The sequence below is a fragment of the Clostridiales bacterium genome (assembly GCA_025757645.1).
Lineage (GTDB): Bacteria > Bacillota > Clostridia > Oscillospirales > Oscillospiraceae > CAG-103.
Map to the genome: position 1 here is coordinate 2188015 of CP107216.1, position 56088 is coordinate 2244102.

A 56088-nucleotide genomic window follows, 5' to 3' on the forward strand; every position below is an offset into this window, starting at 1 on the left:
GGGAGAATCCACCATGATCGAAATCGAACATCTCAACAAAACTTACCCCTCACCGGGCGGCGACATCCACGCACTGCGGGACGTCAACCTCCGCATCGAGGACGGGGAGATCTTCGGCATCATCGGCCTGAGCGGCGCCGGCAAGAGCACGCTCGTGCGCTGTATCAACCTCCTCGAGCGGCCGACTTCCGGCACGGTGCGCATCGACGGGCGCGACATGACGCAGCTCAGCCGCCGCGACCTGCTCAAGGCCCGGCAGGACATCGGCATGATCTTCCAGAGCTTCAACCTGCTCGAGCAGCGCACGGTGCTGCGCAACATCTGCTTCCCGCTCGAGATCGCCGGCGTCAAGCGCGACGAGGCTCAGGCCCGCGCCGCCGAGCTGCTCGAACTCGTCGGATTGTCCGACCGCGCGAAAAACTATCCCTCGCAGCTTTCCGGCGGCCAGAAGCAGCGCGTGGCCATCGCCCGCGCCCTCGCCACGCGGCCGAAATACCTCCTGTGCGACGAGGCCACCAGCGCCCTCGACCCGAACACCACGCAGTCGATTCTCCACCTGCTCAAGGAGATCAACCAGACGCTCGGCGTGACGATCGTCGTCATCACGCACGAGATGCGCGTCATCGAGCAGATCTGCCAGCGCGTGGCCGTCATCGACCAGAGCTGCATCGCCGAGATCGGCAACGTCAGCGACGTGTTCACGCACCCGAAGTCCGACATCGCCAAGGCGCTCATTCTCCCGAAGAGCCCGGCCGAAAACCTCCCGCCGTGCACGGGCAGGCGCCTGCGCCTCGTCTTCGACGGCAGCTGCTCCAACGAACCGGTCATCTCGCGCATCACGCTCGAGTGCCACGTGCCGGTGAACATTCTCTTCGCCGACACCCGCATCGTCGAGGGCAGCATCTACGGCCACATGGTCATCGACCTGCCCGACGACCCGCAGCAGTTCCACGATGTGCTGCGCTGGCTCGACCATAACCACATCTCTTATCTACAGGAGGATGGAAGTCATGTCTGATCTGCTCATCAAACTCTGGCAAAACGGCATCCTGCAGCTCGGTATCTGGGAGACCATTTACATGACGCTCATCTCCACGTTCTTTGCCTATCTCATCGGCCTGCCGGTCGGCCTCATCCTGCGCATGACCGACCGCGACGGCATCCACCCCATCGGCTGGCTCAACCGCACGCTCGGTATCATCGTCAACGCCCTGCGCAGCATCCCGTTCATCATCCTCATGGTCGCCATGCTGCCGGTGGCAAAGGCCATCGTCGGCACCAGCCTCGGCAACCGCGCCGTGATCGTGACGCTCGTCATCGCCGCCGCCCCGTATGTGGCGCGCATGGTCGAGTCCGCCGCCAAGGAAGTGGACGCCGGCGTCATCGAGGCCGCGCTGTCCATGGGCGCGTCCACGCTGCGCATCATCTGGAAGGTCATCATCCCGGAGGCCAAGCCCGCGCTCATCACCGGCGCCGTCATCTCCACCGTGACCATCCTCGGCTACTCCGCCATGGCCGGCACGATCGGCGGCGGCGGCCTCGGCCAGATTGCCATCACCTACGGCTACCAGAAGTACGACGATCAGATCGTCTGGCTGTGCGTAGCGCTGACGATCATCATCGTGCAGATCCTGCAGGAGTTCGGCATGTACATCGCCCGCCGCACCGACCGGCGCTCCCGCACCTGACAGGAGACAGCCCATGCGTTTACACTATCCCGCGCTGCTGCGCGTGAACATCCGGCGCGGACGAATGTGCCGCCCCGAACTGCACATCCTAACATCCGAAACCACACAAATTTCAAAATGAAAATATAAAGGAGAAACGAAAATGAAAAAGATCACGTCCCTCATCCTCGCCCTCGTGCTGACGTTCTCGCTCGTCGCGCTGAGCGCCTGCGGCGACAAGACCACTGATGACAAGAAGGCTGCCGCTTCCGATGACAAAGTCATCACCGTCGGCGCCAGCGCCACCCCGCACGCCGAGATCCTCGAGCAGATCAAGCAGGCCCTCGCCGACGAAGGCTACGAGCTCAAGATCGTCACCTATGACGACTACGTCCTGCCGAACCAGGCTCTGGCCGACGGCACGCTCGACGCCAACTACTTCCAGCACAAGCCCTACCTCGACAGCTTCAACGCCAAGAATGGTACCAACCTCGTCTCCGTCGGCACCATCCACTATGAGCCGTTCGGCATCTACGGCAACGGCGTCACCGACCTGAAGGATCTCGCCAAGGGCGCGACCATCATCATCCCCGCCGACGACAGCAACGAGACCCGCGCCCTGTTCCTGCTCCAGCAGGAGGGCCTGATCAAGCTCCCCGATGACGCGGACGCCGCCAAGGGCGTGAGCACGCTCGACATCGTTGACGACGGCGGCTACAACATCGTCACCGTGCAGGCAGACACCGTCCCGGCGCAGCTCAAGAACGCCGCTGCCGGCTCCATCGCCGTCATCAACGGCAACTACGCCCTGGCCGCCGGCCTGAAGATCAGCGACGCGCTCGCCTCCGAGGACGCCAACGGCGCTGCCGCCCAGACCTACGCCAACATCATTGCCGTGCGCGCCGGCGACGAGAACAGCCCGAAGACCCAGGCCCTGCTCAAAGCCCTCAAGACCGACGCCGTGAAGCAGTACATCGCCGACACCTACAACGGCGCTGTCGTTGCGAGCTTCTAAGCACCCCCCCTCTTTTGAAAAACGCACGAATCCCCCGGCTGCTGCCGGGGGATTTTGCGTGTCAGCAAAGCCTCGCAGAGTTTGCCGCCCGCAGGCGAGAAAATCAGGAGGCGTTGTGCGCATAGCTGTTGTCGACAAGGCGGTCAAAATCCACCCAGTCGGCGTGATCGAGCACGCCGGCCGTCTCCATGACGGTCTCGAGCCGCTCGAGGGACGAGCGCGTCATGACCGGCGTGGCGTTCCAGGCGTCGATGTCCTTGTAGCGCTGCACGACCTGCGTGAGCACAGGCACGCTCATGTCCGGGAACTGCGGGGCGATGATCTCGGCGGTCTGCGCCGCGTCGTGCTCCGCGATCCATTTCTGCGCGCGGGCGATGGCATTCGTAAAACGCTGCACGATGTCCGCATGGTCACTGATATACGCCTGCGAGGCGAAGTAGGCCGTGTACGGGATCTCGCCGCTCTCCTGGCCGATGGACGCAAGGATGTAGCCCTTGCCCGCCTGCGCGACCTCGGTGGCCGTCGGCTCGAAGAGCGTGACAAAGTCGCCGTTGCCGCCGGTGAAAGCCCCGGCCATCATGTTGAACTGCACGGTCGTGTCCACAGCGGCATCCGTGCCGGGGACAACGCCGTTTTGCCGCATGACGTATTCGAGCGTCATCTCCGGCACGCCGCCCGCGCGGCCGCCGATAACAGTCTTGCCGCGCAGCAGCTCCCAGCTGAAGGGCACATCCGCGCGCCCGACGAGGAACGACCCGTCGCGCTTCGTGAGCTGGCCGAACACGACCGGGTAATCGTCCTTGCCCTGATTGTACACATAGATGCACGCCTCCGGCCCGGCGAGCCCGATGTCTGCCTGCCCGGTGAGCACCGCCGTCATGACCTTGTCGGCGCCGCCGCCGTTGGTCAGCTCGATATTGAGCCCCTCATCGGCGAAAAAGCCCTGCTCCAGCGCCACATACTGCGGCGCGTAGAACACTGAATGTGTCACTTCACTCAGGCGGACGGTGGCCGTCTCCTGCTTGCCGCAGGCGCACAAGACCACCAGCATCAGCGCCGCCAGAACCCCACAAAGAAACCGTTTCATTGCGTCACTCCCAACCGATTTTTGAAAAATTTCTCCAGCCACAGCACCAGCTGATACATCACGACGGCCGCCACCGCAAGCACGAGGACGGTCGCCATCACGAGGTCCATGTTGAACACCTGCGACCCGTAGACGATCAGATAGCCGAGACCGGCTTTGGAGACCAGAAATTCGCCCATGATGACGCCGACCCACGACAGGCCGACGTTCACGCGCAGCGTATTGAAGAGCGTGGCGTAGTTGGCCGGGATGACCAGCCGCCACAGGATCTGATGCCGGGTCGCGCCGAGCGTCTGCATCAGGCGGATCTTCTCCCGGTCCGTGGACAGGAAGCCGACATGCATATTCAGGATCGTGACAAAGATCGAGATCGCGATCGTCATGGCGATGATCGACTCTGTGCCCGCGCCGATCCAGACGATGAACACCGGGCCGAGCGCCGTTTTCGGCAGCGCGTTGAGCACGACCAGATACGGGTCGAGCACGCGCGAGAGCAGCTCGCTCCACCACAAGCCGATGGCGATGAGCGTGCCGAGCAGCGTCCCGAGCACGAAGCCGACCACGACCTCGAGGCACGACGTGCCGATGTGCAGCCACAGCTCCCCGGAAGCCTGCAGGCCCACGAGCGTGTGCACCACGCGCGACGGGCTGCTGACGATGAAGGCATCCACCCAGCCGAGCCGGGCCGAGAGCTCCCACCAGCCGAGAAACACGACCAGCAGCAGGATCTGCAGCGCCAGCACGAGCCGACGACGGCGGCGCTGCGCGCGCAGATAGGCCGCGCGCTGCGGGGAGGGCGATCGTTCAGACATTGACATCCAGCTCCTCCCATATTTGATTGAACAGCGTCTGAAACTCCGGCCGGCTGCGCCGCTCGAGCGGCGGCACAGTGCGCAGCGCGCCGAGGTCGTGGATGGCATTGACGGTCGCGGGCCGGTGCGACAGGACGACGATGCGGTCCGAGAGGCTGATGGCCTCGGAAATATCGTGCGTGACGAGCAGGGCCGTCTTATGCTCGCGGCGGATGATCTGCGAAATGTCGCCCGAGACGGCCAGCCGCGTCTGATAATCCAGCGCGGAAAACGGCTCGTCGAGCAGCAGCACATCCGGCGATGTGGCCAGCGTGCGGATGAGCGCACAGCGCTGGCGCATGCCGCCGGAGAGCTGATTGGGCAGCTTGCGCGCAAAACCCGCGAGCTGATACTGCTCGAGCAGATCGTGCACGCCGCCGCGGTGCTCCGGCGTGTTCTCGTGCCGGACCTCCAGCCCGAGTGTCACGTTGCCCCAGATCGTGCGCCAGTCAAAGAGCTGGTCGCGCTGGGGCATGAGCCCTGCCTTGCCCGTCGGGGCGCGCACAGGCTCGCCGTCGACGAGCACCTCCCCGCCCGACGGATGCTCGATGCCGGCGATGAGCGCCAGCAGCGTGGATTTTCCGCAGCCGGACGGCCCGACGATGCTCACGAACTCCCCGTCGGCCACGCCGAAGGTCACATCCCGCAGCGCCGCCACTTCCCCGTCCGGCGCCTGATAGGTCATGGCGGCCCGGCGCAGCTCGATTTTCATGGCGTCTCCCCCTTTGCTTGCGCCAAATCGCTTTCTCCTCAGTGTATGCCCAAGGCGCATGGTGCGTGCAAAGCACGAAAAAGCACGCATCCGCAAGATGCGTGCCCTTTCTGTCTTCTGTTTTCATCCGCTCACGCCGTCGCCTTCATCGCGCGCCGGAGCACGGACTGCAGCGACTGATTGTGCGACCGGCAGATGCGTCCGAGCCGGTAGAGGCAGTCCGGGTCGCGCGTGATGTGGTTCACGCCCCAGTCACACGTCAGCGTCGCCTGAAAGCCCATGTCGCGCAGAACGGTGTCCGTCAGGTCGCCGTACTTGCCGTAGGGGTAGGCAAACGTGTCCGGCGTGCGGCCGGTGTGCTCGGCGAGCTCATCCTGCAGGCGCTGCAAGTCCGCGCGCAGCAGCTGCGTATAGGCCGCGTCCGACTCACCCGGATTCTGCATGCAGCCGTGCCGCTCGGATGTGTAAGCGTGCAAGTCATACGAGTGGTTCTGCACCTCAACGAGGCCGGTGTCGAGCATTTCGTTGAGCTGATCCCACGTGACGTGCGCGTAGTCGATGCTCTCACTTGGCCACTCGGTGAAATCGTCCGTGTTGCGCCCGAGGAGCGAGAGGACGATGCGCGCCGAATACTGCTGCAGCAGCGGCAGGACATAGACGTAATTATTATAGTATCCGTCGTCGAAGCTGAGGATGATGGGCTTTTCCGGCAGCGGCGTGCCGTCGCGGACATAGGCGATGAGGTCGGCCATGACGATCGTCGTGTAGCCGTTGTCGGCCAGCCATTTCAGGTCTGCCTCGAACTCCCACGGCTGGATGGCATCCTTGCCGGATTTGTTGGGCTTCACTTCGTGATACATGATGATCGGCAGCAGCACGGGATTGGCCGCAGGGTCGCTCTCCCCGGCGGCATGGGCCGCGAACGGGCAGAACACGAACAGTACGGACAGCACCACTGCCATCACGCGCTGGGGAATCGGCAGCGCCTGGCGCACAGCACCCATCTCCTCTCGTTGAAATCGGGGTTAGTGTGCGCCGGCGCGGCAGAAATCATGCGCGCCCCGCGCGCTTTTCCACCGCGCGCTGCACACACTTGACAAGCTCCACGACCGGGATGACCAAAACCGCGAGCCCCATGGCCACGGCGTACTCGGCGGCGGAGATGGCCGTGAAATCAAACGCATCGGCCAGAAACGGCACATAGATGCACAGCGTCGTGAGCGCAAGACTCGCCGCGGCCGCGCCGACGAGCGTCCAGTTGGGTGTGCGGAGCGTGAAGATGCTCGCCCGGTGTGCGCGCATATTGAAGCTGTGGAAAATTTCCGCCATGCTCAGGGTCAGAAACGCCATGGTCGTGCCGTCGGGCGAGTTCGTGAGCGTCCAGACGCCGTACTCCATGTAGTGACCAATGAAGAACGCCGCCAGCGTCAGCACCGCGCACATCACGCCCTGATATACGCAGTCGAAGCCGACACCGTGGGCGAAAATACTCTCTCGCGCGCTTCGCGGCGGGCGGGACATGACGTTCGGCTCCGCGCGCTCCATGCCGAGCGCGAGCGCCGGGAAGCAGTCGGTCAGGAGATTGATCCACAGCAGGTGCACCGGCTCAAGGATCGTGAAGCCGAGCATCGTCGCGGTGAAAATGCTCAGCACCTCGCTCATGTTCGAGCCGAGCAGGAACTTGATCGCACGCTGGATGTTGTCGTAAATGCGGCGGCCCTCTTCGACCGCGCCGACGATGGTGGCAAAATTATCGTCGGCGAGCACCATGTCGGCCACGTTTTTCGTCACGTCCGTGCCGGTAATGCCCATGCCGATGCCGATGTCCGCCGCGCGGATGCTCGGCGCGTCGTTGACGCCGTCGCCGGTCATGGCGGTGACAAAGCCGGCATTCCGCCAGGCCCGGACGATGTGAGTCTTGTGCTCGGGCTGCACGCGGGCGTAGACGCTGATGTGCCGCAGGCGGCTGGAAAATGTCTCATCGTCCATGGCGCTCAGCTCCGTGCCGGTGACGGCCTCGTCGCCCGGGCCGAGCAGGCCGAGCTCCCTGGCGATCGCCTTGGCGGTGTCCACGTGGTCGCCGGTGATCATGACGGGCCGGATGCCGGCGCTGCGGCAGGCACGGATGGCGTCCACGACCTCGGGGCGCACCGGGTCGATCATGCCCGTGAGGCCGAGAAAGCACAGGTGCTGCTCGAGCGCCGCGGGCGACGTGTCGCCCGGCAGCGCGTCATACGTGCGCATGGCCGCCGCCAGCACGCGCAGGGCACTGCCGGTCATGGCGTGATTGCGCGCCGCGATCTCGGCGCGGTGCGCGTCCGTCATGGGCTCGGCGCGACCGTCGATCCAGATCCGGTCGCACAGCGGCAGCAGCACGTCGGGCGCGCCCTTGGTATACTGCACGACGGAACTGCCATCGGCGTGCAGGGTGCTCATCATCTTTCGTTCGCTGTCAAACGGCGCCTCGGCCACGCGCGGATACTGCGCGCGCAGCGCGCTCGGCGACAGGCCCTGCGCGACCGCCCAGCGCACGAGCGCGGCCTCGGTCGGCTCACCGGTCACGGTGTCCGTCTCCGGGTCATGCACCGCGTCCACGCACAGGGCCATGGCCGTGGCGAGCAGGTGTTCGTCGCTGCCCGCGCACTCCGTCACAGTCATGCGGTTTTGCGTGAGCGTGCCGGTCTTATCCGAACAGATGACCTGCGCACAGCCGAGCGTCTCCACGGCCGTGAGCCGGCGGATGACCGCGCCACGGCGGCTCATGTTCGTCACGCCGATGGACAGCACGATCGTCACGACCGCGGCCAGCCCCTCCGGAATGGCCGCGACCGCGAGACTGACGGCGATCAGGAACGTGTCGAGCACGACGCGGCCGTTGATGGTCCCGGCGCGCAGCACGCCGACCGCGAACACGACCGCGCAGATGCCCAGCACGAGCCATGTCAGGATGCGGCTCAGCTGCGTCAGGCGCAGCTGCAGGGGCGTCTTATTCTCCTTTGTCTGCGTGAGCGCGTCGGCGATATGGCCCATCTGCGTCTGCATGCCGGTCTCTGTGACGACGGCGCGGCCGCGTCCGTAGACGATGCTGCTGCCGAGATAGAGCATGTTGCTGCGGTCGCCGAGACCGATGTCACCGGCGGCCGTGAGCGCGTCGGGCGATTTTGTCACCGGCACGCTCTCGCCGGTCAGGGCGGCCTCCTCGGCGCGCAGGCTCGCGCTCTCGAGCACACGCGCATCGGCCGGAACGGCGTCGCCCGCCTCAAGCACGAGCACGTCGCCGACGACCAGTTCCTCGCTGGGGACGGTGACGAGCTTCCCGCCGCGCAGGACGCGGCTGTGCGCGGCGCTCAGTTCCTTCAGGGCGGCAATGGCCTGCTCGGCCTTGCTCTCCTGGTACACGCCGAGCACCGCGTTGATGATGACGACGATGAGAATGATGATCACATCGGCAAAGCTCTCGTGCGCATACGCGCTCGTGATGGCCGAGATCAGCGCCGCCGCAAGCAGCACGAGGATCATTGGGTCGGCCAGCTGCTGGAAAAAGCGCTTCACGAGCGATGGTTTCGGCGGTTCGGTGAGCACATTGCGCCCGTCGCGCGCAAGGCGCGCGGCGGCTTGCGCCGGTGTGAGACCGTCGGGCGTGCTGTCGAGTGCGTGCAGGGTGTCCGATGGTGGCTGCCGGTAGTATTCCATGGCTTTGTCCTCCTTCAGATTCCGATATAGTTTCCCCGGAAATGAAAAAAAGACTTATCTGCCTCTCGGCAGATAAGTCTCATCATTTCAGACCGGGCCAGATCCTACGGATCGGTTGTTGGCTGGGCCGCGCGAAGGTTCGCGCCAATTACTCCCTTATCGGTCTCCATTGTATGCGATGGCGCGCGGGAAAACAAGTGAAATCTGTATCCGGCGCCGGATTTTAGCGCGCGCTTAGCGCCTGGCGCTCCGCCGCCAGATCTTCTGCGACTCGGCAGCCGCAATGAGCTGCTCGCGGAAATCCGGATGCGCGATGGACACGAGCGCCTCGGCGCGCTCCCACGTGCTGCGCCCGGCGAGGTTGACCACGCCGTACTCCGTGGCCAGATAATACGCCTGCGAGCGCGGAGACGTGACGATATCGCCGCCGAAGTGCGGCAGGATGCGCGAGTGGCGCACGCCCTGCTTGTCCGTGAATGTGGACGTCATGCAGATGAACGCCTTGCCGCCGCGGGCCATGGCCGCGCCCGTGAGAAAGTCGAGCTGGCCGCCCGTGCCGCTGATCTGGCGCAGGCCGGAGCTTTCGGACGCGACCTGCCCGTAGAGATCGGCCGCGATGCAGCTGTTGATGGACACCATGTTGTCCAGCTGCGCGATGGTCTCCGGCGCGTTGACATACGACAGCGGCGCCGCGATGACGCCGGGGTTATCGTCGACCCAGTCATACAGCCGCTTCGACCCGAGCACGATGCCGAGCATCCCCTGCCCGCGGTGGAGCGTGCAGCGGCGGTTCGTGAGCACGCCGGCCTCGTACAGGTCGAGGTAGGCGTCCGAGCACAGCTCCGTGTGCATGCCGAGGTCATGCAGGCCGGACCGGGCCAGCAGCTTGCCGAGCACGGTGGGCATGCCGCCGATGCCGAGCTGGACGGTCGCCCCGTCGCAGATGTGCGGCAGGAGGAGGTTTGCAATGGCGGTGTCCTCTGCCGTCGCCGGGTGCGCGGGCAGGTCGGTGAACGGCGCGTGCGCCCCCTCGACGACCATGTCCACGTCGGAAATGTGGATGACCTCGTCGAACCCGCCGCGCAGGCGCGGCAGGTGCTCGTTGACCTCGAGAATGACGATGTCCGCCCGGTCGAGGATGGCGCGGGACACGCCGGTCACGGCCGAGAGGTTAAAGTACCCATGGCGGTCCATCGGCGCGACGGACGCCATGGCGACGTTGACCGTCAGAAATTCGCGGTAGTACCACGCGAGGTTGCGGAAGATCATCGGCGTGAAGTAGCACAGGCCGCGGTCGCAGAGCCTGCGCTCATACGCCGAGCAGTGCCAGGTGTGGTAGAGAAAATGCGCCTGCTCCGGGTCGCACTCGACGATCTGCACCGGGCCGGCGCAGAGGTTGCCGCGCACCTTCACATCGTGCAGCTCGTCGCGCCGGGCGGCGAGCGCCGCATCGAGCAGCGGCGGGAAGCCGAGGCCCGACGTATAGTCCACCCAATCGCCGTTTTTCACCGCACGCACCGCCTCGGCGGGCGTGCGCAGCTTGCTGCGGTATTCTGCCTGAAAATCCATGGCGCTTCCTCCTCAATAGATCTGATCCTTCTGCACCGGCGTCCGGAACAGGCGGCAGATCTCCGCATAGTCGTCCGTCTGGCCGAGAATCCACATGAGCTTTGTGACCACGGCCTCGCTCGTCATGCTGTAGGCCTCGATGAGGCCCAGCTTGCGCTTGGCGCGGTGGCCGACCTGATACACTTCCATGTCGCTGCCCTCGTGCGGCACCTGCGTCGTCATGACGATGACGCGGCCGGACTGCACCCAGTCGCGCACGGCGTGGAAAAAGCTCTCGTCGCCGTAGCACGGCAGGCCGCCGACGCCGAAGCTCTCGATCACGAGCGCGCGGTAATGGGCCTTGAGATCGTCAAAAATGCCGGCGTCGATGCCGGGGATGAGCTTGAGCACGAACACGCCGGGGTCGAGCCGGTTGTAAAACTTCGGCGCGCCTGCGGCCTGCTCCGGGATGTAATACACGACCTGCCGGCCGCGCAGGATGGCCGTCTCGGGATAGTCGATGCTCGAAAAGGCGTTGTAGCTCTTCGTGCGCACCTTGCGTGCGCGCGTGCCGAGAATGACCTTGTGGTCAAAGACGATGTGCACGCCGCAGGCGCCGTCATCGCAGGCGTAGAGAAAGGCGTCGCGCAGGTTCTCGCGCGCGTCGGTGTCCTGGTTGAAGATCGACTTCTGCGAGCCGGTGATGACGACGGGCTTGGCGTTGTTCTGAATCAGGTACGACAGCGCCGCCGCCGTGTAGGCCATCGTGTCCGTGCCGTGCGTGAGGACAAAGCCGTCGTAAGCGTCATAGTGCTCGCGCACGCAGGCCGCCATTTGCAGCCAGTCGCGGCTGTTGATGTTCGTGCTGTCGCGGTTCATGAGCTGCACGGTGTCGATCCGGCACAGCTGCTCAAGCTCCGGCACCTCGGCGAGCAGTTCCTCGGACGTGAGCTGCGGGGTGAGTCCGTCGGCCGTCTCTTTGGATGCGATCGTGCCGCCGGTGGCGATCATAAGGATATGCTTCATATCAATCTTTCACTTTCTTCCAGTAATCGAGCGACGCGAAGCCCCGCTCGAGCTGCGTCGCCGTATAATCCTCGCACACGTGCGCAAGCTGTCTGCGGCCCGCGTCACCGAGTGTGAAGGAAAAGATCTTTTTGGGGTCGGCGTTCACGATGTGCCGCATGGCGGCCAGCGTCTCCGGCAGCAGCGGCGTGACGGCCGATGAACTTGCGCCCCGGCAGTGCGCGCAGTACACCGCGCCGCCGCGCGGGGAAAACCACGGCTCGTCCGGCTCTGCTGCGCCGCACTGCGCGCAGCAGGACAGATCCGGCTCGTAGCCCGCGAGGCACATGAGCCGCAGCTCGAACACAGCCTTGATCTGTTCCGGCGGGCAGAGCGCGCGGCTGAGCGCATACAGGCTGTTGAGCCCGAGCTGCAGCACCGGCGGGTCGGGATATTCCTCGGCAGAGACGGTCTCGAGCAGCTCGGCAAAATAGCTTCCGAGCGCGAACGCGCCGAGGTCGGCGCGCAGGCCGAGAAACTCCTCGACCGTGGATGCCTCGTTGAGCGTGCGGCGGCCGCGGTTTTCAAAGATCGTCATGTCCGAATACGTCAGCAGCTGCGTCGCCGCCGTGATGCGGCTGCCCTTGCGCAGCGCGCCGCGCGCGCGGACCGTCACCTTCCCCTCGTGCTGCGTGAGCACGGTGAGGATCTTGTCCGACTCTTTGTAGCGCACCTCGCGCAGGACGAGCCCGCGGGTCGTAAGAAACATCGTATGTACCTCATCAGGCCGGGCGGCGGACAGGATCATCCGCCGCAGACTCATCGGTCGTCTGCGCCAGCGCATTTTGCGCGGCGCGGTAGTAAAGGTAGCCGAGCGGATCACCGGTGTCCGCGAACAGCTGCCAGAAAAGATCGTCTTGCACAATGAACCACCTCGCTGGGCATAGTGTCTGCACAGCGGGGTGGATTTATGGCTGGTAATAAAGGGTCACTGGTCGGTAAAGCCAAAATTGCGCAGCTGGGCTGCCGAGTCGCGCCAGTTTTCCTTGACCTTGACCCACGTCTGCAGGTACACCTTCGTGCCCATGAAGCGCTCGATGTCCTGCCGCGCGAGCTCGCCGATCTTTTTGAGCATCGCGCCGCGCTTGCCGATGATGATGCCCTTGTGGCTCTCTTTTTCGCAATAGATGGTCACGTCCATGTCGATGATGCCGTTATCGCGCTCGGAAAACTTCGTGACCTCGACGGCCGTGCCGTGCGGGATCTCCTTGTCGAGGCACAGCAGCAGCTTTTCGCGCACGAGCTCGGCGCAGATCTGCTTTTCCGGCATGTCGGAGATCATGTCGTCCGGAAACAGCTGCGGCCCCGGCACGGCAAGCTGCGCAAGCTCGTCGAAGAGCTCGGCAAGCCCGTCACCGTTCTGGGCCGACACCGGCACGATCGCGCGCCACGGCAGCGCCTCGGAATAGGCGGCGATGACGGCCAGCAGCTCCGGCTTTTCCACCGTGTCGATCTTGTTGATGACGAGCACGGCCGGGGCGTTGGACGTGCGGATGCGCTCGATGAGCGCGTGCTCCTGCTCGCCGATGGAGGCAATGGGCTCGACGACGAGCATCACGCCGTCCACGTCCGCCACGCTCTCGCGCACGACCTGTACCATATAGTCGCCCAGGCGGTTGCGCGGCTTGTGAAAGCCCGGCGTGTCCATCAGGATCAACTGCGTATCGCCGCGGTTGACGACGGCGCTGATGCGGTTGCGCGTCGTCTGAGGCTTGTTCGAGACGATGGCGATCTTCTCGCCCACGAGGGCGTTGGTAAGCGTGGACTTGCCGACGTTCGGCCGTCCGCAGATGGTGATCATAGCGGTTTTGGTAATCATTCGTTTCTCCTTATACGTCCAGCAGACGCATGATCTCTTTTTCGCGCGCGCGCATGCGGCGCTTGTCCTCGCCCTCGTCCACATGGTCGTAGCCGAGCAGGTGCAGCACGGAGTGCACGGTCAGATAGCTGACCTCGTGCGCGAAACTGTGGCCGTAGGTCTCGGCCTGCTCGGCGCAGCGCTCCATGGAGATGACCATGTCGCCGAGCATGGCGCGGTCAGTCTCATAGTCCCACTCGCAGGCATCGGGGTCGAATGCGCCGGGCGTGAGCTCGTTCATCGGAAACGACAGCACGTCCGTCGCGCGGTCCACGCCGCGCTGCTCGCGGTTGATGGTGTGGATGACGGCGTCGTCCGTGAGCGTCACGTCGAACTCGCACGGAACGGTCACGCCCTCGGCCCTGAGCGCTGCGGCGGCCGCGCGCTTAACATAGCGCTGCGTGTCCGGAAAGCCCAGGCCGCGGCGCGTGCGGGTGATGGTGATCTTTGCCTGTGTCATGCTTTTTTCCTCACAGTCGTCTTGCGCGCGGCGGGCTTTTTGGCCGCGGCCGCGGCGCGTTTTTCTTTCTGTTTGTCGTCCTGCTCGTAGGCGGCGATGATCTTCTGCACGAGCGCGTGGCGCACGACGTCCGCGCCCGTCAGGCGGCAGATGGCGATGTCGTCGATGCCGTCGAGGATGCGGATGGCCTCCTTGAGGCCGGACGGCTTGTCCGACGGCAGGTCGATCTGCGTCACGTCGCCGGTGATGACGACGTGCGAGCCGAAGCCGATGCGCGTCAGGAACATTTTCATCTGCTCGCGGGAGGTGTTCTGCGCCTCGTCGAGGATGATGAAGCTGTCATCGAGCGTGCGGCCGCGCATGTACGCCAGCGGCGCGACCTCGATGTTGCCGCGCTCGAGATATTTCGCATAGGCGTCCGCGCCGAGCATCTCAAAGAGCGCGTCATACAGCGGGCGCAGATAGGGGTCGACCTTGTTTTGCAGGTCGCCGGGCAGAAAGCCCAGCCGCTCACCCGCCTCGACCGCCGGGCGCGTGAGGATGATGCGGTTGACGCGCTCGGCGCGAAACGCCGCGACCGCCTCCGCCACGGCAAGGTATGTTTTGCCCGTGCCGGCCGGGCCGACACCGAGCGTGATCGTGTTCTGCTCGATGGCATCCAGATACGCGCGCTGGCCGAGCGTCTTTGCCTTGATGGGCTTGCCCTTGGCCGTGATGCACACCACGTCGCCCGCAAGTTCCTGGATCTTCTGCTCCCGGCCCTCGCGCACGAGGCGGAAGATGTAGCGCACGTTCTGCTCGCCGATCTCCTCGCCCTTGGCCGCCAGCGACAGCAGACCGGCGATGGCCTTTTCGGCGTAGAGCACGTTCTCGGCCTCGCCGGTGATGTGGATCTGCTCGTCGCGGTCGGTCACGCGCACGTTGTATTCGGTCTCGATCATCCGCAGGTTCTGGTCAAACGACCCGAACACGCTGATGACGTCCTCCATTCTGTCGACTTCCATGGTTTTTTCAATCATCTGCTGTAGTCCCTTCCCCGGCCGGCGGCCGAAGCTGTAAAAATTCCGCGTCCGGCGTCGCCTGCGCGCGGCCGATCTCCTGCTCGCACTCGGCCGTGAGCGTCACGGTCAGCACGTTGCCGGTAGTCTCCGCTGCCGTTTCATAGGAAATGATCGCGCCATCCGCGCCGATCGTCTCGCGCAGCTGCTGCAGCAGCGCCTGCTCGAGCGATGTGCGCGCCGCGTCCTCAGATACCGGCGCGTCCGCCGTCCGATACGGCTGCACGCGCTCACGCAACAGCGAAAACGGCAGCGTGAACACGCCCCGGATCGCAAAAGGATATTCATAAATGATTTTATCACATTCCGCGTCAGAAATTCCACTGTTTTGATAAAAATTGATCCGCTTTTTCCCCGCGCGCAGCGCCCAGCGCGTCCGCGCGCCGTGCGCGGGCTGCTTTTCGGTCTCCGTCAGGGCGATCTGCCCGGTCAGCACCTGCCGCGTGCGCGCGCGGATGTCGGCGCGGGCGCACACCGGGCGCACCCCGCCGCCGAGGTCTGTGACCGCGCCGGACACGAGCACATCGCCCGGCTCGACCGCCGCGCCGGGCACGACGCGCGCCTCGCCGGCGTAGACGTCCATGCTCAGGATGACCCCGGTCGCGGAGGCATAAATGCTCACGGGCGTGTCGTCCGGCGTGATGTCCGGCAGGGGGTCTTTTTCGCGCACGATCACCTCGGCGCGGCTGCCGTGCACGTTCACGGTCAGCCAGCGCAGCTCCGGCAGGCACAGGATCATGTCGTTGCGCACCAGGTCGTTCGACAGCGCGGGCCAGTACGTGCCCGGGCGCACGCCGCATTCGTCCAGACAGCGCAGGATCTGCCCGGTCGTGAGCGTCTCGTTGCCGGTCACGTCGATGCGCCAGATGAACAGCGACGATGTCAGCACCGCCAGCACCGCCACGAGCAGCCCCGCGCACGCGCCCCGGTAGCGCGCGGCGCGCCGCAGCAGCTGCGGCAGGCCGCGGCGATAGAGCGTTTTCACCTCGCACTGGCTCCGGCGCGCCAGCTCTGCCGCCGTTTCCGCGCAGCGCGCGCGCACCGTGATGCGCAGCGTATAGGCGTCCACCGGCTCGGACGCCGTGCAAGCGATGCCCGCCGCCGCGCATGCATTGAGCACGCGCTCCGGGTGCACGCCGCACACCTCCAGCCGCGCATAGCCGCAAAGGGCCAGGATCCACCGCGTCAAAGCCATCACCTCACGCAAATTCGGCACACGCGATCGTGCCGGAGATCAGCAGCGCCGTGCTGTCCATGGCCACGAGCTGCAGGTTCGTGCCGCGGATGCACACGCGCACCCGCCCGCCGTCGACCACGATGCACTCGTGGCTGTATTCGAGCAGACCGCAGTGGTTTTCCACCAGCGCGCGGCGCCGGCCGGTCACGGTCAGCTTCGGCACGCCGGCCACGGATTCCGCCGGCAGGTCCAGCCGCTCCGCAATCTCGAGCGGAATATCAGACAGCCGCTTCACCGGCTCACCCCCTTCGCTGCAAGCCATTTTATGCGCCCGCAGGCAAGTTTAGGCCGGGACAGGCATACAAATGCACGAGAACCGATTTCGGGAGGGATGCCGGTGGAAGGCAAACGGGGCAATTACATCGCGCTTGCAGTGACGCTCTCGGCGCTCGGCGCGCTGCTGCTGTGCTCACAGGCGGCGCTCGAGAGTGCGCGCGCGGGGCTGAACCTCTGCGCGCAGATGATCGTGCCGTCGCTGCTGCCGTTTTTTATCCTCTCGTCGCTGCTGCAGCAGCTCGGGCTGCCGGGCATCCTCGGCAGGTGGCTCTCGCCCGTGACGCAAAAGCTCTTCGGCATCGGCGGCGCGGGCGCATCGGCGCTGCTGCTGGGCGTGACGGGCGGATATCCGCTCGGCGCGGATGCCGTGGCCCGGCTGCGGCGCAGCGGCGCGCTCACGCGCGAGCAGGCCGAGCGCGCGCTCGCATTCTGCAACAATTCCGGCCCAGCGTTTCTCGTCGGCGCGGCAGGCGTGGGCGTGTTTCACAGCGCGGGCTACGGGCTGCTGCTTTACGGCGTGCACGTGCTGTCCGCCGTGATCGTCGGCATGCTCTTCGCCCCGCGCAGCGGCGGCTTTCTGCCGGAGGATCGGTCGCAGATCGCGGCCGTGTCGCTCTCGCAGGCGCTGCCGGAGGCCGTGCGCAGCGCCGTGCGCGCGGTGCTGACGGTCAGCGGCTTTGTGGTCACGTTCAGCGTCATGACCGGTGTGCTCGACGCCTCCGGCCTGCTGCCGGCGCTGGTGGGCACGAGCGCTGCGCGGCTCGGGCTGGAGCTGCACTTTACCCGCGCGCTGTGCACGGGCGTGCTCGAGCTCGGCACCGGCATCGGCGCGATGCAGGGTCTGATGCCGACGCCGGGGAATCTCGCCCTCGCCGCCTTTCTCATCGGCTGGGGCGGCGTGTCCGTGCACTGTCAGACGGCGGCGGTCATCGCCGGGACAGACATCAAAAGCGCCCGACACACGGTCGGGCGCCTGCTGCACGGAGCGATCTCCGCGCTGTGTATGTGGGTTTTGGCAAATCTTCTTTGAGCTCACACGCCGGCAAACGAAAACACGATGCCGACGACGGCAGACGCCGCGATGTATACGATCGGGTGCAGCTTTTTCGTCGGCTTGACGACATTCGTCAGCACCCAGATGACGGCGGCGAGCAGCAGCCCCTTCCAGAAAAACAGATCCGTGAACCGGCCGCTGGCCTGAAAGGCGCTCTCCTGGATCAGCGAGATGCGCACGACGGAAAAGCCCGCCGCCGCAATCAGCGCAGCGGACGCCGGGCGCAGCCCGTAAAACGCATGGTCGACGAACCGGTTTTCCCGGAACTTTTTCAGGCAGGACGCGATGATGAGGATGCAGATGACCGCGGGCGTCACGAGACCCAGCGTCGCGATGAGCGAGCCGGGGACGCCGGCCGTGACGTAGCCCACATAGGTCGCCGTGTTGACGCCGATCGGACCGGGCGTGGACTCCGACACCGCGACCATGTCCGCGATCTGCTGATAGGTGAACCAGCCCGTGCGGTCGGACATGTCATAGATAAACGGGAGCGTGGCGAGGCCGCCGCCGACGGAAAACAGGCCGGTCTTGAAAAACTCCCAGAACAGGCGCAGATAGATCATGCCTTACGCGCCTCCAGTTCCTTGATGACGATGCCGGCGAGCGCGGCCGCGAGCACATACAGCACCGGCGAGATATTCAAAAACACGCTGCCCGCGAACACGAGCAGGAAGATCAGAAACGTCTTCCAGTCCACGACGGATTTTTTCCACAGCTTCACGACGGCGTTGAGGATGAGCACGCACACGCACACGCGGATGCCGGCGAAGGCATTCTGCACGGCGGGCAGGTGCGCGAAATTCTGAATAAAGGCCGCAATGATCATGATGATGACGAGCGACGGGAACACGACGCCCAGCGTGGCAAAGATGCCGCCCCAGATGCCCGCCTGCTTCTGCCCGACGAACGTGGCGGTGTTGACCGCGATGACGCCCGGCGTGCACTGGCCGATGGCGTACCAGTCCATGACCTCTTCCTCCGTGGCCCAGCGGCGCTTTTCCACGACCTCGCGCTGCAGCGCGGGCAGCATGGCATAGCCGCCGCCGAATGTCGTCACGCCGACGACGGCGAACGCGCCGAAGAGGCCGAAGAGCTGTTTGAGTTTCTCTTTCATAACGCTCCCTCAAAGATCCGGCCCTCCGGCGAAAACTGCCGGAGGGCCGGGGCAAATGGTTTCGGTTCAGCCGCGCAGCGTCTCAGCGAACTGCGCGTAGCGCTGCACGCGCTCGTCGCACTCGGCGCGCGTCGCGCCGACACCAAGGATGTACACCTTGATCTTCGGCTCCGTGCCGGACGGGCGGACGATGAACGAGCAGCCGTCGTCCAGCTCAAAATACAGTACGTTCGAGCCGGAGATGGGCGTTTTGTCCATCTTGCCGAGGCCCATGACGTACACCGAGCCATCCTGATAGTCGCGCATGCGCACGACCTTCGTGCCCGCGATCTCCTGCAGCGGCTCGCGGCGCAGCTGCGCCATGAGCGCGCGCATCTTCTCCAGACCGTCGAGGCCCGGCATGACGAGGTTGAGCGTGCGCTCCCCGTAGAAGCCGTACTTTTCATACAGCGCGTCGAGCGCCTGCGCGAGCGTCATGCCCTGCTCGAAGTAGTACGCCGCCATCTCCGTGATCATCACGCAGGCGGTCACGGCGTCCTTGTCGCGGACATAGTCGCCCATCATGTAGCCGTAGCTCTCCTCGAAGGCGAGCACGTACTGATACGAGCCGTCGCGCTGGTATTCGGCCAGCTTCTCGGCCATGAACTTAAAGCCTGTGAACGTCTCGTCAAAGTGGATGTCGTTCACATCGCAGATGCGGCGCACCATTTTGGACGTGACGATCGTCGAGATCGCGGCCGCGTTTTCCGGCAGCGTGCCCTTGCGGCGGCGCGCCGTAATGATATAGTCGAGCAGCAGCACGCCCATCTGGTTGCCGGTGATGGTGTGGTACTCCCCGTCCGCGCCGCGGACCATGACGCCGACGCGGTCGGAGTCCGGATCCGTGCCGAGGATGAGGTCGCTGCCGACCTCCTTGGCGAGGTCAACGGCCAGATAGAAGCCCTCCGGATTTTCCGGGTTCGGGCTCTTGACGGTCGGGAACGTGCCGTCGAGCACCATCTGCTCCTTGACGGGGATGACCTGCGTCATGCCCAGACGGTGCAGCGCCTCGGGCACGAGGTGCCAGCCCGCGCCGTGAAACGGCGTGTAGACGATCTTGAACCGGTCGGCCACGCGGCGGACAACGTCCGGGTCGATCGGCTGGCGCAGGACGTTGGACAAAAACGCCTCGTCCGTCTCCGCGCCCATGAACTCCACAAGACCCTGACGCACCGCGTCGTCAAAGTCCATGCGCTGGATGTCATTGAAGATGTCCAGCCGCTCCATGTTCCTGGCGATGGCGGCGGCGTGCTGCGGCGGGAGCTGCGCCCCGTCGGACCAGTAGACCTTGTAGCCGTTATATTCTTTCGGGTTGTGGCTGGCCGTGATGTTCAGGCCGGCCGTGGTGCCGTAGTGCTTGACGGCAAACGACAGCTCCGGCGTCGGACGCAGGGCGTCGAAAATGCGCACGTGGATGCCGTTGGCCGCCATGACGCCCGCCGCCTCGTGCGCAAAGCGCTCGCTGTTGATGCGGCAGTCGAAGCAGATGGCGATGCCGCGTGCGCACGCGCTCTCGCCCTCGGACTTGATGACCTCCGCGAACGCCTGCGTGGCGTGGCGGATGACATGAATGTTCATGCGGCGGCAGCCGAGCGCCATCTCGCCGCGCAGGCCGGCCGTGCCGAACTCGAGCGGGGCGAAAAAGCGGCTCTCGATCTCTTTTTTGTCGTCGCGGATGGCGTTGAGTTCTTCCCATTCCGCATTGGAGAGCGCGGGGCTGTCGAGCCAGCGCTGGTATTCTTCCATATAATTACGCATTGTCGTCTCCTTCCGTCAGCGCCTCAGCGCAGCCTTCCTGAAGTGCCTGCGCATCGGCAAGCAGCGTCTCAGGAACCAGAATTTCCACTCCGTAACCGGACATACCTAACATGATCTTGCCAAACTGACCGTCCCCGGGATAGTTTTTCAGGCAGGGGATGCCATAGGCCTCCAGCATATTGACCAGCAGCACGTCGTCCATATCCACGCCCGTGCACTTGGTCAGCAGCGCCGGGGGCACCAGTTCGCCGTCCGCATCGCGCGGCCAGCGCTTGAGCAGATCGCCGGGAAGTGATCTGCCCCACTCTGCTTTCAGCTCTTGCGCCATGTTGTTTCTCCTGTTTCATTTATGATATTGCGTGCCCGCGTTGATCGTGCACGCGCGGTAGATCTGCTCGGCGAGCATGACGCGCGCCAGATGGTGCGGGAATGTCATCGGCGACATGCTCAGCCGCAGCGACGCCTCGCGCTTGAGGCCCTCGTCGAGGCCGAACGACCCGCCGACGAGAAAGCACACCTTCGACGTGCCGCCCGCGGCGTAACCGGCGAGCTGCCGCGCGAGCGCCTCGCTCGAGAGGAGCTTGCCCTCGACGCACATGGCGATCACGGCCGCGCCCTTCGGGATGCGCGCGCGGATGGCCTGCGCCTCTTTTTCCAGCGCGGCGTGGATCTCTTTTTGCGACGGGCGCTCCGGCAGGCGCTGCTCCGGCAGCTCCACCAGGTCAAACCGGCAATAGGCGCCCAGCCGCTTGGCATATTCCGCGAACGCGGAGATATAATAGGTCTCGCGCATCTTTCCGACGCAGACGAGGGTTATCGACAGCATACGCACGCCTTTCCCGCCGTGAGCGCGAGCGTCGTCTCCGCCGGGGCGGCGTACAGCTCCGGCTGCGTGCCGGGCTGAAAGCCCGCCGCCGCGAGCGCGAGTGACACGGTCTCGAGCGCGGCGCGGGGCGTGTTGTTCTCCCGGCTGAGATGGCCGAGGATGAGCTGCTGCGCCCCGTTTTCCGCGAGGTACACCGCCAGCGCCCCGGCGCTTTCATTCGACAGATGGCCGTGATCGGATGCGATCCGGCGCTTGAGATAGATCGGGTAAGGCCCGGTGCGCAGCAGTTCCGGGTCGTGGTTGGCCTCAATGACGGCGCAGTCCACGCCGCACAGCGCCGCGCGCACGGCATCCGTCACGGTGCCGAGGTCGGTGCAGAAACCGAAGCGCGCCGACCCGTCGAGCCGGTAGCCGCAGCTCCCGGCCGCGTCATGCGGCGTGGGAAACGGTGTCACGCGCACATCGCCGAGGCAAAACGGCTCGCCCGGCGCGATCTCGTGCAGGCAGTCCGTCCGCTCAGGCAGCAATTTTCGCAGCGCAGCGCACACCGCCGGCAGCGCATACACCGCCGTGGGGTCGCGCCGCAGCAAAACGGCCAGGCCCTTGACATGGTCGGAGTGCTCGTGCGTCACGAGTACGCCCGCGAGGTCGGCCGGCGCAACATCCTGCGCAGTGAGTCCCGCGCAGATGCGCCGCGCGGAGATGCCGGCGTCGATCAGAATATGTGTCTCGCCGTCGGACACGAGCGCGCAGTTGCCGCTCGACCCGCTGGCAAACAGCGCGATGTTCATTCGGCAGCGGCCGCCGCGCACTGCTCGGCCCCGTCGCGCTCGAGCACGATGTCCGCGCCGACGCCGCGCAGCTTGCCGACGAAGTTTTCGTAGCCGCGCTCGATAAAGCGGATGTCCGTGACCACGGTCTCCCCCGTGGCGCACAGGCCCGCAATGACCACAGCGGCGCCGGCACGCAGGTCGCATGCGCGAACTTCCGCGCCGTGCAGGCCCTCCACGCCGTTGATGATGGCGGTGCAGCCGTCCACCTGCGCGTCCGCGCCCATGCGGCCGAGCTCCTGAATGTACCTGTAGCGATTGTCATACACGCCCTCGGTCACGACGCTCGTGCCGTCGGCCAGACACAGCGCCACGCTGATCTGTGGCTGCATATCCGTCGGGAAGCCGGGGTACGGCTGGGTCTTGACGTTCGTATGGCGCAGGCGGCCGTTGCTGCGCACGAGCACGCTGTCCCCGCCCTCGACGACGGTGACGCCCATCTCGCGCAGCTTGGCGCTGATGCACTCCAGATGGCGCGGGATCACATTCGCCAGGCGCACTTCCCCGCCGGCCGCGGCGCAGGCCGCCATATACGTGCCCGCCTCGATCTGGTCGGGGATGACGCTGTACGTGCCGCCGTGCAGGCGCTCGACGCCCTGAATGCGGATGGAATCCGTGCCGGCACCGCGAATGTCGGCGCCCATGGAGTTGAGGAAGTTGGCAAGGTCGACGATGTGCGGCTCGCGCGCCGCGTTCTCGATCACGGTGCGGCCGCGCGCAAGCGTCGCCGCGATGATGATGTTCATCGTCGCGCCGACCGAGACCTTATCCAGATATACCTTTGCCCCGCGCAGGCGACCGTCCGGCGTGTCGGCATAGACAAAGCCGTTTTTCACCTCGACATTCGCGCCCATCGCGGTCATGCCCTTGATGTGCTGGTCGATCGGCCGGACGCCGAAGTTGCAGCCGCCGGGCATGGTCGTCTTGGCCGAGCCGAAGCGGCTGAGCATCGAGCCGATGAAATAGTACGACGCGCGGATCTTGCGCATCAGGTCATACGGCGGCTCGGTGAAGCGCACCTGGGTGCAGTCGATCTCGACGGCGGAGGGGCTGAGGTATTCCACCCGCGCGCCCAGCCCCTGCAGGATCTTCAGGAGCATATCCACGTCGCTGATCTGGGGCATATTCTCGATCCGGCAGACACCGTCGACCATCAGCGCTGCCGGGATGATCGCCACGGCCGCGTTTTTCGCGCCGCTGATCTCGATCTCCCCGTGCAGGGGTCTGCCGCCATGTATTACATATCTATCCAAACTATTTGACACCTCTCATGCTGCGAAAGCAGAGTGCAGCTCCGCATCTGTGACCGGGCGAATACGCTCCGTGCGTAGCTTGCCCGATTTTTGCGGAACCTAACGATGAATTATAGCATGCTTTTTCCCGAAAAGCAATCACAACCCACCACTTGCCGCCTCGCCGCGCTCGCGCGCGAGCAAAAGCTGCGTTTTCAGCAGGGCAACTGTCGTTTTTCCGTCGCAAAGTTCACCATCGAGCGCCGTCTGCACCAGTTCCTCCAGCGGATGCCGCTCCACGTTCAGAAATTCGCCGGGATCGAGGTGCGCCGCGCCGCGGTGCAGGTCGCGCGCCAGATAGATGTGCAGCACCTCCTCCGAGTAACCGGGCGATGTAAAGTTCGCGCCCAGATACTGCATCCGGCCGGCCGTCAGGCCCGTCTCCTCCGAGAGCTCGCGCGCCGCGGCCAGCTCCGGCGCTTCGCCCGGCTCGAGCTTGCCGGCCGGCACCTCGAGCAGCGTGCGCGAAAACGGATAGCGGTACTGCCGCACGCACCAGACCGTGCCGTCGGGCTCCAGCGGCAGTACCGTCACGCCGCCCGGATGCTCCACGACCTCGCGCTTGGCCGTGCTGCCGTCGGGCAGGCGCGCCTCGTCGAGCCGGACGTTGACGATCACACCGTGGTAGCTCGTGAGGGTCTTGAGCTTTTGTTCGATCAGTTCCATGAAACATCCACTCCTTTTTTCAATTGGCATGATACCATATTCCTGCGCCGATTACCATATATTTTGAGTAGCAAAACACGGGCTCGGACGCTATACTGGATCTAACCGGACGCCTGTCCGGAAACCGACACCAAGGGAGGCATTCCCATGCTGGTAGAAACCGCTGACGCCGCGGCCGTCGCCATGCGCATCACGCGCGCCGAGTGGGCCGCGCTGCGCGAGGCCGACATCCGCGCCGCCGTCGACCATGCGCTCGAGACGCGCGGGCTCGCGCCCTGGACAAGTATGAAGATCGAACTGTTCGTTGCCGAAAAGGAGGTGCTGCTCATCGCAAGACCCATTTCCACCCCGCCGCGCCGGTTCCGGTTCCGCTCGTTTGCCGACCTGACCGCAGCGCTGGGCTGTTTTCCGGCCGGGCTCGACTCGGACGTGGTGTACATAGACGGCGGCTGGGAGCTGTTCGTGCGCACCGGGGACGAGGCGCTGCCGAACGCGCTCTTCGAGTTCGGCGAGCCGCTGCCGTGTACCGAGGAACTGTACGCACACATCGGCGAACACGGCGACGTGGTCGCCCGCTGTGACGCCGTCGGGACGCTTCAGCGCTATTTCTGCTGATTTCGCTCTTTTCATTTGCCGCCGGATGTGCTAAACTATATCCACGATTTCGCACGAAGGAGGTCCCCGCCATGCCGAGAGCCAAGGGCGTCAAGCAGGTCGCGGCCAACCGCAAGGCCCTGCATGACTATTTCGTGCTCGAGCGGTTCGAGGCCGGTGTGGAGCTCTTCGGCACCGAGGTCAAGTCCATCCGCGCGGGCACGGTCAATCTGAAAGATTCGTTCTGCACCGTGAAAAACGGGGAGCTGTTTGCCTACGGCATCCACATCAGCCCCTACGAGCACGGCAGCATCTACAACCGCGACCCCGACCGGCCGAAGCGCCTGCTCATGCACCGGCGGGAGATCACGAAGCTCTACGCCCGCACGAAGCAGGACGGGCTGACGCTCGTGCCGCTGTCGCTGTATTTCAAGGACAGCCGCGTGAAGGTGGAGCTCGGCCTGTGCAAGGGCAAAAAGCTCTATGACAAGCGCGACGCCGACGCGCAGCGCAGCGCCAAACGCGAGATCGACAGAACGATAAAGGAGAAAAATTACTGATGAGCAATCCGATTGTCACCATTGAAATGGAAGACGGCGGCATCATCCGCGCCGAGCTCTATCCGGAGATCGCGCCGAACACCGTCCGCAACTTTATCAGTCTCGTCAAGAAGGGCTTTTACGACGGCGTGATCTTCCACCGCGTCATCCCCGGCTTCATGATCCAGGGCGGCGACCCGACCGGCACCGGCATGGGCGGCCCGGGCTACAGCATCGAGGGCGAGTTCACGAGCAATGGCTTCCAAAACGACCTCAAGCACACCCGCGGCGTGCTGTCCATGGCCCGCGCCATGGATCCGAACTCCGCCGGCAGCCAGTTTTTCATCATGCACATGGACGCCCCGCACCTCGACAAGCAGTATGCCGCGTTCGGCAAAGTGACCGAGGGCATGGACGTGGTCGACGCCATCGCGCGCACCCCGCGCAGCATGTTCAACGACAAGCCCACCCACGAACAGAAGATGAAGACCGTCACGGTCGAGACCTTCGGCGTCGAGTATCCGGAGCCGGAGACCTGCTGAGGGAACAAATCATCGGCAGTTTCGTCTGATCTTTCAGAATGCGTTCCTGCCTGCGCCGCGAGAGCGGCGCAGGCGGCCGACGCGCCCGACATCATGGGGATGTACCGGTTTCGACGGGGGTGTGGAGGCAGGAATAGCGGGCGGCGGCGCCTGACCGCCATAAAACGGGCACCTTATAAATTAAAGAACAACAACGAAACTGTTCTTCTCGCTGCTTAAATAGCGAGCGTTCCCGCCGGGAGGACCACGGCCCGGCAGCGGAGCGTCGATGAGTGGTGAACGTGCGCACGCTAAGCTTTGCGCGTGCCATGCATCATGAAGCTACCGGACTGACAGGCTTGCCGGTTTGCCTGTCCTGAAGGGAACAGGGGCGTACAGCGTCCCGAAAAAACCCGCTGCGCCCGGAGAAGTTCCTGTCAAAGCGCTTTCGGACGAGGGTTCAACTCCCTCCATCTCCACCAAGAAAAGGACTTGCTTTTCAGCAGGTCCTTTTTCCATGAAATTCATTTCTGCCCAACGCACAAAGTATCTTCGGCCGGAAATATTTGCGCCGCAAATGTGAAAAGCGCCGGATGCTTCGCACAGCGCGCCGAATGCGCTGTTTTTCTGCACGCCGGTGCATTTTTCACGCAGGACATACAAACACATTGCAATATTCTGCCCTATGCGGCAGCGCGAACGCCCCAAGAATTAAGACTAATTAAGATGTCGCCGTATGCTTTTCTTGCTATAATATTGGCCGCAGAACAAAAAATACCATCAGGAGAACAGAGCAAATGACAAGCGTAAGAAGATGGGCAATCGAAAATCGTACAAACGGCATGCCGGCCGCGCAGAAAGCGCCCGTCCGGTCCGTGCCGGTCGTATCCTTTTCTCCGGCAAGGACGGCAAAACAGCCTCATTGCCCGCAAAAGAGCGCCCCGGATGCTCTGTGCCAGATCATGCGGAACGTAAAACGAACAGCAGGCAGGCGTGTGCGCCTGCAGGAGGGCTGCTGATATGGAGCTTTCTTCGTTGTTCCTCGCGGGAAAAGGGAGCGCCCTGACCTCCTTCTTCTCGACGGCATTTCTCGTCGTGTTCCTGCCGTTTTGTCTCGTGGTGTACAGTCTCATGCCGCGGCGCGGGAAAAAATACTTCCTGCTCACCGCCGACTGCGCCTTTTTCTGGCTGATCAGCGGCAAGCTGCTCGTATACCTGCTTCTGACGGCGCTTTCGATGCACTACTTCGGACTGTGGCTGGACAAAATACAGTCGGAGACGAAGCTTCTGCTCGCGCAGACAGAAAAAGCCGAGCGCAAGACCGTGCGCAAGCGGCAGCAGGCCGTGCAGCACCGGATCCTTTTGCTGGCCGTCATTTTGCACATCGGCGTCCTGTTCGCACTCAAATATTCCGGCTTCGCCGCGACGAATGTCAACACGCTCCTGGCGCACCTGCACATTCCCGTGCAGCTGGCGATCCCGAAGTATGTGATGCCGATCGGTATCTCCTTTTTCACGCTGCAGGCGCTGTCCTACATCGTGGACGTGCAGCGCGGCGTCACAAAAGCGGACACGAATCTGCTGCGCCTGACGCTGTTCATCAGCTTCTTCCCGCAGATCGTGGAAGGGCCGATCTGCCGCTACGACCAGACCGCGCAGCAGCTCTGGGACGCAAAGCCAATCACCTACGAGAACCTGACGCTCGGTCTGCAGCGCATTGCCTACGGCATGATGAAAAAGGTCATCATCGCCGACCGGCTCAACCCGCTCGTGAGAAATGTCTTTAATAACTACACCGACTTTGACGGCGGCGTGATCGCACTGGCTGCCGTGTGCTACACCGTGCAGCTGTACATGGACTTCTCGGGCTCGATGGACGCCGTCACCGGCACGGCGCAGATCCTCGGCGTCACAATGCCGGAAAACTTCCGACAACCGTTTTTCTCCAAGACGATCTCGGAATTCTGGAAGCGCTGGCACATCACGCTCGGCACCTGGTTCAAGGACTATGTATTCTACCCGGTCGTCACGCTCAAGCCACTGGAAAAGCTCACTTCCGCCGCCCGCAAACGCCTCGGCAACCACTACGGTCCACTGCTGGCGAGCGCCGTCGCGCTCTTTTGCGTGTGGTTCTGCAACGGTCTCTGGCACGGTGCCGCGTGGAGCTATCTCTTTTTCGGCATGTACCACTTCGTGTTGATCCTCGGCGGCAACATCATCGCCCCGCCGGTGCGGGCCGTCAACGCGCGGCTGCACATCCGCGCCGAGAGCTTCCCGTACCGTCTGCTGCAGATGCTGCGCACGACGGTGCTGGTCATCATCGGCGAGCTGTTTTTCCGTGCAAACGGCCTGCGTGCAGGTATGCAGATGTTCCGCACCATGGTCACCGGATTTGCATTCCCCGTCTTTGACGATGCGCTCTTCAAGGCGCTCGGTATTGACAAGTTTGACCTCATGATCGTTGCTGTGACACTGCTGATCGTGTTCGTCGTGAGCGTGATCAACGAAAAAGGCAAGTCCGTGCGCGCGCTGCTGGCACAGCGCCCTGCTGCAGTACGCTGGACGGTCTTCTACGCGCTCATTTTGTTCATCATCGTTTTCGGAGCATACGGAAAGGGCTACATTCCCGTCGACCCCATGTATGCGAACTTTTAGGAGGCACGCATGTCCCGTTTTCTCAAACATACGCTCAGATGCGTCGTTTTTCTCGCCGTGCTGGCGCTTTTGCTGACCGGTGTGTCGCAGCTGGTGCGGCCAAAAAACAACACCCGCAGCGACGGCATCCATGACCCCGCGGCCAACGGCATCCTCGGAGAACCGGACAACACGATCGACCTGCTCATCCTCGGTGACAGCGAGAGCTATTCCGCCTTCATCCCGATGCAGCTGTGGCAGCAATACGGTTACACGGCCTACTGCTGCGGCACATCCAGACAGACACTGTACTATTCGGAAGCGTTCTTGCACAAAGCCTTCCAAAAGCAGTCGCCCAAGCTTGTGATCCTGGAGACCGATGTGATCTTCATCGATTTTTCGTACGGCAGTATGCTGCTGCAGGAGGCCGGCGACCTCTTCCCTGTGTTTTCCTACCACGACCGGTGGAAAACGCTGAAATCCAGCGATTGGAGCCTGAACGTAAACTACACCTATATCGACAATGCAAAAGGGTATCAGCTGCGCTGCAACGCCACTCCGGCGGACGCCAGCAATTATATGACGCCATCGGATGCCTACGCTCCCATCCCGAAGCGAAACCGCGCCTATGTTGAGCGCATCAAGGCCTTCTGTGACGAAAACGGCGCGCAGCTGATGCTCGTCAGCTCGCCCAGCACAGTCAACTGGAACATGGCGCGCCACAACAGCACGCAGGCGCTCGCAGATAAGCTGCAGATCCCGTTCATCGACTTCAACACCATGTCCGACCAGGTGTCGATCAACTGGAGCACGGATACCCGTGACCAGGGGGATCACCTGAATTATTTTGGCGCAAAAAAAGTAACGGCTGCGCTCGGCGATTATCTGTCTGACAACAGCCTGCTGCCAAGCCACAAGGACGATCCGGAGTATTCCGATTGGGACACACAGGCCGATGCGTTTAACCAGGCGATCACTGCCGAACTCGCAAAATCATAATTGCAGCACAGCATTTCCATGTGCCGGAGCAGGCCAAGCATCGCCTGCTCCGGCTTTTGCGTTTCAAAATCAAATCGCAGGAGCACGCCGAAAGCCCCATCGTGTTTCCGGGCGAAAACGGCGAGCGGCAGTACCGCTCTCCCAAAGCGCTCCACAGCGAGTTTCTCCGTTTTCCGTCAGCGTCGAGGATGCGGGCAATATCAGCGCCGGCCTGTAAGCGACGGGTTCATGCGCGCTCTTGCAGCATCGCAGCTCTATATCACAACAGGCTGCCACGGTCACGGGGCAGCTCTACCTCGACGCCGCGTTTTTCGCTGAGCCGGGGCTCATCGGCGTGCACCCGAACGACAACACGGCCACCGTGTAGCTGCGCGCGGACGATCTCGCGGCCCTGATCCGGGAGCACGGAAACCCGGTGCATATTGCGGAGCTGTGAGCGCGGCCACACGCATAGAAAAAAGCAAGGCTTCCCGAATTCGGGAAGCCTTGCTTTTTTCTATTTCTCTTTTTTGCAGTCACAGTTTCTGCCGCACTGCGCGCAGTTACCGGTGCAGCCGCTGCCGCAGCAGCCGCCCTTTTTCATGGCGCGGCACCAGACGCGCCACGCGATGACGGCGCACACGGCCACGATGGCCAGCAGGAGATAGTCGATCAGCCGCATCACACCAGCCCCGCGATCGCATACGCGGCAAACGCCACGACCCATGCCACTGAGCACTGCAGAACCACGACGCCGACCGTCTTGAGCCGGGAATCCAGTTCGCGGCGGATGGTGGCGATGGCGGCCACACACGGCGTATACAGCAGCGTGAACACGAGAAAGCTGATGGCGGAGCGCGTGGTGAGCAGCGACGAAATGGCCGCGCCGCCGAGCAGCACCTGCAGCGTGCTGACAACGGATTCCTTGGCGATAAAGCCGGAGATGAGCGCCGTGGCGCACCGCCAGTCGCCGAAGCCGAGCGGCCGGAAGACGGGCGCGATGAACTGCCCGATGAGCGCGAGCAGGCTGTTGGCACTGTCGGCCACGACGTTCAGGCGCGTGTCAAAGCTCTGGAGGAACCAGATGATGATCGTCGCGAGGAAAATGACCGTGAACGCGCGCTGGAGGAAATCCTTTGCCTTCTCCCAGAGCAGCAGCGCCACGCTCTTGAGTCCGGGCATGCGGTAATTCGGCAGCTCCATGACAAACGGCACGGGCTTGCCGCGGAAGGCCGTCTTGTTCATGATGAGCGCCGCGAGGATGCCGATCAGGATGCCGAGGACATACAGCCCCAGCATGACGAGCGCGCGGTAGCGCGGGAAAAACGCCGCGGTGAAAAAGGCGTAGATCGAGATCTTCGCCGAGCAGCTCATATACGGCGTGAGCAGGATGGTCATCTTCCGGTCGCGGTCAGACGAGACGGTGCGCGTGGCCATGATGGCCGGCACCGAGCAGCCGAAGCCGATGAGCATCGGCACGATGCTGCGCCCTGACAGGCCGATCTTGCGCAGGGGCTTATCCATGACGAAGGCGACGCGGGCCATATAGCCGGTGTCCTCCAGAATGGACAGGAAGAAAAACAGCGTCACGATGATCGGCAGGAACACGAGCACGCTGCCGACGCCGGCGAACACGCCGTCGATGATGAGGCTATGTACCACGGGGTTGATGCCGTAGGCCGTGAGCGCGGCGTCCACGACGCCGGTCAGCGCGTCGATGCCGAGCTGCAGCAGGTCGGACAGCCACTGGCCGATGACGTTGAACGTGAGATAAAACGTGAGGAACATCACGACGAGAAACATCGGCAGGGCGGTATATTTGCCTGTGAGGATGCGGTCGATCTTCATGGAGCGCGCGTGCTCCTTGCTCTCGTGGCACTTGACCACGGAAGCAGCCACAACGCCCTCGATGAACGTGTAGCGCATGTCCGCGAGCGCCGCGTTGCGGTCGAGCCCGGTCTCGTTTTCCATCTGCACGATGCAGTGCTCAAGCAGCTCCCGCTCGTTTTCGTCGAGCGCGAGCGACTGCGCGAGATCGTCCCCGCCCTCGATGAGCTTGGCCGCGCAGAAACGCGCCGGCACGCCGATACGGTCGGCATGGTCGGCGATCAGGTGCACGACCGCGTGGATGCAGCGGTGCACGGCCGAATCATCCGCGCAGAAGTCCGTCACCTTCGGCAGCGTCTGGCTGCGCGCAACGGTCAGCGCCTGATCCACGAGCTCAGACACGCCCTCCCCCTTCGCCGCCGAGATCGGCACGATGGGGATGCCCAGCGCCTGGCTCATCTTCTGCACGTCGATGGCGCCGCCGTTGGCGTGCACCTCGTCCATCATGTTCAGCGCCAGCACCATCGGCACGCGCAGCTCGAGCAGCTGCAGCGTCAGGTACAGGTTGCGCTCGATGTTCGTGGCGTCCACGATGTTGATGATGCCGTCCGGCTTCTGGTTGATGATAAAATCGCGCGAGACGATCTCCTCCTGCGTATACGGACGCAGGGAGTAGATGCCCGGCAGGTCAACGACGGAGCAGCCCTTCTCGTCGCGCATCTCGCCCATCTTCTGGTCGACGGTCACGCCCGGAAAGTTGCCCACGTGCTGGTTGGAACCGGTGAGGGCGTTGAACAGCGTCGTCTTGCCGCAGTTCTGGTTGCCGACAAGCGCAAAGATCATGCCGACACCCCCTCGACCTCGATCTTCTTCGCTTCTTCTACGCGCAGCGTCAATTCATAGCCGCGCACGCGGATCTCGATGGGGTCGCCCATCGGCGCCACCTTCTGCAAAGTGACGCGCGTCCGGGGTGTCAGCCCCATGTCCAACAGCCGGCATCGCAGCGCGCCGTCCCCACCGACGGCCGTGATGACTGCTGAGGAACCGATCTTCAATTCATTTAATGTCATTGCCATTGCCTTTCTGTCAAAATTCATTTCCCTAGTGAAAAAGACTAGCATGGCGGGCGCGATTTTGTCAAGAGTCTGGCAGGGATTTCCGCGATTTCTGCCGAACGGCGGCGAAAAAACATCCCGGAGCGGAAAAACCACTCCGGGATGCCGGACTGCCGGTACTGTTGCAGCGGCTGTCAGGGCTCAGGCGCCGGCTGGACAACGTTCAAAATGTAGCGCATCATGATCATCGCAAACTGCGCGCGTGTGGTCACGCCCTGCGGATCGAGAAGCGTCCGGCCGCCGATGGCATTGCCGGAGATCAGCCGCTCGCCCACCGCCCAGGTCATGGGCGCAAGCGCAAAAGCGGACACGCTGCCCGCGTCCGCAAACGCCGACAGGTCGCCGCAGGCATCCAGATCACAGCCCTTGAAGCGGGCGTACCGATACAGGATGGCCGCCGTCTGCTCGCGGGTCGCCAGACCGTTGGGATCAAACCGGCCGCCGCCGACACCGTTCACGATGCCGCTGCCCGCCGCCCAGCCGATCGCCCCGGCATACCAGGCGCCGCTGCGCACATCGGTGAAGGCACTTTCCGCCGCGGCGGCGGGCTCGCCCTCGAGCCGATAGAGGATCATGACGATCATGGCGCGGGTGAGCCGTGCGCTCGGTTCAAAGGTCGTGTCGGACGTGCCGGCAAAGAGCTTGTGCGCCACGGTGAAGTCAATGGCGTTGTGCGCCCAGTTGCCCGCGGGCGGCATATCGGTGAATCTGCTGCCCGGACAGGCTTTGCCGCCGGGGCACGGAGCGGACACCGGGTCTCTTGCCCCGCAGACGGTGCAGACCCCGTTGACATAGCGGTGCGCGGCGGGGATGGTCTCCTGCGCCGTCAGCACCTCGCCGCAGAGGGCGCACCGGCTGCCCTCGGTCAGGCCCGGCGTGGTGCAGGTGGCCGCCACGGCCGGGAGCGCCTCAGGCGCGTGGGCTCTGGCCGGGATGGTCTCGGTCATCGTCTCGCCGGCATCGCTGGTGTAAACGCGCGTGCCGGTGGATGTGCAGGTCGGCTCCCGCGTGACGACGCCGGCGTCCCACGTGTGGGCATAGGCGGCGCGCATTTGCGCGATGCGCGCGGTGAGCCAGGCGTCCATGTCCGCCACGGTATCGGCATACGTCGTGCCGGCCGGCCAGGCACGATCACCGGCGCGGATAAGCGGCCACAACCGGTCATTCATGGCGGCGCTGGCCGACAGGTGTGCGCCGCCGGTCATGACCCTGCCGCCGTCCCCCACAAGCCGCTGCGCCTGCGCGAGGAACGTATCGTGACAGTAATTGCCGACGGCCGCGCGGAAGCCGGGGATCTGCAGGAGCGCGGACACGAGGTAGCGCCCGCCGTCAAAGTCATCGTCCGCGCCGATATCGCCGCAGGCCAGCTCCATATCCGAAACAGGGCCTGCGTACAGCAGACCGCCGGCATCCTTATAAAAGGATAGCGAGACGCCGACCGCACACGCATCGGCGGCCAGACGCTGCAGCAGGTAAACCTGCACGAGCGAGGTCAGGTCGCAGTATTCATAATAGTACTTACCGGTCTCGGCATTGTAGCCGGTGTAGTTCCCGGCGGCATCCTGCGCGTAGACCGCATCCTCAAAGGCCTGATAATACTCGCTGATGTAGGCCATGGCGTCCCGGCCGCACCACGCGGGACTCTGGACATTCATGGCGCAGCCGCGCGCGGTCACAAAGCCGTTGGCCGCGTCCTGCTTTGCCTTGGCGGTGTCGCTACGCGCGAGCAGGTAGCCGCCGGTGATGTCGGCGGGCTCGGTCAGCCCGGCCGTGTACCGGTAGGTCCGGCCGTACCGGTTCTCGGCCGCGGCCGTGGTCATATCGCTGCCGTAGTCCGCATTGACGGCCGCGTAGGCGGTCTCCATGCCGGTGATGTCCACACCAGTACTGCCGACGGCGTTCGTCTCGCTGACAAGATAAGTGCCGCGGTAGACGCCGTCATAGTACAGATCCACCCAGTCGGCCGCGGGTGTGTACGGCATGCCCAGCGACACGGCAAGCTCCCGGAAGAGCTTGTCGTGCAAAAGCGTTGCGTCGTCACAGCAGGCCAGCAGCGTCCAGCGCTCAGCCGCTTCCCCGCAGGCGGCGAGATCACACGCCTGGTCGAGCCGGAGCTGATACGACCGCTTCCCGGCGGCCGCAGGGTCGGTCCTGCCGCACGCACGGAGCTGCGTGCGCACACCGTCACAGACGGCATTGCCGTCCCGGTCGGCCAGCAGCAGCTGCGCCGCGGCGTTGGCATCGCCGGCATCCACAAAGGCTCGGCCCTGTGCGGACGGATCTTCGCTCGTGATGTAAAGCGCGCTGAGATTCTCGGACTGCGCCACGCACAGCGTGCCGGCCGCCTCGCCGTTGATGCGGACGGTGAGCGTGTAAAGGCCGTCGTCCGCGGCGGCAAGCTCTGTGATGTTGACGGTCTCGCCGAGCGGTTCTATGCCCTTGCTGCCCTGCAGCTCCACGGTCGGGTTCGTGCAGTTTTGCGTGTGCACCGTCACGGCGAGGCGGCTCAGATCCGCGCTCGCGGGCAAAAACAGATACTGCGCCGCGTCCATGCTCAGGCCGGTCACGGTACGCCCATCCACCTGCGCGTCGATCGTGCCGAGCAGTTCGGACGGTGCAAACGCGCCTTCTGGCAGCGTCGTCACCGTGACCGTGTTGGAGTAGTACGGCGAGAAATACCACCTGCCGTCCACCTGCGTGCAGCCGGCCAGGCGGAACGTGTACGCCGTTGCCGGCGCGAGACCCGTGACGATGCAGACGGGCTTTGCGGTCAGGGGCAGAGCGGTCCAGGTGCTGCCGCCGTCGGCGCTCATCTCGACGCGGTAGTTTTCCGCACCAGCGGCCGCCGTCCAGTCGAGACGGACCTGCTTCTGGCCGATCTCGGCCGCAGCCGCGTCCCGGACACCGCCGGGCAGGATCTCATACTGCGCGGACACCGTGCCGTAGAAGTCGCGCATGCCCCGGATCGAGACGGTGCCGAGACCGACGCGCGTGTTGTTCGTATAGGAGATGCAGCCATCGACGTCCGCTTCGTCGGTCCTGACCGTCAGCTGCCTGCCCTGATACGTGACCGCAACGGCGCAGACGGCATCTTTGCCGTTATAGACCGCGGGCGCGGTCTTGACCTGCGCATCGGCAATATTCTTTCCCTGCGTGCCGCACTTCGTGCAGACATGATCAGCATCCCAGCTGTGGCCCGCATAGCGGAGCACCGCGCTGCGGCAGGTCTCGCCGCAGGTCCTGCAGGTGGTGATGGCATAGCCGTTCGTGGTGCAGGTGCGGGTGTCGACCGTCTCCGTGTCGTGAACGATGCCGTCATCGTCGAAGTGATACGTCCCGCCGTCGAGCTGCTGCCAGCCGGTGACATGCTCGCCGGACAGGAAATACATCCGGTCGGCCGTGCCCTCGACCGTCAGCCAGCCGGTGTACTGCGCGGCCCGGATGTCGACTGTCTCCCCGCAGACCGCGCACACGGACTTTCCGCCGCGGCAGGTCGTCAGCGTGTGGCCGTGCGCGCAGCCGCCGCTCCCCGCCGCGTCCGCAGCCAGCGCCTGCGGGCAGATCAGCGCCGACACCAGTGCGGCTGCCAGCAGAAAGGCCCGGACCCTGTCCGCAAAATGGGATCTATGCATGTTTTTCCCCCCTCCGTTGCTCTTTTCGCCGTTGAAAACGACAGAAAAGAGCAACCGTTTCCTTGATTTCGCCTGTTGTTTGATGTTGTGCTGCGATTCATGACCGAAACTTCGATAGAAAAATATAATATTTTGTCATTTTATCATGAATTTTCACGAATCGCAAGATTGCTTTCGGCAAAAGCGCCGAATATTTGCACATCTTTCCCCAACTCAGGAAAAACCTGACTGGGCGCACGAAACATTTGACACACACACCGGCCGCTCCTATAATCGAACCGGGCATCGGATTCGGATGCCGTTTTGATGCCAAACGGATGTAATTTTGACTCGAAGGAGGCGGTGGCATGATCCAGATCCTGATCGTGGACGATGAAAAGCCGATCTGCGACCTGATCCAGATGAGCCTGACCCGCGCGGGCTATCACTGCACGTGCGTCTATGACGGGCTGGCCGCGGCGGACATTCTGGAACGCAACGTATTTGATCTCATTTTGCTCGATGTGATGCTGCCGAACGCCGACGGCTTCGAGCTGATGGAGTATATCCGCCCGCTGGGCATCCCGGTCATCTTTCTGACCGCGCGCGGCTCAGTCGACGACCGGGTGCGCGGCCTGCGCATGGGCGCGGAGGACTATATCGTCAAGCCCTTTGAGGTCGTGGAGCTGCTCGCGCGCGTGGACGTCGTGCTGCGGCGCTACAACAAGACCGACGCCGTGATCGAGATCGGCGGGCTGCGCATCGACACGCGCGCCATGCAGGTCTGGCGCGGCACGGAGGAGATCAGCCTGACGCACAAGGAATATGACCTGCTGCTGTTTTTCGCGCGCAACCCCGGCACCGCGCTCTACCGCGAGACGATCTACGAGCACGTCTGGGGCGGCGAATACAGCTACGGCAGCAAGACCGTGGATCTGCACATCCAGCGGCTGCGCAAAAAGGTCGGCTGGGAAAACCGGCTGTTGGCCGTGAACAAGGTCGGCTACCGGCTGGAGGTATGAGCGGATGAAATTTCGCGCAAAGCTCACCATCGCCATGGTGCTGCTGCTGTCGCTGACCTACGGCATCGGCGGCAGCCTGATGATCGCGCAGTCGTTTTCTTCCTCCATCGACCGTGAGCGCGATGCCGCCGTGCAGACCTATCGCATGGTCGTGGACGTGCTGGAGCTGCTCGGTGACAACGCCTCGCCCGGCACGGCGGCCAACACCGTCGCGCTCGTGCTGCACAAGCTCGGCAGCGGCGGGTCGAGCACGGCAGCGCGCATCCGATTCGGCGCACAGATGACCACAACGGGCGACACCGCGCTGCTCGACGAAGCACCCGAGCCTCCGGCCGGCAGCGGCGTGACCAGCATCGTGCACACCGGCAACGGCCGGCACTACCTCATGCTCGGCGCCACGGCCGACGGCACGACCGTCCAGCTCGCGTTCGACGTGACGGAGGCCTACACCGTGCGCCAGACGCAGCAGCGCGCGTATCACACGACGTTCGTGATCCTCATCGTCATCGGCGCGGCCGTGTCGTGGCTCACGTCCTACCTGCTGACGCGCCCGCTCGGCACGCTTTCACGCGCGTCAAGAGAGCTGGCGCGCGGCAACCTAAGCTATCGGGCGCCCGTGCGCTCGCGCGACGAGGTGGGGCAGCTGGCATCCGACTTCAACCGCATGGCCGGGCAGCTGGAGCAGAACGTCAAGCGCATTCAGGAGAGCATGGCGCTGCAGGAGCGGTTCATGGCCGACTTCTCGCACGAGATGAAAACGCCCATGACCTCCATCATCGGCTATGCAGACCTTTTGCGCAGTCAGGTGCTCACGCCCGACGAGCAGATGGACGCGGCAAACTACATCTTCTCCGAGGGCAAGCGGCTCGAAGCGCTGGGGCTGAAGCTGCTGGATATGCTCTCGCTCGACCAGTCAAAGCTCCAGCTCGTGCCCGCGCATCCTGCCGATCTCGTGGCGGGGCTGCTCGAGCACCTCAAGCGCCTGTACGCACAAAAAGGCATTGCCCTGCAGTACCGCACGGCGGAGGGCATGTGCTTTCTCGAGCCGGATCTGTTCAAGACCCTGCTCGTGAACCTGATGGACAACGCCCGCAAGGCGCTCGACAACGGCGGCAACATCTACGTCTGGCAGGAGATGCTGCCCGACGGCTGCCGCGTGCGCGTGCTCGACAACGGCCGCGGCATCCCGCCGGAAGCGCTCGCGCACCTGACGGAGGCGTTTTACCGTGTAGACAAGTCGCGCTCGCGCGCACAGGGCGGCGCGGGCCTCGGCCTGTCGCTGTGCAACGAGATCGTGCAACTGCACGGCGGCACGATGCAGTTTGAGAGCCGTGTCGGCAACGGCACGGTCGTGACCGTGGAGCTGAAAGGAGGCCGTGTATGAAGCCATGGATGCGCACCGCCGTGGCCGTCGTGCTCGTGCTGACGATCGCGGCGGGCGGCTTTTTTCTGCCGAACCTCGTGGCCGTGCGGCTCGACCGCACAGATCAGGACACGGCGTTTTCCCTCAGCGCCGGCGACGAGCAGGGGCCGGCCACCGTTCTGCGCCGGAAACTGACCGACGGCATGCAGAACCTGTTTTACGGTGCCGAGGAGCCCGTCGAGCTCGATGAGAGCGCCGCGGTGCACACGCTGGCCGAGATGGCGCAGTACGCGCAGGATCTTCTGGGCGCGCTGGAAAAGGACAGCGCGCTGTTCGGCGGCGACTTTTCCGTGCAGGAGGGCGCGACCGTCCAGTACGCGAACTACGGCAGCGGCTTCGTCCTCTGGGGCATCACGCTGAGCAACCCGCGCGGCGACACGGCGTCGTTCCTGCTCGACGATGCGACCGGCTGCGTTCTGGCGCTCAGTTATGAATTTGCCTATACCTTCGCCTCCCAGATCCGGCAGAACGACCTGTGGGATTACCTGCTGAGCGTGTTTGAAAACCGCGTCGGCGCCACGGTCGCGGCCGCACTCGGCGTGCCGTACGACGAGGTGCAGATCCCGATACCGGAAGCGGCCCAAAAAATGCTCGTCCTGCGCGCAAGCGGCGGGAACACCGCCCCACTGCGGCTGCTCAACTCCGGAACCGAGGGCAATTACAACGACGGCACAGACAGCAGCATCACCGACTATCTGCAGTTTTACGACCCGGACGCCGACACCGCCTTTTCCCTGCCGGCGTGGCGTGTGGAAAATACTTTGTATTTCAACGCGCAATGATGCCGTTTGGATGCCAAAGCGTTGCCGGACGGATCACAGTCTCCGCTAAGATAGGGCCATACCCGCTTCGCGGAGACTTTTTTCGTCAGGAGATGCCCATCATGCAGATACAGGATCAGCCTCACATCGGCGTGCTCGGCGCAGACCCGGCCGCCATCACACAGTTCCTGCGCCGCGTGCAGGCGCTAGGCGGAGAACACGCCGTCCTGCTGCCGCTGAGCCCGGCGGCCGTGCCGGACTGCGAACCGTATCTGTGCGGGGCGTCCACACAGCCGCCCCTGCCGAAGCTGCGCGCAGCGGCGGAGGTGCTGGCCGCCTCCGGCTGCACGGTCATCGCCGCACCGGACAGCGCGGGCGTTTTCTGCGAGGAGATCACGGCGGCCGTCGGCATCCCGACACTCGGCGTCTCCGGGCCGGCGCTGCAGCAGCTCGTCGGCAAGCTGCTGCAGCGTGCGAGCGTGCTGTGCACACCCGGCGTGCGCGCCGCCAACGGCTACGGCATCGCCGCGCGGCGCTACGGACTCTACTGCAGCTATCCCGACGCACCCGTGCAGGCGCTGCTCGGCTGCGTGCAGCCGGAGAAAGCGTGCAGCGAGCAGGTGCTGCGCTCGATCATCGAGCTGGAGCTGGCCCGCGGCAACGACAGCGTCGTGCTCGACAGCGCGCAGCTGTGCGCCGCGTTCGCGCACTTCGGCCTCGCCGCGCGCTACCCGCAGGCGGCCGACGGCATGGAGCTGCTGGCGCAGGCCGCGCTGCTGCACACTGCGGCGGCAGCCGACGCCCGCCGCGCATAAGATGCATAAGATAGGAAAAGACGGCGCGCCCCGAACGGGGCGCGCCGCTTTATGATTCGCCGATCGTAAATATCTCCTGCGTATCGATGTGCCCGTCGTGATCCGTGCCCGGCGGATTGTCGGGCATGTCATAGACATACGTCAGCCGCCCGCCGTCGAGCGTCAGGGACGTGACGGCATACGTATCGGTGTAGCTCACGGAAAACGCCCCGTCGCGCCAGACGACGCGCGTGCGCGTGACGGTGTCCGCACCGTCCGCGAACCGCAGCGTGTGGCACAGCAGCCCGCCGTCGCGGCAGACCTCGTAGAGCGCGGCCTCGGCCGTCTGCCCCGCCGCGCGCGCATCCCAGAACGCCGTCACCGTCTCCGGGTGCGTGACCGGGTCGGCCGCGTCCACGTGCACGGCCGTGAGTCCTGCGTCCGAGAGCTGCGCCACCGCCTGCGCGATCTGCGCGTCCGTGAGATTGACGCCCGCACGCGTGCCGTCGCCGACCGCCTGCACGATGGCCTGATACCGCTGCGCCGCCGCGACGGCGGGGTCTGCCGCAGCTTCGGCCTGTGCCGCCGTCTTTTGCCCGCAGGCCGTCAGCAGCAGCGCCGCTGCGCACAACAGACCGCAGAAAATCCGTTTCATGCGCGTACCTCCCGTCATTTTCTGCAAACAGTGTACACGAAAAAATTCGGCATTGCAAATTTCGCCGCATCTGCTATACTGTCGGAGATGGATGCCGTAAGATGCCGCCGGGAGAGCGCTGCGGCCGCCGAAGGAGTGACACTCTCAGGCAAAAGGACCGGTGGCTGACGGAGCTCTGGAGAGACGATTCCGCACCGAAGAAGCAAGGCCGCGCGGCCAATCTTTCAGGTAAAAGGACAGAGTACACACCTGCACCACGGCAGGGGTGTACTCTTTTTTCGGAGGTCATGACGATGGAAACCTTCCTCTTTCTGCTCGAGCTGGCCGGGACGGTCGCGTTCGCCGTCAGCGGCGCGGTGCTCGGCATCGAAAAGCATATGGACATTTTCGGCGTGGGGCTGCTGGGCATCACGACGGCCGTCGGCGGCGGCATTCTGCGCGATCTCGTCGTGGGGCTGACGCCGCCGCGCGCATTTCAGGACCCGATCTATCTGCTCGTCGCGCTCGGCGTGTCGGTCGTGCTGTTTTTCCCGTTCGTGCGCCGGATCATCGGCCGCAGCAAGCGTGTGTTCGACGCGCTCATGCTCATCATGGACGCGGCCGGGCTCGGCATCTTCACGATCACGGGCATGAACACCGCCACCACGCTCGCCGGGTGCACCGACCCGCTGCTGCTGGTGTTTGTCGGCCTGCTGACCGGCACGGGCGGCGGCGTGCTGCGCGATATCCTCGCCGGGGATATGCCCTACATCCTGCGCAAGCACATCTACGCCAGCGCGTCCATCGCGGGCGGCATTCTCTATCTGCTGCTGCAGCAGGTCTGGCAGGGCGCGGGCGCGATCTTGACCAGCGTGGTCGTTGTCATCGTCATCCGCTGCGCCGCGGCGCACTTCGAGTGGAACCTGCCGCGCGCAAAAACCGTGTGGAAAAGCGACGAATGATGTGCTAGGATAAAGAAAAGAGTTCGCAAGACCGGAGGTCATGACCATGGCAAACACCCCATCGCGCGTATGTCCGCTCGCAAAAAAGTGCGGCGGCTGCCAGCTGCAGAACCTGTCGTATGACGAGCAGCTGCATCTCAAACAGGCGACGGCCATCCGCCTGCTCGGCCGCTTCGGCCACGTGGAGGAGATCATCGGCATGAAAGATCCCTACCACTACCGCAACAAGGTGCAGGCCGCTTTCGGCGTCAATCGGCAGGGGCAGATCATCTCGGGCGTGTACCAGTCGGCCTCGCACCGGATCGTGCCGGTCAGCGACTGCATGATCGAGGACACGGTCGCAGACCAGATCATTGTCACGATCCGCGGCCTGCTCAAGAGCTTCAAGATCCGTCCCTATGACGAGGAAACCGGCCGCGGCACGCTGCGGCACGTGCTCGTGCGGCGCGGCTGGCGCAGCGGGGAGATCCTCGTCGTGCTCGTGACGGCGCACGGCATGCTGCCCGGCAAGCGCAACTTCGTGCGCGCGCTGCTGCAGCGGCACCCGGACATCACGACCATCGTGCAGAACATCAACGCCGGGCAGACGAGCCTTGTGCTCGGGCCCCACAGCGAGGTGCTCTATGGGCCGGGCTATATCCGCGAGCAGCTCGGGGACTTCACGTTCCGCATCTCGCCGCGCGCGTTTTATCAGATCAACCCCGTGCAGACGGAGGTGCTCTACCGCACGGCGCTCGACTACGCCGGGCTGGCCGGCAAAGAGACCGTCGTGGACGCCTACTGCGGCACCGGCACGATCGGCATCTTCGCCAGCCGGAACGCCGCGCGCGTAATCGGCGTGGAAAATAACCGCGACGCCGTGCGCGACGCGATCAGCAACGCGAAGGCAAACCGCGCGGACAACGTCCGCTTCTACACGGCCGACGCGAGCGACTTCCTGCAGGGCATGGCCAGGGCCGGTGAACACGCCGACGTCATCATCCTCGATCCCCCGCGCGCCGGCAGTGACGAGCGCTTTCTCGCCGCCGTGACGGCCGTCGGGCCGGAGCGGGTGGTGTACGTGTCGTGCAACCCGGAGACGCTCGCGCGCGACCTGGGCTATCTCACCCGGCACGGCTACCGCGTCACGCGCATCCAGCCGGTAGACATGTTCCCGCACACGGAGCATATCGAAACCGCCGTGGCATTGGTCAAAAGCTGACGAAACGTGAATGGAACAGCCACCGCAGCGCATCATGCGCTGCGGTGGCTTCCTTTTTGCTGGGTGTGGGGTCACGCGCCGCCGGTTTCTTCGGCGCAGGCGCGCAGCTCGCGGAAAATGGTCGTATAATCGGCGCGGAAATTGCTGTTTTTCGGAAACAGGAACATAATGTCGTGCCGCAGCTCAAAGTCGCTCAGTTCGATCACGCCGAGCGCGCCCACCGCCTCCTCCTGGCGGATGGCCGCGCGGTAGAGAAACGACACGCCGTAGCCGCTTTTGAGCAGCGTCTTGATCGCGCCGATGTTGCCGATCTCGACCGTGCGGGCAAAATCCGCCGCCGCCAGGCCGTGCTCCTTCAGGTAATACTCCAGGATCACGCGCGTGCCCGAGCCCTCCTCGCGCAGCAGCAGCGGCTCGCCCAGCAGGTCCGTCAGCGGGCGGCCGCGGTAGCGCGCGGCCTTCTCCGGGTCTCCGGCGGCGACATACTCCTCCGTGCCGAAGACGAAAAAATCATACTCCGCCTTCGGAAAGTCACCCTCGACGACCGCAAAATCCAGCTCACCGGAATCGAGCTTGCTCAGTAGCACCTTCGTATCCGCCACCTGCATCTGAATGTGGCTGTCCGGGTGCAGGCGCAGAAACCGGCCGAGCGCCTCGTTGATCATGAACTCCGCGACCGAGAGCGTCGCGCCGAACGAATAGTCGCGCGTGCCGGAGGCGGCCTGCTGCATGCGCTTTTGCAGGTGCTGCTCGTCGTGCTTCATCGTCATCAGCGTGCGGCGCAGAATCTCCCCCGCCTCGGTCAGCTGCAGGCGCTTGCCGTTGTGCTGAAACAGCGCCGTACCATAAGCCTGCTCCAGATAGTGCATATGGTGCGAGACCGCGGGCTGCGTGATGTTGAGCTCACGCGCCGCCTTCGTAAAATTCATGTGCCGGCACACGGCCAGAAACGTCTCGACGCGAAAATCCAGCATGGGCATCCCTCTTTCCTGTAGGTTTTCAGCTAATGATAACACAAAATTATCATTTGATAAATAGAAATCATTTTTCTTTATCGTTCAGGTGTGCTATGATGCTCTCTGCAAACAACGCATGGAGAGAAAGGAATCCTCGACCCACTATGAACTTCATTCAGAAAAACTGGAAAGGCATCCTCGTGTGCCTCGTCATGGCCGTGCCCTGCTGGCTGCTCGGGCAGCGGTTTCCGATCGTCGGCGGCCCGGTGTTCGGCATCCTCGCCGGCATGATCGTCACGCTGCTCTGGCACGACAAGAGCGCGGCGCAGCCCGGCATCTCGTTCGTGTCGAAAAAGGTGCTGCAGTACGCCGTCATCCTGCTCGGCTTCGGCATGAACCTGTCCGTCATCTGGCAGACCGGCAAGCAGTCGCTGCCGATCATCCTCGTGACGATCACGACGTCGCTCGTCGTGGCGTGGCTGCTGCACAAGCTGCTGCACATCCCCGGCAAGATCTCAACGCTCGTGGGTGTCGGCTCGTCGATCTGCGGCGGCTCGGCCGTCGCGGCGACCGCGTCCGTCATCGACGCGGACGATGAGGAAGTCGCGCAGGCGATCTCCGTCATTTTCTTCTTCAACATGCTCGCGGCCATCTTCTTCCCCGCTCTCGGCGCGCTGCTCGGCTTCTCGACCACGAACGGCGAGGCGTTCGGCATCTTCGCCGGCACGGCCATCAACGACACGTCGTCCGTCACGGCCGCGGCCTCCACGTGGGACTCGCTCTACGGGCTCGGCAGCCAGACGCTCGACAAGGCCGTGACCGTCAAGCTCACGCGCACGCTCGCCATCATCCCGATCACGCTCGTGCTCGCCTTCGTGCGCACGAAGCGCGCCAAGACCGACGGTACGAAGGTGAATTTCAAGAAGATCTTCCCGATGTTCATCCTCTACTTCCTGCTCGCGTCCGTGATCACGACCATCTGCGTGAGCGCCGGCGTGTCGGCAAGCGTGTTCACCCCGCTCAAGACGCTCAGCAAGTTCCTGATCGTGATGGCCATGTGTGCCGTCGGCCTGAACACGAACATCGTCAAGCTCGTCAAAACCGGCGGCAAGCCGCTCATCATGGGCTTTTGCTGCTGGGTCGGCATCGCGGGCATGAGCCTGCTGATGCAGCACGTGCTCGGCATCTGGTAAGGCACGAACAAAAACGGGCGGCAGCCGGAGCTATCCGGCTGCCGCTTTGAGACTGTCAAAAAGTAATACTTTTTGACAAAGAGACTGCAGTCTGCTGCGCACAAATTCCACACTTGCAGCCTGAGCGGTATTTTCTCCGCCGCACATGTCGCCGGAGAAAATGATCGGACCTTCTTTCGCCGCTGCGGCGGCGAAACTCTACGAGGTTTTTGGACAAGCTGTAGGCGGCGACCGGGGATGACCTGGCCGCCGCCTGTGTTTTAGGATTCTTTGCCGTCGCGCGGCAGCGTCACGAGCATGACCGTTCCGTCCGCGCCGCTGCGCTCGATCTGCACCGTGCCGCCGTGCAGCGCGGCAATCTCCCACACAAGCGACAGACCGAGTCCGACGCCGCCGTGTGCCCGGCTGCGCGACTTGTCCACGCGGAAAAACGGCTGGAAAACGCTCTCCCGGTATGCCTCCGGGATGCCGGGACCGTGGTCACGGACGCGGATCTGTACATTCCCGTCCGCCTCGCTGACCGCGATGCGCACCGCCCCGTCCGGCCGGCCGTAACGGATGGCGTTTTCGGTCAGGTTGAACAGCAGCCGGTACAGCAGCGGGTCGCTGCCGGTGAGCACAGCGCCGCCGTCGGCCTCCAGCGCGATGCACTTGCTCTCTGCAAGCGGCGCGAGATCGGTGAAGATCTCCTCGATCATGGGCGCGAGCTCGACCCGGTCGTCACAGGGCACGGTGCGCAGCTCGCTCATCTCCAGCAGGATCTTCGTCATCTGCGCCATACGCTCCGTCTGCTCCTGCAGCAGGCTCAAAAACGCCGCCGTTTCGGGCGTGACGTCCGCGTGCTCGGCGGAAAACAGCTCAAGCTGCGCCTGCATCAGCGCAAGCGGCGTGCGCAGCTCGTGCGCAGCGTTGCCCGTAAACTGCCGCTGCGCCGTGAAGCCCGCGTCCAGGCGGTCGATCATGCCGTTGAACGAGCGGCTGAAGCGCTGAAACTCCGGCAGCACGTCCTCGCTGACCTTGCACTGCGCCAGATTGCTCGGCTGAATGTTTTCCACCTGCGCTGCAAAACTGCGCAGCGGACGCAGCGCGCGGCCGCTGACAAAATACGCGAGCACGCCGCCGATGAGCGTGACCGCCGCCGTGATGTACCAGTTCGTGACGCCGAAGGCCGCCTGCGCGCCGCTGATGATGATCGTCAGCTCGTCATCCGGCTGTTTGCTCTGCGGATCGAAGGCGTCGGGCGCACCGGATTCGATCTCGCCGTAAGCCGAGATGCCGCTGCCGATCGCATCCATATACCGCTTGCCGGAATAGCCGATCAGACAGTTCATGAGCACACACGTCACGCCGATCAGCGCCGCCGTCATCAGCGTGATGCGCCACTGCAGAGATAACCGCTTCATGTCTGCGCCTCCATAACATAGCCCTCGCCGATGCGGTTGCGGATGGGGTCATAGCCCAGGGCGGCGCGCAGCTTTTTCCGCAGTGCGGAGATATGCACGCGGATGGAGTTGCCGAAGCCGTCCGCCCCGCTGTCCCACACGTGCTCCAGCAGCTCCTCCTGACTGACCGGCCGCCCCTGATGCAGCAGCAGGTATTCGAGGATGCCCGTCTCCTTGCGCGTGAGCGACAGCGTCTCGCCGCGCACGGACGCCGTGCGCGCCTTGGTGTCAAACGACAGCTCGGCGCAGGTCAGGACCACGTCGCTCTGCGTAAAGCGGCGCAGTGTCAGGCTGCGGATGCGCGCCGCGAGCTCATCGAGGTGAAAGGGCTTGGTGAGATAGTCGTTCGCGCCCGCATCGAGTCCCGCCACCTTGTCGGCGACCTCGCAGCGCGCCGACAGGATCAGCACCTTGGTGTCGCGGTCACGCTCGCGCAGCGTCCGGAGCACCGTCATACCGTCCTCGCCGGGGAGGTTCAGATCCAGCACGACCAGATCAAAGCGCTCGACGGCGAGCATCTCCGCGGCGCTCTGCCCGTCATAGCAGCAGTCCACGCTGTAGGCAAGCCGCCGCAGACTGCGCGCGATCGTGTCGCAGAGCGCCTTTTCATCTTCCACAACCAAAATATGCATACCATTCTCCTCGTGCGTATTTACGAATGTCCGACTTTGTTATATGATAACACAAAGGCATAAAATCTCTGTTAAGTTTCCGTTCTTAACGAAGATTTTATCTGCGCCATGGTATCATGGGGCAAACAGAAGGGAGTGATCCGGGTGTTTCGTGCGAAGAAAGCCGTTGTGCAGGTTCTGCTGATCGCTGCAGGCATCGCCATGGTGTGCTTCGGCGCGCTGCGCGGCGAGGCCGGCGCCGTGCTCAACAAGGCGATCCGGCTGTGCTTGGAGTGTGTCGGCATTGGATAAGAAAAAACAGTCTGTTTCCCTGCTCTTGAGCCGGTTTCGCGGCTGGATCCAGGCGGCGGCGACGCTGCTGACCAACATCCACCTGCCGAACTTCTTCAAGGGCGGCATCTATCAGGGCAAGGGCAAGACCGTCTGCGTGCCCGGCCTGAACTGCTATTCCTGCCCGGCGGCATCGGGCGCGTGCCCGATCGGGGCGTTTCAGGCGGTGGTCGGCTCGTCCAAATTCCGCTTTTCGTATTATATCACCGGCATTCTGATCCTGCTCGGCGTGCTGCTCGGGCGGTTCATCTGCGGCTTTTTGTGCCCGTTCGGCTGGCTGCAGGAGCTGCTGCATAAGATCCCGGGCAAAAAGCTGTCGACAAAAAAGCTCAGGCCGCTGACCTATTTGAAATACGTCATCCTGCTGCTGGCCGTGGTGCTGCTGCCGGCGCTCATCGTCAACGACGTGGGCATGGGAGACCCGTATTTCTGCAAGTATATCTGCCCACAGGGCGTGCTCGAGGGTGCGATCCCGCTTGCCGCCGCAAACGAGAGCATCCGCGCGGCGCTGGGCGCGCTGTTTACGCGCAAGCTGATCATTCTGATCGCTGTCGTCGTTTTGAGTGTGCTGTTTTTCCGCCCGTTCTGCAAATGGATCTGCCCGCTCGGTGCGTTTTACGCGCTGATGAACAAGGTCTCCCTGCTCGGCATCCAGGTCGACACGAGCAAGTGCGTCTCCTGCGGCAAATGTGCGCGCACCTGCCAGATGGACGTGGACATCACCAAGTCCCCCAACGACACGGAATGCATCCGCTGCGGCAAGTGCATCCGCGCCTGCCCCACGCAAGCCATCCGCTTCCGCTATGGCTTCGGCCTGAGCGGAAACACGAATCCGAAACAAGTAAGCAACCATCAAAATCAAACGGAGGAATCATGATGAAGAAAATCACAAAATTTGTGACGCTCCTGCTCGCGCTCGCGATGGTGTTCAGCCTCGCGGCGTGCTCGTCGGGCAAAGACAAGGACAAGGCGGACGGCAGCGCCGACATTGCGACCCTGATCGCGACCGAGCCGAACAGCGCCGACGAAGCGAGCAAGCTCTACCAGCAGCTCATGCAGAAGGAAAACGACATTCTCGCCGCAAACTCCGACCTCTGGAACAAGGTGTTTCTGTCTGCCAACAAAAACAGCACCATGATCGAGGACGGCACGAACTACGGCGACTTCCTGCTCGCCACGATCGAGAGCGCGAAGGACGGCTTCTCAGCCGACGAGCTCAAGACGCTCAAGGCCGGCGCCGAGCAGATCAAGGAGATCGAGGGCAAGCTCACCATCCTCGAACAGAAGTATCCCGGCTGCGGCACGACGCCCGGCACAGGTGACAGCGTGAGCGCGGAGGAGGCCGGCATGACCGCCTCCGGCAGCGACGCGATGAAATTCCCGAGCTTTCAGGGCAAGGATCTCGACGGCAATGACGTCGACAGCAGCAAGCTCTTCGCCGGCAACAGCGTCACGGTCGTGAACTTCTGGTTCACCACCTGCAACCCGTGCGTCGGTGAGCTGGCCGACCTTGAGGCGCTCAACAAGGACCTCGCCGCGAAGGGCGGCGCGGTCGTCGGCATCAACTCCTTCACGCTCGACGGCGACAAGACCGCCATCGCCGAGGCGAAGGACATTCTGGCGAAAAAGGGCGTGACCTACTCCAACCTCTGGTTCGCCTCCGACAGCGAGGCCGGTAAGTTCACCGCCGGCCTGTACTCGTTCCCGACCACATACGTCGTTGACAAAAACGGCAACATCGTCGGCCAGCCGATCGTCGGCGGGATCACCGCACCCGATCAGGCAAAGAAGCTCAACGAGCTCATCGATCAGGCGCTCGCAAGCAGCAAATAACGACCCGAGACAGCATCCGCCTCGACGCGCCCTTCTGACGGAAGGTGCGCCGGGGCGGATATTTGCTGTCTGTCAGAGCCTGACGTCCTCGAGCTGGTGCAGCTGCTCGAGCGCGACGCTGCCGCCGCTGACGACAAAGCAGACCTTGTCCCCTTCCCGCACCGGGAGCCGGCCGCACAGCGCCGCACCGATGCCGATGGCGGACGACGGCTCGCACAGCAGCTTGCCCTCCAGAAGCAGCAGCTTCATGCCGCGAAGAATAGCATCATCCGCAACGGCCGCAAAGCCGTCGGTATTTGCCGCCACATACGGGAAGCACACATCCCCCGGCATCTGCGCGACGAGCGCGTCCGCGACCGAGCGCTTCTGCTCCACCCGCACCGGGTGCCCGGCACGCAGACTCTCCCGATAGCGCGGCAGCGCGGCCGGCTCCGCGCCGAAGACGCGCACGCGCGGCGCGAGCGCCTTGACGGCCGTGGACACGCCGCCGATGAGCCCGCCGCCGCTGACCGGGACAACGACTGCATCGATCTCCGGGCACTGGGCCAGGATCTCCAGCCCGACGGTGCCCTGCCCCGCCATGACCGCCTCGTCATTGAACGGCGGCACCATCGTCGCGCCCCGCTCGGCGCACAGCCGCGCCGCCACGTCGAACCGCTCGGACGCCTCGCACAGCACGAGCTCCGCGCCCAGCGCGCGGATAGCCGCCTGCTTGACGGGCGGGGCCGTGCGCGGCATGACGATGCAGGCGTGCGTGCCGAAGCGCTGCGCGGCATAGGCCACCGCACGGCCGTGGTTGCCGGAGGACGCCGCGACAAAGCCGCGCACACGCTCGGCGTCCGTCAGGGTGAGGATCTTGTTCATTGCGCCGCGCAGCTTGAATGCGCCCGTGCGCTGCATACACTCGGCCTTGACATACACCTCGCAGCCGAGGGCGTCGTCGAGCGCCGGCAGGCGCAGCAGCGGCGTCCGGACAATATAGGGGGCGATGCGCACGTGCGCCGCCCGGATGGTCTCCAATGTCATACTCATGGGAACGCTCCTTTCTCAGCAGACCTATTGTAACGCAGCCGGCGCGCATTGTAAAACCCGATCTGCGCGGCCGCCGCGCTTGACAAGGCCGGTCGAAAAGGGGCATAATCAGAGGCGAACGACCCGTTCATTCCCACGTAAGGAGGGCAATACCATGTATGATCTTGATCGTTTTCTCACCGCACAGCGCCGGGACTACGCCGCCGCCCTGCGCGAGATCCAAAACGGCCGCAAGCGCAGCCACTGGATCTGGTACATCTTCCCGCAGGTCGCGGGGCTGGGCATGAGCAGCACGTCGCAGTACTATGCCATCTCCGGGCTCGACGAGGCGCGGGCCTATCTGCGCGAGCCGACGCTGCGCGCGCACCTGCTGGAGATCAGCAGCGCCCTGCTGGCACTCGACGAGAGTGACCCCACGGCCGTGTTCGGCTTTCCGGACGACCTGAAGCTGCGCTCGAGCATGACGCTCTTCGCGGCCGCCGCGCCGGACGAGCCGGTGTTTTCCGCCGTGCTCGATAAATTCTTCGGCGGGCAGCCCGACACGCGCACGCTGCAGATCCTCGGCCTGTAAGGAGGCGCGCCATGGACAACCTGACCGAAACCAAACTCACATCCGAAAAGATCTACAGCGGCTGCATTCTCGACTTTTACCGCGACACCGTGCGCCTGCCCAACGGCGGCACCGCGCCGCGCGAATTATCGCGCCACGTGGGCGCGGTGTGCATCGTGCCGCTGCTCGACGACGGCCGCGTGATCGTCGAGCGGCAGTTTCGCTACCCGGTGAACGAGGTCATCACGGAGATCCCCGCCGGCAAGCGCGACAGCCGCGACGAGGCACCCGAGGCCGCCGCGCGCCGCGAGCTGCGCGAGGAGACCGGCATCACGGCGCGCGAGCTCATCCCGCTCGGCCCATTCTACCCCGCCGCCGCGTACTCGGACGAGGTCATCTGGATGTACCTCGCCCGCGGCCTGACCTTCGGCGAGCAGCAGCTCGACGACGATGAATTTCTCAACCTGCAGGCCGTGCCGCTCGACGAGCTTGCGCGCGACGTGCTGGCCGGGCGCATCCCGGACGCAAAGACGCAGGCAGCCATCCTGCGCGTGTACTGCATGGAGCACGGCTTTGAGCCGAAATAAAAAGAAGCGGCACGGGGCGGTCAGATGACCGCCGCGTGCCGCTTGTCCTGTTCGGCTATGTTCAGTGCCGGTGGAACAGGCCCTTTTTCTCATACGGGGCGCAGGCGTAGCTCGTGAGCTCGTAGCCCGTCTTGGCGATGACCGGGCGCAGCTCCGCCTCCGGGATCTCCGTTTCGGAGAGAATGACCGTCTGGCCCTTGCCGTGCGAGGACGAGACCTTCTTGACCGGAAAGGCATTGCGCACCGCATCGTTGATATGGCTCTCGCACATGCCGCACATCATGCCGTCGATCCCCAGTGTGATCTGATACATGGAATGTCCTCCTTGAAAAACCGATTGGTTAGATATGTTTAATCTCAACTGCATGATAACACCGCCCCGCCCGGGTGTCAAGCCCTGCGGGGCAGAAAAAAGCGGACTTCCGCAGCCGGAAGTCCGCTCTGTTTTTCCATACCGGGTCACGGGTTCGGGAACACGACACGGATGGTCGTGCCCGTGCCGGGCGTGCTCTCGAGCTCGATGCGGCCGTGGTGATACTGCACAGCGTGCTTGACGATCGACAATCCGAGGCCCGTGCCGCCGGACGCCTTGGAGTGGCTCTTATCCACGCGGTAGAAGCGCTCGAACACACGCGCCTGATGCTCCGGCGCGATGCCGATGCCGGTGTCGGCAACGGTGATGCTGCTGCCGCCGGCATCGGCCGCGACCGTCACGTCCACGCGCCCGCCGTCACGGTTGTACTTGATGGCGTTGTCGCAGAGGTTATAGACGATCTCATAGATCAGGCGGCGGACGCCGGGCAGGACGGCCGGCTGTCCCGTGACGCTGACCGTAACGCTGCGCGCGGCCGCGGCGTCGTGCAGGTTCTCCGCCGCCTCCTGCGACACGGCGAGCAGGTCGACCGGCTCCGTCGGCATGGCGTCGCCCTCGTCGAGCTGGGACAGGCGGATGATATCGTCGATGAGCGTGACGAGGCGCGCGGCCTCGGCGTGGATGTGGCCGACGAAGCGCGGCAGATCCTCGGGCCTGACCATGCCGTTTTCGATCAGCTCGGCGCTGCCGATGATGCCCTGCAGCGGCGTTTTGAGCTCGTGCGAGACATTCGCCGTGAACTCGCGGCGGTTGCGCTCGGCAAACTCCTGCTCCGTGATGTCAAAGGCCAGAATGACCGTGCCGAGGAATTTCCCGTCGGACGTGATGCGGCTGATATCGAACTGATACACGCGGCCCGCGCGCTCGGCGCGCACCTCACTGTGGCCGTCCGCAGCGGCGGCCTGAATGGCGGTGCTGATCTCGTGGCTGCGCTCGATGGTGAGAAAATCCCTGCCGACGCACTGCGCGTCCGCGCCGAAGAGCGCCTGCGCCGCGGCGTTGATGCTCAGGATGCTGCCGTGCTCGTCGAGCAGGACAAGGCCCTCGCGCATACTGCCGGTGATCTGCGTGAATTCGTCGGTCTTTTCGCGCAGCTCGCGCAGCTGCGTCTGGATCTCGACGTGCTGGTGGTGGATGCGCTTGAGCAGCGGCGAGAGCTCCTCGTAGGCATCGTTGTCGAGCGGGTGCTCGAGATCGAGGCTGTTGAGCGGGTCGACGATGCGCCGCGACAGCCGTCTGGCCAGCAGGCCGGAGAGAATGAGCGCCACGATGAGCACGATCAGCAGCGGCTGGATCATGCCGACGGCGATCATGCCGACCGTCGCGCGGCTGATGGAAATGCGCAGCACCGTGCCGTCGTCCAGACGCTGGGCGTAGTACATGGTCTTTTCCATGAGCGTCGAGGAATAGCGCGTGCTCTCGCCAGTGCCGGTCGCCAGCGCCTGACTGACCTCGGCGCGCGAGGCGTGGTTCTCAAGACTCTCGGCGTTGGTCTTCGTGTCGTACAGGACGCTGCCGTCGGCCGCGATCCATGTCAGGCGATAACGGTCGGCCGTCAGCTGGGACAGGTAGTCCGTGCCGCCGTCCTCAACGGCCGCCGCAGCGAGGCTCAGCTCGTCGCGCAGCTGGTTTTTCTCCACGCCGCCGAAGTAATCGTACAAAAAGCCCACGATGATCAGCAGGCTCGCCAGCAGCACGCACCCGGCCACGAGCAGGATGGATTGAAAGATCTTTTTGGTCATGTCGTTGCCTCCATGCGGTAGCCAACATTGCGCACCGTTTCGATCCGCCGTCCGTAGGGGCCGAGCTTCTGCCGGAGCGTCCGGATGTGCATGTCGACCGTGCGGGTCTCGCCGCAGTAGTCCATGCCCCAGATCTCCTGAAAGAGCTGGTCGCGCGTGAACGCCATGCCCGGATGGGACAGAAACAGGCGCAGGAGTTCAAATTCTTTATACGTAAGCGCGACACGCGCGCCGTCGACCGTGACCGTGTGTGCGTCGAGATCGACGACGAGCCCGCCGCTGCGCAGCTGATGTGCAGCTTTTTCCGGCTGGCAGCGGCGCAGCACCGCCTTGACGCAGGACACGAGCTCCATCACGCCGAAGGGCTTGACGAGGTAATAGTCCGCGCCGAGGTCGAGGCCGCGGATCTTGTCGTACTCCGCGCCCTTGGCCGTGGCCATGACGACCGGGATGGTGCGCAGCTCCGCCGACGCCTTCATGCGCTGCAGCAGCTCGATGCCGTCCACGCCGGGCAGCATCACGTCGAGCACCACCAGATCGGGCTTCTCCGTCTGGAGCGCCGACCAGAATGACACGCCGTCGGCAAAGCCGCGGGCGTCAAACCCCGTGGATGAGAGCGTATAGACCTCAATGTCGCGGATACTGGCGTCGTCCTCCACACACCAGATCATGGCTTACCCCTCCTTGTGCACCCCGGTGACCGAGAAGATCACCCACTCGGCGATGTTCGTCGCGTGGTCGCCGATGCGCTCGAAGTATTTGGCGATCATGAGCAGGTCGAGCGCGTACTCCCCGTCGTCGGGGTGGGCGGCGATCTTGTCGATCAGCCGGCGCTTGACCTCGTCGAAGGCGTTGTCCACGACATCGTCCTCGGCGATGACCGTCTCTGCCAGCATTGTATCATGCTTGACGTAGGCGTCAACACTTTCTGTGACCATATGGATGGTCGAGAGCGCCATTTCGCGCAGCAGATCGTCATTTTCCGCCGAACGGCCGGCGAGAAACTGGATGATCTCCGCAATGTCCTCGGCCTGATCGCCGATGCGCTCCATGTCCGTGATCATCTTCAGCGCGGCCGAGATCTGGCGCAGGTCGCGCGCGACCGGCTGCTGCTGGAGCAGGAGCTTGAGGCACAGCGACTCGATGTTGCGCTCCTTCTGGTCGATCTCGGCATCGAGCGGCGCGACGCGCTGCGCCAGCTCCGGATCCGCCTCCGTGAGGGCCTTGGATGCGAGCGCGATGACCTCCTCGCACAGTGCGCCCATCTCGATCATCTCCTTGTTCAGGAGCGCGAGCTGTTCATCAAACCGGCTTCTCATTAGCCAAACCTCCCTGTGATGTAATCCTCCGTGCGCTTATCCTGCGGCTGCGAGAACAGCTGCTGCGTGTCGCCGCACTCGACGAGCTCGCCGAGCAGGAAAAACGCCGTGCGGTCAGAGATACGCACCGCCTGCTGCATGTTGTGCGTGACGATGACGATCGTGTACTGTTCCTTGAGCTGCATGGCCAGCTCCTCGATCTTCGACGTGGAGATGGGGTCAAGCGCGCTCGTGGGTTCGTCCATGAGCAGCACCTCCGGCTCGACCGCGAGCGCGCGGGCGATGCACAGGCGCTGCTGCTGGCCGCCGGAGAGGCCGAGGGCGTTTTTCTTCAGGCGGTCTTTCACCTCGTCCCAGATGGCCGCGCCGCGCAGGGACTTTTCGACGATCTCGTCGAGCCTGGCGCGGTTTTTGATGCCGTGCGTGCGCGGGCCATAGGCAATGTTGTCGTAGATGCTCATCGGAAACGGGTTCGGCTTCTGAAAGACCATGCCGATCTCGCGCCGCAGCTCGTTGACGTCCGTTCCGGGGGCGAAAATGTCCTGATCGCGGTAGCGCACATCGCCCGTGATCTTCACGCCCGGAATGAGGTCGTTCATGCGGTTGAGCGTTTTGAGAAACGTGGATTTGCCGCAGCCGGACGGCCCGATGAGCGCCGTGATGCTCTTTTCGGGAATATTCATGCTGATATCGTGCAGCGCCTGATGATCTCCGTACCAGAGGTCCAGGCCCTGGACTGTCATAATGTCACTCATAAACTTCTTTTCCTCCTGAAGTATCGCTCAACGAGCGTAGCAGCGCCGTTGATGAGCAGCGTAAGGATCATCAAAATGGCGGCGATGGCAAAGGCCACATCAAACCGGCCCTGCTCCTTGGCGTAAACGTAAAGCGCGACGGTGAGCGTGGCGCCCGCGCTGCTCAGTCCCTCGAAAAAGTCGTTGAGCGCGTGGGCAAAGCCCGCCGTGAACAGCAGCGCGGCCGACTCGCCGAGGATGCGGCCGACAGACAGGATGCAGCCGGTGATGACGCCGTCCACGCAGCCGGGCAGCACCACGGTGCGGATGACACGCCACTTGCCCGCACCGAGGCCGAACGCGCCCTCGCGGTAGCTCTGCGGCACGGTTTTGAGGCTCTCCTGCGTGGTGCGCATGATGGTCGGCAGGTTCATGATGACGAGCGTGAGCGCGCCGGCCAGCAGCGATGTTTTCATGTTCAGAAACTGGCAGAAAAACAGCATGCCCACAAGGCCGTAGATGATCGACGGGATGCCGGAGAGCGTCTCGGCCGCGTACTCGATGGCGCCGATGAGCCGGCGGTTCGTGGCGTACTCGGTCAGGTAGATGGCCGCGCCCACGCCGAGCGGCAGGACGATGAGCA

At 64.0% G+C, this 56088-nt stretch carries 59 protein-coding genes, 1 other RNA gene and 1 riboswitch (1 of these 61 only partly in view); of the genes, 23 read left to right on the forward strand and 37 right to left on the reverse strand.

Translation table 11 applies throughout. The features are described from left to right. Positions 1 to 13 precede the first annotated feature (13 nt). The 3 genes from OGM61_10555 (at position 14) to OGM61_10565 (ending at position 2682) form a co-directional block, all read left to right on the forward strand. Positions 14 to 1018 carry an ATP-binding cassette domain-containing protein gene (locus OGM61_10555; protein ID UYI84273.1) on the forward strand — a complete coding sequence of 335 codons (1005 nt, stop codon included), beginning with the start codon at positions 14 to 16 and terminating at the stop codon, positions 1016 to 1018. Further along, the gene (locus OGM61_10560; GenBank protein UYI84274.1) at positions 1011 to 1688 is read left to right on the forward strand and encodes an ABC transporter permease; all 678 of its coding nucleotides are present in this window, start codon (positions 1011 to 1013) and stop codon (positions 1686 to 1688) included. Before OGM61_10555 ends, OGM61_10560 begins: the two co-directional genes overlap by 8 nt. Before the next feature lie 142 nt (positions 1689 to 1830). Beyond that, positions 1831 to 2682, forward strand: coding sequence for a MetQ/NlpA family ABC transporter substrate-binding protein (locus OGM61_10565; protein UYI84275.1), 852 nt, complete (start codon positions 1831 to 1833; stop codon positions 2680 to 2682). A 103-nt stretch (positions 2683 to 2785) separates the two neighbouring features. Here OGM61_10565 and OGM61_10570 read toward each other — a convergent pair whose 3' ends face one another. The 14 genes from OGM61_10570 to OGM61_10635 form a co-directional block, all read right to left on the reverse strand. Further along, positions 2786 to 3769, reverse strand: a complete 984-nt coding sequence (locus tag OGM61_10570; protein ID UYI84276.1) for an ABC transporter substrate-binding protein — start codon at positions 3767 to 3769, stop codon at positions 2786 to 2788. After that, positions 3766 to 4581, reverse strand: a complete 816-nt coding sequence (locus OGM61_10575) for an ABC transporter permease (protein ID UYI84277.1) — start codon at positions 4579 to 4581, stop codon at positions 3766 to 3768. The genes OGM61_10570 and OGM61_10575 overlap by 4 nt, the downstream gene beginning before the upstream one ends. After that, entirely contained in the window at positions 4574 to 5332 is a 759-nt protein-coding gene (locus tag OGM61_10580; protein ID UYI84278.1) for an ABC transporter ATP-binding protein, read from the reverse strand. The genes OGM61_10575 and OGM61_10580 overlap by 8 nt, the downstream gene beginning before the upstream one ends. A 131-nt stretch (positions 5333 to 5463) precedes the next feature. Beyond that, positions 5464 to 6336: a polysaccharide deacetylase family protein gene (locus tag OGM61_10585; protein UYI84279.1), complete on the reverse strand. Its 873-nt coding sequence runs from the start codon at positions 6334 to 6336 to the stop codon at positions 5464 to 5466. A gap of 46 nt (positions 6337 to 6382) precedes the next feature. Then, entirely contained in the window at positions 6383 to 9025 is a 2643-nt protein-coding gene (locus tag OGM61_10590) for a cation-translocating P-type ATPase (protein UYI84280.1), read from the reverse strand. A 234-nt stretch (positions 9026 to 9259) separates the two neighbouring features. Beyond that, the gene (locus OGM61_10595; GenBank protein UYI84281.1) at positions 9260 to 10594 is read right to left on the reverse strand and encodes a butyryl-CoA:acetate CoA-transferase; all 1335 of its coding nucleotides are present in this window, start codon (positions 10592 to 10594) and stop codon (positions 9260 to 9262) included. Positions 10595 to 10606: 12 nt separating this feature from the next. Beyond that, on the reverse strand, positions 10607 to 11599 hold the full coding sequence (locus OGM61_10600; GenBank protein UYI84282.1) for an asparaginase: 993 nt from the start codon (positions 11597 to 11599) through the stop codon (positions 10607 to 10609). Between the two features lies 1 nt (position 11600). After that, positions 11601 to 12347 (reverse strand): DNA repair protein RecO, encoded by a 747-nt coding sequence (gene recO / locus OGM61_10605; protein ID UYI84283.1) that lies wholly within the window; start codon positions 12345 to 12347, stop codon positions 11601 to 11603. 13 nt (positions 12348 to 12360) lie between these two features. Next, on the reverse strand, positions 12361 to 12501 hold the full coding sequence (locus tag OGM61_10610) for a hypothetical protein (GenBank protein UYI84284.1): 141 nt from the start codon (positions 12499 to 12501) through the stop codon (positions 12361 to 12363). Between the two features lie 65 nt (positions 12502 to 12566). Continuing rightward, positions 12567 to 13457 carry a GTPase Era gene (gene era, locus OGM61_10615; protein ID UYI84285.1) on the reverse strand — a complete coding sequence of 297 codons (891 nt, stop codon included), beginning with the start codon at positions 13455 to 13457 and terminating at the stop codon, positions 12567 to 12569. A gap of 10 nt (positions 13458 to 13467) precedes the next feature. After that, positions 13468 to 13956: an rRNA maturation RNase YbeY gene (gene ybeY / locus OGM61_10620; protein ID UYI84286.1), complete on the reverse strand. Its 489-nt coding sequence runs from the start codon at positions 13954 to 13956 to the stop codon at positions 13468 to 13470. Continuing rightward, complete coding sequence (locus OGM61_10625; protein ID UYI84287.1) at positions 13953 to 14975, reverse strand: PhoH family protein; 1023 nt, start codon at positions 14973 to 14975, stop codon at positions 13953 to 13955. The genes ybeY and OGM61_10625 overlap by 4 nt, the downstream gene beginning before the upstream one ends. Beyond that, the gene (locus OGM61_10630; GenBank protein ID UYI84288.1) at positions 14968 to 16203 is read right to left on the reverse strand and encodes a sporulation protein YqfD; all 1236 of its coding nucleotides are present in this window, start codon (positions 16201 to 16203) and stop codon (positions 14968 to 14970) included. The genes OGM61_10625 and OGM61_10630 overlap by 8 nt, the downstream gene beginning before the upstream one ends. A gap of 10 nt (positions 16204 to 16213) precedes the next feature. Then, on the reverse strand, positions 16214 to 16513 hold the full coding sequence (locus tag OGM61_10635) for a YabP/YqfC family sporulation protein (GenBank protein UYI84289.1): 300 nt from the start codon (positions 16511 to 16513) through the stop codon (positions 16214 to 16216). Between the two features lie 75 nt (positions 16514 to 16588). Between OGM61_10635 and OGM61_10640 the strand changes: the two genes are divergently transcribed. Continuing rightward, positions 16589 to 17557: a sporulation protein gene (locus OGM61_10640; GenBank protein ID UYI84290.1), complete on the forward strand. Its 969-nt coding sequence runs from the start codon at positions 16589 to 16591 to the stop codon at positions 17555 to 17557. A 2-nt stretch (positions 17558 to 17559) separates the two neighbouring features. Here OGM61_10640 and OGM61_10645 read toward each other — a convergent pair whose 3' ends face one another. The 8 genes from OGM61_10645 to OGM61_10680 form a co-directional block, all read right to left on the reverse strand. Next, complete coding sequence (locus tag OGM61_10645) at positions 17560 to 18144, reverse strand: chromate transporter (protein ID UYI84291.1); 585 nt, start codon at positions 18142 to 18144, stop codon at positions 17560 to 17562. After that, on the reverse strand, positions 18141 to 18695 hold the full coding sequence (locus OGM61_10650) for a chromate transporter (protein UYI84292.1): 555 nt from the start codon (positions 18693 to 18695) through the stop codon (positions 18141 to 18143). The genes OGM61_10645 and OGM61_10650 overlap by 4 nt, the downstream gene beginning before the upstream one ends. Before the next feature lie 66 nt (positions 18696 to 18761). After that, positions 18762 to 20492, reverse strand: a complete 1731-nt coding sequence (locus OGM61_10655) for a phospho-sugar mutase (GenBank protein UYI84293.1) — start codon at positions 20490 to 20492, stop codon at positions 18762 to 18764. Further along, entirely contained in the window at positions 20485 to 20820 is a 336-nt protein-coding gene (locus tag OGM61_10660; protein UYI84294.1) for a hypothetical protein, read from the reverse strand. The genes OGM61_10655 and OGM61_10660 overlap by 8 nt, the downstream gene beginning before the upstream one ends. A gap of 15 nt (positions 20821 to 20835) precedes the next feature. Further along, entirely contained in the window at positions 20836 to 21318 is a 483-nt protein-coding gene (gene rlmH / locus OGM61_10665; protein ID UYI84295.1) for a 23S rRNA (pseudouridine(1915)-N(3))-methyltransferase RlmH, read from the reverse strand. Further along, positions 21306 to 22109, reverse strand: a complete 804-nt coding sequence (locus OGM61_10670) for an MBL fold metallo-hydrolase (GenBank protein ID UYI84296.1) — start codon at positions 22107 to 22109, stop codon at positions 21306 to 21308. The genes rlmH and OGM61_10670 overlap by 13 nt, the downstream gene beginning before the upstream one ends. Then, positions 22106 to 23401: a UDP-N-acetylglucosamine 1-carboxyvinyltransferase gene (locus tag OGM61_10675; GenBank protein ID UYI84297.1), complete on the reverse strand. Its 1296-nt coding sequence runs from the start codon at positions 23399 to 23401 to the stop codon at positions 22106 to 22108. The genes OGM61_10670 and OGM61_10675 overlap by 4 nt, the downstream gene beginning before the upstream one ends. A 138-nt stretch (positions 23402 to 23539) precedes the next feature. Beyond that, on the reverse strand, positions 23540 to 24106 hold the full coding sequence (locus tag OGM61_10680) for an NUDIX hydrolase (protein ID UYI84298.1): 567 nt from the start codon (positions 24104 to 24106) through the stop codon (positions 23540 to 23542). A 147-nt stretch (positions 24107 to 24253) separates the two neighbouring features. Between OGM61_10680 and OGM61_10685 the strand changes: the two genes are divergently transcribed. From OGM61_10685 to OGM61_10715, 7 genes are all read left to right on the forward strand, one after another. Further along, positions 24254 to 24721: an adaptor protein MecA gene (locus OGM61_10685; protein UYI84299.1), complete on the forward strand. Its 468-nt coding sequence runs from the start codon at positions 24254 to 24256 to the stop codon at positions 24719 to 24721. 71 nt (positions 24722 to 24792) lie between these two features. Next, on the forward strand, positions 24793 to 25260 hold the full coding sequence (smpB, locus tag OGM61_10690; protein UYI84300.1) for an SsrA-binding protein SmpB: 468 nt from the start codon (positions 24793 to 24795) through the stop codon (positions 25258 to 25260). Then, the gene (locus OGM61_10695) at positions 25260 to 25781 is read left to right on the forward strand and encodes a peptidylprolyl isomerase (GenBank protein UYI84301.1); all 522 of its coding nucleotides are present in this window, start codon (positions 25260 to 25262) and stop codon (positions 25779 to 25781) included. The genes smpB and OGM61_10695 overlap by 1 nt, the downstream gene beginning before the upstream one ends. A gap of 95 nt (positions 25782 to 25876) precedes the next feature. After that, positions 25877 to 26242, forward strand: a transfer-messenger RNA (tmRNA) gene (gene ssrA / locus OGM61_10700). Between the two features lie 538 nt (positions 26243 to 26780). Then, the gene (locus OGM61_10705) at positions 26781 to 28415 is read left to right on the forward strand and encodes an MBOAT family protein (protein UYI84302.1); all 1635 of its coding nucleotides are present in this window, start codon (positions 26781 to 26783) and stop codon (positions 28413 to 28415) included. Between the two features lie 9 nt (positions 28416 to 28424). Beyond that, positions 28425 to 29393, forward strand: coding sequence for a hypothetical protein (locus OGM61_10710; protein ID UYI84303.1), 969 nt, complete (start codon positions 28425 to 28427; stop codon positions 29391 to 29393). A gap of 238 nt (positions 29394 to 29631) precedes the next feature. Beyond that, positions 29632 to 29760 carry a hypothetical protein gene (locus OGM61_10715; protein ID UYI84304.1) on the forward strand — a complete coding sequence of 43 codons (129 nt, stop codon included), beginning with the start codon at positions 29632 to 29634 and terminating at the stop codon, positions 29758 to 29760. A 129-nt stretch (positions 29761 to 29889) separates the two neighbouring features. Here the strand turns inward: OGM61_10715 and OGM61_10720 are convergent, their stop codons facing one another. The 4 genes from OGM61_10720 to OGM61_10735 all read right to left on the reverse strand — a co-directional run bounded on the left by OGM61_10720 (position 29890) and on the right by OGM61_10735 (position 35946). Continuing rightward, positions 29890 to 30054 (reverse strand): FeoB-associated Cys-rich membrane protein, encoded by a 165-nt coding sequence (locus OGM61_10720; GenBank protein ID UYI84305.1) that lies wholly within the window; start codon positions 30052 to 30054, stop codon positions 29890 to 29892. Beyond that, positions 30054 to 32042 carry a ferrous iron transport protein B gene (gene feoB / locus OGM61_10725; protein ID UYI84306.1) on the reverse strand — a complete coding sequence of 663 codons (1989 nt, stop codon included), beginning with the start codon at positions 32040 to 32042 and terminating at the stop codon, positions 30054 to 30056. Before feoB ends, OGM61_10720 begins: the two co-directional genes overlap by 1 nt. After that, the gene (locus OGM61_10730) at positions 32039 to 32269 is read right to left on the reverse strand and encodes a ferrous iron transport protein A (protein UYI85592.1); all 231 of its coding nucleotides are present in this window, start codon (positions 32267 to 32269) and stop codon (positions 32039 to 32041) included. Before OGM61_10730 ends, feoB begins: the two co-directional genes overlap by 4 nt. A 179-nt stretch (positions 32270 to 32448) precedes the next feature. Beyond that, positions 32449 to 35946, reverse strand: a complete 3498-nt coding sequence (locus OGM61_10735; GenBank protein ID UYI84307.1) for an S-layer homology domain-containing protein — start codon at positions 35944 to 35946, stop codon at positions 32449 to 32451. 347 nt (positions 35947 to 36293) lie between these two features. On the opposite strand from OGM61_10735, the gene OGM61_10740 reads away from it, so the two are divergent. From OGM61_10740 to OGM61_10755, 4 genes are all read left to right on the forward strand, one after another. Beyond that, positions 36294 to 36947, forward strand: a complete 654-nt coding sequence (locus OGM61_10740; GenBank protein ID UYI84308.1) for a response regulator transcription factor — start codon at positions 36294 to 36296, stop codon at positions 36945 to 36947. A 4-nt stretch (positions 36948 to 36951) separates the two neighbouring features. After that, complete coding sequence (locus OGM61_10745; GenBank protein UYI84309.1) at positions 36952 to 38331, forward strand: HAMP domain-containing histidine kinase; 1380 nt, start codon at positions 36952 to 36954, stop codon at positions 38329 to 38331. Next, on the forward strand, positions 38328 to 39152 hold the full coding sequence (locus OGM61_10750) for a hypothetical protein (protein UYI84310.1): 825 nt from the start codon (positions 38328 to 38330) through the stop codon (positions 39150 to 39152). The genes OGM61_10745 and OGM61_10750 overlap by 4 nt, the downstream gene beginning before the upstream one ends. Positions 39153 to 39253: 101 nt before the next feature. Continuing rightward, complete coding sequence (locus tag OGM61_10755) at positions 39254 to 39946, forward strand: hypothetical protein (GenBank protein ID UYI84311.1); 693 nt, start codon at positions 39254 to 39256, stop codon at positions 39944 to 39946. A gap of 49 nt (positions 39947 to 39995) precedes the next feature. Here the strand turns inward: OGM61_10755 and OGM61_10760 are convergent, their stop codons facing one another. Beyond that, positions 39996 to 40580, reverse strand: coding sequence for a DUF6070 family protein (locus tag OGM61_10760; protein UYI84312.1), 585 nt, complete (start codon positions 40578 to 40580; stop codon positions 39996 to 39998). 165 nt (positions 40581 to 40745) lie between these two features. Next, positions 40746 to 40830, forward strand: a riboswitch (glycine riboswitch). Between the two features lie 43 nt (positions 40831 to 40873). Here OGM61_10760 and OGM61_10765 point away from each other — a divergent pair. Further along, complete coding sequence (locus OGM61_10765) at positions 40874 to 41521, forward strand: TRIC cation channel family protein (GenBank protein UYI84313.1); 648 nt, start codon at positions 40874 to 40876, stop codon at positions 41519 to 41521. A 46-nt stretch (positions 41522 to 41567) separates the two neighbouring features. Beyond that, positions 41568 to 42722 (forward strand): 23S rRNA (uracil(1939)-C(5))-methyltransferase RlmD, encoded by a 1155-nt coding sequence (rlmD, locus tag OGM61_10770; GenBank protein UYI84314.1) that lies wholly within the window; start codon positions 41568 to 41570, stop codon positions 42720 to 42722. A gap of 71 nt (positions 42723 to 42793) precedes the next feature. Here the strand turns inward: rlmD and OGM61_10775 are convergent, their stop codons facing one another. Beyond that, positions 42794 to 43696, reverse strand: a complete 903-nt coding sequence (locus tag OGM61_10775; GenBank protein ID UYI84315.1) for a LysR family transcriptional regulator — start codon at positions 43694 to 43696, stop codon at positions 42794 to 42796. Positions 43697 to 43842: 146 nt separating this feature from the next. Here OGM61_10775 and OGM61_10780 point away from each other — a divergent pair, with 146 nt between their 5' ends. After that, positions 43843 to 44871, forward strand: coding sequence for a YeiH family protein (locus tag OGM61_10780; protein UYI84316.1), 1029 nt, complete (start codon positions 43843 to 43845; stop codon positions 44869 to 44871). Positions 44872 to 45131: 260 nt separating this feature from the next. On the opposite strand, the gene OGM61_10785 is transcribed toward OGM61_10780, so the two are convergent. Together OGM61_10785 and OGM61_10790 are read right to left on the reverse strand one after the other, a co-directional pair. Then, positions 45132 to 46274, reverse strand: coding sequence for a HAMP domain-containing histidine kinase (locus OGM61_10785; GenBank protein UYI84317.1), 1143 nt, complete (start codon positions 46272 to 46274; stop codon positions 45132 to 45134). Further along, positions 46271 to 46945, reverse strand: coding sequence for a response regulator transcription factor (locus OGM61_10790; GenBank protein UYI84318.1), 675 nt, complete (start codon positions 46943 to 46945; stop codon positions 46271 to 46273). The genes OGM61_10785 and OGM61_10790 overlap by 4 nt, the downstream gene beginning before the upstream one ends. A 144-nt stretch (positions 46946 to 47089) precedes the next feature. On the opposite strand from OGM61_10790, the gene OGM61_10795 reads away from it, so the two are divergent. From OGM61_10795 to OGM61_10805, 3 genes are read left to right on the forward strand one after another with little or no spacing between them, the layout of a single operon-like run. Next, positions 47090 to 47236, forward strand: a complete 147-nt coding sequence (locus OGM61_10795; GenBank protein ID UYI84319.1) for a CD1871A family CXXC motif-containing protein — start codon at positions 47090 to 47092, stop codon at positions 47234 to 47236. Beyond that, a complete protein-coding gene (locus tag OGM61_10800) occupies positions 47229 to 48152 on the forward strand; it encodes a 4Fe-4S binding protein (protein UYI84320.1) in 924 nt (307 codons plus the stop codon). The genes OGM61_10795 and OGM61_10800 overlap by 8 nt, the downstream gene beginning before the upstream one ends. Further along, a complete protein-coding gene (locus OGM61_10805) occupies positions 48152 to 49108 on the forward strand; it encodes a TlpA family protein disulfide reductase (GenBank protein ID UYI84321.1) in 957 nt (318 codons plus the stop codon). The genes OGM61_10800 and OGM61_10805 overlap by 1 nt, the downstream gene beginning before the upstream one ends. Positions 49109 to 49180: 72 nt before the next feature. On the opposite strand, the gene OGM61_10810 is transcribed toward OGM61_10805, so the two are convergent. Continuing rightward, entirely contained in the window at positions 49181 to 50140 is a 960-nt protein-coding gene (locus OGM61_10810; GenBank protein UYI84322.1) for a threonine/serine dehydratase, read from the reverse strand. 154 nt (positions 50141 to 50294) lie between these two features. Here OGM61_10810 and OGM61_10815 point away from each other — a divergent pair, with 154 nt between their 5' ends. Together OGM61_10815 and OGM61_10820 are read left to right on the forward strand one after the other, a co-directional pair. Continuing rightward, positions 50295 to 50711, forward strand: coding sequence for a DUF1810 domain-containing protein (locus OGM61_10815; GenBank protein UYI84323.1), 417 nt, complete (start codon positions 50295 to 50297; stop codon positions 50709 to 50711). Between the two features lie 11 nt (positions 50712 to 50722). Further along, entirely contained in the window at positions 50723 to 51277 is a 555-nt protein-coding gene (locus OGM61_10820; GenBank protein ID UYI84324.1) for an NUDIX hydrolase, read from the forward strand. Positions 51278 to 51338: 61 nt separating this feature from the next. Here OGM61_10820 and OGM61_10825 read toward each other — a convergent pair whose 3' ends face one another. From OGM61_10825 to pstA, 6 genes are all read right to left on the reverse strand, one after another. Continuing rightward, positions 51339 to 51590: a hypothetical protein gene (locus OGM61_10825; protein UYI84325.1), complete on the reverse strand. Its 252-nt coding sequence runs from the start codon at positions 51588 to 51590 to the stop codon at positions 51339 to 51341. A gap of 146 nt (positions 51591 to 51736) precedes the next feature. Next, entirely contained in the window at positions 51737 to 53392 is a 1656-nt protein-coding gene (locus tag OGM61_10830; protein UYI84326.1) for an ATP-binding protein, read from the reverse strand. Continuing rightward, the gene (locus OGM61_10835) at positions 53389 to 54063 is read right to left on the reverse strand and encodes a response regulator transcription factor (protein ID UYI84327.1); all 675 of its coding nucleotides are present in this window, start codon (positions 54061 to 54063) and stop codon (positions 53389 to 53391) included. Before OGM61_10835 ends, OGM61_10830 begins: the two co-directional genes overlap by 4 nt. Positions 54064 to 54066: 3 nt before the next feature. After that, entirely contained in the window at positions 54067 to 54711 is a 645-nt protein-coding gene (gene phoU, locus OGM61_10840; protein UYI84328.1) for a phosphate signaling complex protein PhoU, read from the reverse strand. Beyond that, on the reverse strand, positions 54711 to 55466 hold the full coding sequence (gene pstB / locus OGM61_10845; GenBank protein ID UYI84329.1) for a phosphate ABC transporter ATP-binding protein PstB: 756 nt from the start codon (positions 55464 to 55466) through the stop codon (positions 54711 to 54713). Before pstB ends, phoU begins: the two co-directional genes overlap by 1 nt. After that, positions 55463 to 56088, reverse strand: partial view of a phosphate ABC transporter permease PstA gene (pstA, locus tag OGM61_10850; protein ID UYI84330.1) — the 3' portion only. 238 nt of this gene lie beyond the right edge of the window; 626 of the gene's 864 nt are visible here — the last part of the coding sequence; the start codon falls outside the window, past its right edge; the stop codon is at positions 55463 to 55465. Before pstA ends, pstB begins: the two co-directional genes overlap by 4 nt.

Coding starts and splice junctions, on each gene's coding strand:
- OGM61_10555 (UYI84273.1), top strand. CDS start 14: ATGATCGAAATCGAACATCTCAACAAAACTTACCCCTCACCGGGCGGC.
- OGM61_10560 (UYI84274.1), top strand. CDS start 1,011: ATGTCTGATCTGCTCATCAAACTCTGGCAAAACGGCATCCTGCAGCTC.
- OGM61_10565 (UYI84275.1), top strand. CDS start 1,831: ATGAAAAAGATCACGTCCCTCATCCTCGCCCTCGTGCTGACGTTCTCG.
- OGM61_10570 (UYI84276.1), bottom strand. CDS start 3,769: ATGAAACGGTTTCTTTGTGGGGTTCTGGCGGCGCTGATGCTGGTGGTC.
- OGM61_10575 (UYI84277.1), bottom strand. CDS start 4,581: ATGTCTGAACGATCGCCCTCCCCGCAGCGCGCGGCCTATCTGCGCGCG.
- OGM61_10580 (UYI84278.1), bottom strand. CDS start 5,332: ATGAAAATCGAGCTGCGCCGGGCCGCCATGACCTATCAGGCGCCGGAC.
- OGM61_10585 (UYI84279.1), bottom strand. CDS start 6,336: ATGGGTGCTGTGCGCCAGGCGCTGCCGATTCCCCAGCGCGTGATGGCA.
- OGM61_10590 (UYI84280.1), bottom strand. CDS start 9,025: ATGGAATACTACCGGCAGCCACCATCGGACACCCTGCACGCACTCGAC.
- OGM61_10595 (UYI84281.1), bottom strand. CDS start 10,594: ATGGATTTTCAGGCAGAATACCGCAGCAAGCTGCGCACGCCCGCCGAG.
- OGM61_10600 (UYI84282.1), bottom strand. CDS start 11,599: ATGAAGCATATCCTTATGATCGCCACCGGCGGCACGATCGCATCCAAA.
- recO (UYI84283.1), bottom strand. CDS start 12,347: ATGTTTCTTACGACCCGCGGGCTCGTCCTGCGCGAGGTGCGCTACAAA.
- era (UYI84285.1), bottom strand. CDS start 13,457: ATGATTACCAAAACCGCTATGATCACCATCTGCGGACGGCCGAACGTC.
- ybeY (UYI84286.1), bottom strand. CDS start 13,956: ATGACACAGGCAAAGATCACCATCACCCGCACGCGCCGCGGCCTGGGC.
- OGM61_10625 (UYI84287.1), bottom strand. CDS start 14,975: ATGATTGAAAAAACCATGGAAGTCGACAGAATGGAGGACGTCATCAGC.
- OGM61_10635 (UYI84289.1), bottom strand. CDS start 16,513: ATGGCTTGCAGCGAAGGGGGTGAGCCGGTGAAGCGGCTGTCTGATATT.
- OGM61_10645 (UYI84291.1), bottom strand. CDS start 18,144: ATGATCTATCTGCGCCTGTTCTGGGAGTTTTTCAAGACCGGCCTGTTT.
- OGM61_10650 (UYI84292.1), bottom strand. CDS start 18,695: ATGAAAGAGAAACTCAAACAGCTCTTCGGCCTCTTCGGCGCGTTCGCC.
- OGM61_10655 (UYI84293.1), bottom strand. CDS start 20,492: ATGCGTAATTATATGGAAGAATACCAGCGCTGGCTCGACAGCCCCGCG.
- OGM61_10660 (UYI84294.1), bottom strand. CDS start 20,820: ATGGCGCAAGAGCTGAAAGCAGAGTGGGGCAGATCACTTCCCGGCGAT.
- rlmH (UYI84295.1), bottom strand. CDS start 21,318: ATGCTGTCGATAACCCTCGTCTGCGTCGGAAAGATGCGCGAGACCTAT.
- OGM61_10670 (UYI84296.1), bottom strand. CDS start 22,109: ATGAACATCGCGCTGTTTGCCAGCGGGTCGAGCGGCAACTGCGCGCTC.
- OGM61_10680 (UYI84298.1), bottom strand. CDS start 24,106: ATGGAACTGATCGAACAAAAGCTCAAGACCCTCACGAGCTACCACGGT.
- OGM61_10685 (UYI84299.1), top strand. CDS start 24,254: ATGCTGGTAGAAACCGCTGACGCCGCGGCCGTCGCCATGCGCATCACG.
- smpB (UYI84300.1), top strand. CDS start 24,793: ATGCCGAGAGCCAAGGGCGTCAAGCAGGTCGCGGCCAACCGCAAGGCC.
- OGM61_10695 (UYI84301.1), top strand. CDS start 25,260: ATGAGCAATCCGATTGTCACCATTGAAATGGAAGACGGCGGCATCATC.
- OGM61_10705 (UYI84302.1), top strand. CDS start 26,781: ATGGAGCTTTCTTCGTTGTTCCTCGCGGGAAAAGGGAGCGCCCTGACC.
- OGM61_10710 (UYI84303.1), top strand. CDS start 28,425: ATGTCCCGTTTTCTCAAACATACGCTCAGATGCGTCGTTTTTCTCGCC.
- OGM61_10720 (UYI84305.1), bottom strand. CDS start 30,054: ATGCGGCTGATCGACTATCTCCTGCTGGCCATCGTGGCCGTGTGCGCC.
- feoB (UYI84306.1), bottom strand. CDS start 32,042: ATGATCTTTGCGCTTGTCGGCAACCAGAACTGCGGCAAGACGACGCTG.
- OGM61_10730 (UYI85592.1), bottom strand. CDS start 32,269: ATGACATTAAATGAATTGAAGATCGGTTCCTCAGCAGTCATCACGGCC.
- OGM61_10735 (UYI84307.1), bottom strand. CDS start 35,946: ATGCATAGATCCCATTTTGCGGACAGGGTCCGGGCCTTTCTGCTGGCA.
- OGM61_10740 (UYI84308.1), top strand. CDS start 36,294: ATGATCCAGATCCTGATCGTGGACGATGAAAAGCCGATCTGCGACCTG.
- OGM61_10745 (UYI84309.1), top strand. CDS start 36,952: ATGAAATTTCGCGCAAAGCTCACCATCGCCATGGTGCTGCTGCTGTCG.
- OGM61_10750 (UYI84310.1), top strand. CDS start 38,328: ATGAAGCCATGGATGCGCACCGCCGTGGCCGTCGTGCTCGTGCTGACG.
- OGM61_10755 (UYI84311.1), top strand. CDS start 39,254: ATGCAGATACAGGATCAGCCTCACATCGGCGTGCTCGGCGCAGACCCG.
- OGM61_10760 (UYI84312.1), bottom strand. CDS start 40,580: ATGAAACGGATTTTCTGCGGTCTGTTGTGCGCAGCGGCGCTGCTGCTG.
- OGM61_10765 (UYI84313.1), top strand. CDS start 40,874: ATGGAAACCTTCCTCTTTCTGCTCGAGCTGGCCGGGACGGTCGCGTTC.
- rlmD (UYI84314.1), top strand. CDS start 41,568: ATGGCAAACACCCCATCGCGCGTATGTCCGCTCGCAAAAAAGTGCGGC.
- OGM61_10775 (UYI84315.1), bottom strand. CDS start 43,696: ATGCTGGATTTTCGCGTCGAGACGTTTCTGGCCGTGTGCCGGCACATG.
- OGM61_10780 (UYI84316.1), top strand. CDS start 43,843: ATGAACTTCATTCAGAAAAACTGGAAAGGCATCCTCGTGTGCCTCGTC.
- OGM61_10785 (UYI84317.1), bottom strand. CDS start 46,274: ATGAAGCGGTTATCTCTGCAGTGGCGCATCACGCTGATGACGGCGGCG.
- OGM61_10790 (UYI84318.1), bottom strand. CDS start 46,945: ATGCATATTTTGGTTGTGGAAGATGAAAAGGCGCTCTGCGACACGATC.
- OGM61_10805 (UYI84321.1), top strand. CDS start 48,152: ATGAAGAAAATCACAAAATTTGTGACGCTCCTGCTCGCGCTCGCGATG.
- OGM61_10810 (UYI84322.1), bottom strand. CDS start 50,140: ATGAGTATGACATTGGAGACCATCCGGGCGGCGCACGTGCGCATCGCC.
- OGM61_10815 (UYI84323.1), top strand. CDS start 50,295: ATGTATGATCTTGATCGTTTTCTCACCGCACAGCGCCGGGACTACGCC.
- OGM61_10820 (UYI84324.1), top strand. CDS start 50,723: ATGGACAACCTGACCGAAACCAAACTCACATCCGAAAAGATCTACAGC.
- OGM61_10825 (UYI84325.1), bottom strand. CDS start 51,590: ATGTATCAGATCACACTGGGGATCGACGGCATGATGTGCGGCATGTGC.
- OGM61_10830 (UYI84326.1), bottom strand. CDS start 53,392: ATGACCAAAAAGATCTTTCAATCCATCCTGCTCGTGGCCGGGTGCGTG.
- OGM61_10835 (UYI84327.1), bottom strand. CDS start 54,063: ATGATCTGGTGTGTGGAGGACGACGCCAGTATCCGCGACATTGAGGTC.
- phoU (UYI84328.1), bottom strand. CDS start 54,711: ATGAGAAGCCGGTTTGATGAACAGCTCGCGCTCCTGAACAAGGAGATG.
- pstB (UYI84329.1), bottom strand. CDS start 55,466: ATGAGTGACATTATGACAGTCCAGGGCCTGGACCTCTGGTACGGAGAT.